At 34.1% G+C, this 57,671-nt stretch carries 62 protein-coding genes and 3 pseudogenes (1 of these 65 running past the window's edge); 13 read left to right on the top strand and 52 right to left on the bottom strand.

The window, feature by feature from the left end; genetic code table 11:
- The 5 genes and pseudogenes from prpB to K5S59_RS19840 form a co-directional block, all read right to left on the bottom strand.
- Window positions 1-85 carry the beginning of a methylisocitrate lyase gene (prpB, locus tag K5S59_RS19855; RefSeq protein WP_098872181.1) on the bottom strand. It extends 824 nt beyond the left edge of the window, so only the first 85 of its 909 coding nucleotides appear in the window; the start codon lies at window positions 83-85; its stop codon lies off the left edge, out of view.
- 18 nt (window positions 86-103) lie between these two features.
- A complete protein-coding gene (gene prpD / locus K5S59_RS19850; protein ID WP_220784081.1) occupies window positions 104-1,540 on the bottom strand; it encodes a 2-methylcitrate dehydratase in 1,437 nt (478 codons plus the stop codon).
- A 98-nt stretch (window positions 1,541-1,638) separates the two neighbouring features.
- Complete coding sequence (mmgD, locus tag K5S59_RS19845; RefSeq protein ID WP_033656041.1) at window positions 1,639-2,760, bottom strand: citrate synthase; 1,122 nt, start codon at window positions 2,758-2,760, stop codon at window positions 1,639-1,641.
- Between the two features lie 396 nt (window positions 2,761-3,156).
- Window positions 3,157-3,331 (bottom strand): annotated as a pseudogene (locus K5S59_RS30245) (HesB/YadR/YfhF family protein); the annotation flags it as partial.
- 71 nt (window positions 3,332-3,402) lie between these two features.
- A complete protein-coding gene (locus K5S59_RS19840) occupies window positions 3,403-4,548 on the bottom strand; it encodes an MFS transporter (protein WP_098259138.1) in 1,146 nt (381 codons plus the stop codon).
- A 237-nt stretch (window positions 4,549-4,785) separates the two neighbouring features.
- Here K5S59_RS19840 and K5S59_RS19835 point away from each other — a divergent pair, with 237 nt between their 5' ends.
- On the top strand, window positions 4,786-5,067 hold the full coding sequence (locus K5S59_RS19835) for a hypothetical protein (protein ID WP_000270184.1): 282 nt from the start codon (window positions 4,786-4,788) through the stop codon (window positions 5,065-5,067).
- Window positions 5,068-5,137: 70 nt separating this feature from the next.
- Here K5S59_RS19835 and K5S59_RS19830 read toward each other — a convergent pair whose 3' ends face one another.
- Window positions 5,138-7,627 (bottom strand): PBP1A family penicillin-binding protein, encoded by a 2,490-nt coding sequence (locus K5S59_RS19830; protein ID WP_098259139.1) that lies wholly within the window; start codon window positions 7,625-7,627, stop codon window positions 5,138-5,140.
- 465 nt (window positions 7,628-8,092) lie between these two features.
- Here K5S59_RS19830 and K5S59_RS19825 point away from each other — a divergent pair, with 465 nt between their 5' ends.
- Complete coding sequence (locus tag K5S59_RS19825; RefSeq protein WP_120450115.1) at window positions 8,093-8,302, top strand: KTSC domain-containing protein; 210 nt, start codon at window positions 8,093-8,095, stop codon at window positions 8,300-8,302.
- 61 nt (window positions 8,303-8,363) lie between these two features.
- Here K5S59_RS19825 and K5S59_RS19820 read toward each other — a convergent pair whose 3' ends face one another.
- The 5 genes from K5S59_RS19820 to K5S59_RS19800 all read right to left on the bottom strand — a co-directional run bounded on the left by K5S59_RS19820 (window position 8,364) and on the right by K5S59_RS19800 (window position 11,026).
- A complete protein-coding gene (locus K5S59_RS19820; protein WP_000990224.1) occupies window positions 8,364-8,576 on the bottom strand; it encodes a YqaE/Pmp3 family membrane protein in 213 nt (70 codons plus the stop codon).
- 187 nt (window positions 8,577-8,763) lie between these two features.
- Window positions 8,764-9,423, bottom strand: coding sequence for a DUF6944 family repetitive protein (locus K5S59_RS19815; RefSeq protein ID WP_097845148.1), 660 nt, complete (start codon window positions 9,421-9,423; stop codon window positions 8,764-8,766).
- Window positions 9,424-9,608: 185 nt separating this feature from the next.
- Entirely contained in the window at window positions 9,609-10,316 is a 708-nt protein-coding gene (locus K5S59_RS19810; RefSeq protein ID WP_120450113.1) for an SDR family oxidoreductase, read from the bottom strand.
- A 132-nt stretch (window positions 10,317-10,448) separates the two neighbouring features.
- Complete coding sequence (locus K5S59_RS19805; protein WP_087980346.1) at window positions 10,449-10,649, bottom strand: hypothetical protein; 201 nt, start codon at window positions 10,647-10,649, stop codon at window positions 10,449-10,451.
- Window positions 10,650-10,690: 41 nt separating this feature from the next.
- Entirely contained in the window at window positions 10,691-11,026 is a 336-nt protein-coding gene (locus K5S59_RS19800; RefSeq protein WP_001066873.1) for a hypothetical protein, read from the bottom strand.
- 209 nt (window positions 11,027-11,235) lie between these two features.
- Between K5S59_RS19800 and gerPF the strand changes: the two genes are divergently transcribed.
- Window positions 11,236-11,451, top strand: coding sequence for a spore germination protein GerPF (gene gerPF, locus K5S59_RS19795; RefSeq protein WP_001141565.1), 216 nt, complete (start codon window positions 11,236-11,238; stop codon window positions 11,449-11,451).
- Window positions 11,452-11,666: 215 nt separating this feature from the next.
- Here the strand turns inward: gerPF and K5S59_RS19790 are convergent, their stop codons facing one another.
- The 6 genes from K5S59_RS19790 to K5S59_RS19765 form a co-directional block, all read right to left on the bottom strand.
- Window positions 11,667-12,002 (bottom strand): YolD-like family protein, encoded by a 336-nt coding sequence (locus K5S59_RS19790; protein WP_098239531.1) that lies wholly within the window; start codon window positions 12,000-12,002, stop codon window positions 11,667-11,669.
- A gap of 748 nt (window positions 12,003-12,750) precedes the next feature.
- On the bottom strand, window positions 12,751-12,951 hold the full coding sequence (locus K5S59_RS19785) for a hypothetical protein (RefSeq protein WP_236078362.1): 201 nt from the start codon (window positions 12,949-12,951) through the stop codon (window positions 12,751-12,753).
- A 313-nt stretch (window positions 12,952-13,264) separates the two neighbouring features.
- Window positions 13,265-13,483, bottom strand: a complete 219-nt coding sequence (locus K5S59_RS19780; RefSeq protein ID WP_097864335.1) for a hypothetical protein — start codon at window positions 13,481-13,483, stop codon at window positions 13,265-13,267.
- A 173-nt stretch (window positions 13,484-13,656) separates the two neighbouring features.
- The gene (locus tag K5S59_RS19775; RefSeq protein WP_120450112.1) at window positions 13,657-14,769 is read right to left on the bottom strand and encodes an RNA-guided endonuclease TnpB family protein; all 1,113 of its coding nucleotides are present in this window, start codon (window positions 14,767-14,769) and stop codon (window positions 13,657-13,659) included.
- Window positions 14,770-15,478: 709 nt separating this feature from the next.
- Window positions 15,479-16,330: a peptidylprolyl isomerase PrsA gene (locus K5S59_RS19770; protein ID WP_097844556.1), complete on the bottom strand. Its 852-nt coding sequence runs from the start codon at window positions 16,328-16,330 to the stop codon at window positions 15,479-15,481.
- Window positions 16,331-16,530: 200 nt separating this feature from the next.
- Window positions 16,531-17,538, bottom strand: coding sequence for a glycoside hydrolase family 25 protein (locus K5S59_RS19765; protein ID WP_120450110.1), 1,008 nt, complete (start codon window positions 17,536-17,538; stop codon window positions 16,531-16,533).
- 281 nt (window positions 17,539-17,819) lie between these two features.
- Between K5S59_RS19765 and K5S59_RS19760 the strand changes: the two genes are divergently transcribed.
- Window positions 17,820-18,014 (top strand): hypothetical protein, encoded by a 195-nt coding sequence (locus K5S59_RS19760; protein WP_098088143.1) that lies wholly within the window; start codon window positions 17,820-17,822, stop codon window positions 18,012-18,014.
- 906 nt (window positions 18,015-18,920) lie between these two features.
- Here the strand turns inward: K5S59_RS19760 and K5S59_RS19755 are convergent.
- The 5 genes and pseudogenes from K5S59_RS19755 to K5S59_RS19735 form a co-directional block, all read right to left on the bottom strand.
- Window positions 18,921-19,532: a hypothetical protein gene (locus K5S59_RS19755; protein ID WP_050418695.1), complete on the bottom strand. Its 612-nt coding sequence runs from the start codon at window positions 19,530-19,532 to the stop codon at window positions 18,921-18,923.
- Between the two features lie 96 nt (window positions 19,533-19,628).
- Complete coding sequence (locus K5S59_RS19750) at window positions 19,629-20,162, bottom strand: C1q-like domain-containing protein (protein ID WP_212982069.1); 534 nt, start codon at window positions 20,160-20,162, stop codon at window positions 19,629-19,631.
- Between the two features lie 295 nt (window positions 20,163-20,457).
- Window positions 20,458-20,655 (bottom strand): annotated as a pseudogene (locus K5S59_RS19745) (sigma factor); the annotation flags it as partial.
- Between the two features lie 613 nt (window positions 20,656-21,268).
- Complete coding sequence (locus K5S59_RS19740; RefSeq protein ID WP_033656336.1) at window positions 21,269-21,520, bottom strand: DUF3947 family protein; 252 nt, start codon at window positions 21,518-21,520, stop codon at window positions 21,269-21,271.
- Window positions 21,521-21,860: 340 nt separating this feature from the next.
- Complete coding sequence (locus K5S59_RS19735) at window positions 21,861-22,259, bottom strand: CHRD domain-containing protein (RefSeq protein WP_000464548.1); 399 nt, start codon at window positions 22,257-22,259, stop codon at window positions 21,861-21,863.
- A 201-nt stretch (window positions 22,260-22,460) separates the two neighbouring features.
- Between K5S59_RS19735 and K5S59_RS19730 the strand changes: the two genes are divergently transcribed.
- Window positions 22,461-22,598 (top strand): DUF3956 family protein, encoded by a 138-nt coding sequence (locus K5S59_RS19730; protein WP_000443220.1) that lies wholly within the window; start codon window positions 22,461-22,463, stop codon window positions 22,596-22,598.
- Between the two features lie 121 nt (window positions 22,599-22,719).
- Here K5S59_RS19730 and K5S59_RS19725 read toward each other — a convergent pair whose 3' ends face one another.
- Window positions 22,720-22,998 (bottom strand): hypothetical protein, encoded by a 279-nt coding sequence (locus K5S59_RS19725; RefSeq protein WP_098259469.1) that lies wholly within the window; start codon window positions 22,996-22,998, stop codon window positions 22,720-22,722.
- Between the two features lie 349 nt (window positions 22,999-23,347).
- Window positions 23,348-23,701, bottom strand: coding sequence for a hypothetical protein (locus tag K5S59_RS19720; RefSeq protein WP_033656042.1), 354 nt, complete (start codon window positions 23,699-23,701; stop codon window positions 23,348-23,350).
- Window positions 23,702-24,363: 662 nt separating this feature from the next.
- On the opposite strand from K5S59_RS19720, the gene K5S59_RS19715 reads away from it, so the two are divergent.
- Window positions 24,364-24,972, top strand: a complete 609-nt coding sequence (locus K5S59_RS19715) for a hypothetical protein (RefSeq protein WP_120450108.1) — start codon at window positions 24,364-24,366, stop codon at window positions 24,970-24,972.
- Window positions 24,973-24,986: 14 nt separating this feature from the next.
- On the opposite strand, the gene K5S59_RS30240 is transcribed toward K5S59_RS19715, so the two are convergent.
- On the bottom strand, window positions 24,987-25,118 hold the full coding sequence (locus K5S59_RS30240) for a hypothetical protein (RefSeq protein WP_259653019.1): 132 nt from the start codon (window positions 25,116-25,118) through the stop codon (window positions 24,987-24,989).
- Window positions 25,119-25,528: 410 nt separating this feature from the next.
- Here K5S59_RS30240 and K5S59_RS30745 point away from each other — a divergent pair.
- From K5S59_RS30745 to K5S59_RS19705, 3 genes and pseudogenes are all read left to right on the top strand, one after another.
- Window positions 25,529-25,736: pseudogene (locus K5S59_RS30745) on the top strand (site-specific integrase); the annotation flags it as partial.
- 128 nt (window positions 25,737-25,864) lie between these two features.
- The gene (locus K5S59_RS19710) at window positions 25,865-26,179 is read left to right on the top strand and encodes a thioredoxin family protein (protein ID WP_000658777.1); all 315 of its coding nucleotides are present in this window, start codon (window positions 25,865-25,867) and stop codon (window positions 26,177-26,179) included.
- Between the two features lie 294 nt (window positions 26,180-26,473).
- A complete protein-coding gene (locus tag K5S59_RS19705; protein ID WP_000380387.1) occupies window positions 26,474-27,355 on the top strand; it encodes a cation diffusion facilitator family transporter in 882 nt (293 codons plus the stop codon).
- On the opposite strand, the gene K5S59_RS19700 is transcribed toward K5S59_RS19705, so the two are convergent.
- The 5 genes from K5S59_RS19700 to K5S59_RS19680 all read right to left on the bottom strand — a co-directional run bounded on the left by K5S59_RS19700 (window position 27,345) and on the right by K5S59_RS19680 (window position 30,089).
- Window positions 27,345-27,980 carry a phosphatase PAP2 family protein gene (locus K5S59_RS19700; RefSeq protein ID WP_000833365.1) on the bottom strand — a complete coding sequence of 212 codons (636 nt, stop codon included), beginning with the start codon at window positions 27,978-27,980 and terminating at the stop codon, window positions 27,345-27,347. The genes K5S59_RS19705 and K5S59_RS19700 overlap by 11 nt on opposite strands.
- A 78-nt stretch (window positions 27,981-28,058) precedes the next feature.
- Window positions 28,059-28,814: a sporulation protein gene (locus tag K5S59_RS19695; protein ID WP_000486602.1), complete on the bottom strand. Its 756-nt coding sequence runs from the start codon at window positions 28,812-28,814 to the stop codon at window positions 28,059-28,061.
- Window positions 28,796-29,617 (bottom strand): serine/threonine protein kinase, encoded by an 822-nt coding sequence (locus K5S59_RS19690; protein WP_212982004.1) that lies wholly within the window; start codon window positions 29,615-29,617, stop codon window positions 28,796-28,798. The genes K5S59_RS19695 and K5S59_RS19690 overlap by 19 nt, the downstream gene beginning before the upstream one ends.
- Window positions 29,617-29,799 (bottom strand): hypothetical protein, encoded by a 183-nt coding sequence (locus K5S59_RS19685; RefSeq protein ID WP_000473374.1) that lies wholly within the window; start codon window positions 29,797-29,799, stop codon window positions 29,617-29,619. The genes K5S59_RS19690 and K5S59_RS19685 overlap by 1 nt, the downstream gene beginning before the upstream one ends.
- A gap of 110 nt (window positions 29,800-29,909) precedes the next feature.
- The gene (locus K5S59_RS19680; protein ID WP_000658451.1) at window positions 29,910-30,089 is read right to left on the bottom strand and encodes a YozD family protein; all 180 of its coding nucleotides are present in this window, start codon (window positions 30,087-30,089) and stop codon (window positions 29,910-29,912) included.
- Window positions 30,090-30,239: 150 nt separating this feature from the next.
- Here K5S59_RS19680 and K5S59_RS19675 point away from each other — a divergent pair, with 150 nt between their 5' ends.
- Complete coding sequence (locus tag K5S59_RS19675) at window positions 30,240-30,407, top strand: DUF3930 family protein (protein WP_000456535.1); 168 nt, start codon at window positions 30,240-30,242, stop codon at window positions 30,405-30,407.
- Window positions 30,408-30,411: 4 nt separating this feature from the next.
- Here the strand turns inward: K5S59_RS19675 and K5S59_RS19670 are convergent, their stop codons facing one another.
- From K5S59_RS19670 to K5S59_RS19625, 10 genes are all read right to left on the bottom strand, one after another.
- A complete protein-coding gene (locus tag K5S59_RS19670; protein ID WP_000101496.1) occupies window positions 30,412-31,074 on the bottom strand; it encodes a hypothetical protein in 663 nt (220 codons plus the stop codon).
- A gap of 188 nt (window positions 31,075-31,262) precedes the next feature.
- On the bottom strand, window positions 31,263-31,478 hold the full coding sequence (locus tag K5S59_RS19665; protein WP_000750725.1) for a YozE family protein: 216 nt from the start codon (window positions 31,476-31,478) through the stop codon (window positions 31,263-31,265).
- 72 nt (window positions 31,479-31,550) lie between these two features.
- Entirely contained in the window at window positions 31,551-31,823 is a 273-nt protein-coding gene (locus K5S59_RS19660; protein WP_000995761.1) for a YokU family protein, read from the bottom strand.
- Window positions 31,820-33,241 carry a lysine 2,3-aminomutase gene (gene kamA / locus K5S59_RS19655; protein WP_000902132.1) on the bottom strand — a complete coding sequence of 474 codons (1,422 nt, stop codon included), beginning with the start codon at window positions 33,239-33,241 and terminating at the stop codon, window positions 31,820-31,822. Before kamA ends, K5S59_RS19660 begins: the two co-directional genes overlap by 4 nt.
- Before the next feature lie 210 nt (window positions 33,242-33,451).
- On the bottom strand, window positions 33,452-34,837 hold the full coding sequence (gene rocR, locus K5S59_RS19650) for an arginine utilization transcriptional regulator RocR (RefSeq protein WP_098259253.1): 1,386 nt from the start codon (window positions 34,835-34,837) through the stop codon (window positions 33,452-33,454).
- Window positions 34,838-34,935: 98 nt separating this feature from the next.
- Window positions 34,936-35,781 (bottom strand): putative beta-lysine N-acetyltransferase, encoded by an 846-nt coding sequence (gene ablB, locus K5S59_RS19645; protein WP_098259252.1) that lies wholly within the window; start codon window positions 35,779-35,781, stop codon window positions 34,936-34,938.
- Window positions 35,778-37,046: a peptidase gene (locus tag K5S59_RS19640; RefSeq protein ID WP_000436668.1), complete on the bottom strand. Its 1,269-nt coding sequence runs from the start codon at window positions 37,044-37,046 to the stop codon at window positions 35,778-35,780. Before K5S59_RS19640 ends, ablB begins: the two co-directional genes overlap by 4 nt.
- A gap of 15 nt (window positions 37,047-37,061) precedes the next feature.
- Entirely contained in the window at window positions 37,062-37,724 is a 663-nt protein-coding gene (locus K5S59_RS19635) for a CoA transferase subunit B (RefSeq protein ID WP_000525284.1), read from the bottom strand.
- On the bottom strand, window positions 37,709-38,407 hold the full coding sequence (atoD, locus tag K5S59_RS19630) for an acetate CoA-transferase subunit alpha (RefSeq protein ID WP_000208105.1): 699 nt from the start codon (window positions 38,405-38,407) through the stop codon (window positions 37,709-37,711). The genes K5S59_RS19635 and atoD overlap by 16 nt, the downstream gene beginning before the upstream one ends.
- Window positions 38,404-39,714: an aspartate aminotransferase family protein gene (locus K5S59_RS19625; protein ID WP_001205889.1), complete on the bottom strand. Its 1,311-nt coding sequence runs from the start codon at window positions 39,712-39,714 to the stop codon at window positions 38,404-38,406. Before K5S59_RS19625 ends, atoD begins: the two co-directional genes overlap by 4 nt.
- A gap of 985 nt (window positions 39,715-40,699) precedes the next feature.
- Between K5S59_RS19625 and K5S59_RS19620 the strand changes: the two genes are divergently transcribed.
- The gene (locus tag K5S59_RS19620) at window positions 40,700-41,449 is read left to right on the top strand and encodes a DUF4397 domain-containing protein (protein WP_098259251.1); all 750 of its coding nucleotides are present in this window, start codon (window positions 40,700-40,702) and stop codon (window positions 41,447-41,449) included.
- Window positions 41,450-41,482: 33 nt separating this feature from the next.
- Here the strand turns inward: K5S59_RS19620 and K5S59_RS19615 are convergent, their stop codons facing one another.
- Entirely contained in the window at window positions 41,483-42,616 is a 1,134-nt protein-coding gene (locus K5S59_RS19615; RefSeq protein WP_000425104.1) for a BA2291 family sporulation histidine kinase, read from the bottom strand.
- Between the two features lie 233 nt (window positions 42,617-42,849).
- Here K5S59_RS19615 and K5S59_RS19610 point away from each other — a divergent pair, with 233 nt between their 5' ends.
- Window positions 42,850-43,242: a YueI family protein gene (locus tag K5S59_RS19610; protein WP_000247566.1), complete on the top strand. Its 393-nt coding sequence runs from the start codon at window positions 42,850-42,852 to the stop codon at window positions 43,240-43,242.
- 120 nt (window positions 43,243-43,362) lie between these two features.
- Here K5S59_RS19610 and K5S59_RS19605 read toward each other — a convergent pair whose 3' ends face one another.
- Complete coding sequence (locus tag K5S59_RS19605) at window positions 43,363-44,787, bottom strand: aldehyde dehydrogenase family protein (RefSeq protein ID WP_000716434.1); 1,425 nt, start codon at window positions 44,785-44,787, stop codon at window positions 43,363-43,365.
- Window positions 44,788-44,919: 132 nt separating this feature from the next.
- Window positions 44,920-46,275, bottom strand: a complete 1,356-nt coding sequence (locus tag K5S59_RS19600) for a hemolysin family protein (RefSeq protein ID WP_033656044.1) — start codon at window positions 46,273-46,275, stop codon at window positions 44,920-44,922.
- A gap of 354 nt (window positions 46,276-46,629) precedes the next feature.
- Between K5S59_RS19600 and racA the strand changes: the two genes are divergently transcribed.
- On the top strand, window positions 46,630-47,172 hold the full coding sequence (gene racA / locus K5S59_RS19595; protein ID WP_000456011.1) for a chromosome-anchoring protein RacA: 543 nt from the start codon (window positions 46,630-46,632) through the stop codon (window positions 47,170-47,172).
- Between the two features lie 96 nt (window positions 47,173-47,268).
- Here racA and K5S59_RS19590 read toward each other — a convergent pair whose 3' ends face one another.
- From K5S59_RS19590 to K5S59_RS19550, 9 genes are all read right to left on the bottom strand, one after another.
- Window positions 47,269-47,865: a hypothetical protein gene (locus tag K5S59_RS19590; protein WP_000487799.1), complete on the bottom strand. Its 597-nt coding sequence runs from the start codon at window positions 47,863-47,865 to the stop codon at window positions 47,269-47,271.
- A gap of 274 nt (window positions 47,866-48,139) precedes the next feature.
- On the bottom strand, window positions 48,140-49,990 hold the full coding sequence (locus K5S59_RS19585) for a hypothetical protein (RefSeq protein WP_120449964.1): 1,851 nt from the start codon (window positions 49,988-49,990) through the stop codon (window positions 48,140-48,142).
- Window positions 49,980-51,800 carry an AAA family ATPase gene (locus tag K5S59_RS19580; protein ID WP_000766163.1) on the bottom strand — a complete coding sequence of 607 codons (1,821 nt, stop codon included), beginning with the start codon at window positions 51,798-51,800 and terminating at the stop codon, window positions 49,980-49,982. The genes K5S59_RS19585 and K5S59_RS19580 overlap by 11 nt, the downstream gene beginning before the upstream one ends.
- A 106-nt stretch (window positions 51,801-51,906) precedes the next feature.
- Window positions 51,907-52,167, bottom strand: coding sequence for a hypothetical protein (locus tag K5S59_RS19575; protein ID WP_000391452.1), 261 nt, complete (start codon window positions 52,165-52,167; stop codon window positions 51,907-51,909).
- Window positions 52,168-52,242: 75 nt separating this feature from the next.
- A complete protein-coding gene (gene arcD, locus K5S59_RS19570; RefSeq protein WP_000129473.1) occupies window positions 52,243-53,670 on the bottom strand; it encodes an arginine-ornithine antiporter in 1,428 nt (475 codons plus the stop codon).
- A gap of 213 nt (window positions 53,671-53,883) precedes the next feature.
- Window positions 53,884-55,395 (bottom strand): ABC transporter permease/substrate-binding protein, encoded by a 1,512-nt coding sequence (locus K5S59_RS19565; protein WP_000129135.1) that lies wholly within the window; start codon window positions 55,393-55,395, stop codon window positions 53,884-53,886.
- Between the two features lie 3 nt (window positions 55,396-55,398).
- Window positions 55,399-56,346 carry an ABC transporter ATP-binding protein gene (locus K5S59_RS19560; protein WP_097844579.1) on the bottom strand — a complete coding sequence of 316 codons (948 nt, stop codon included), beginning with the start codon at window positions 56,344-56,346 and terminating at the stop codon, window positions 55,399-55,401.
- Window positions 56,347-56,446: 100 nt separating this feature from the next.
- Window positions 56,447-57,004 (bottom strand): YdcF family protein, encoded by a 558-nt coding sequence (locus tag K5S59_RS19555; RefSeq protein ID WP_033656338.1) that lies wholly within the window; start codon window positions 57,002-57,004, stop codon window positions 56,447-56,449.
- A gap of 86 nt (window positions 57,005-57,090) precedes the next feature.
- A partial coding sequence (locus tag K5S59_RS19550) for an IS200/IS605 family accessory protein TnpB-related protein (RefSeq protein WP_220784080.1) occupies window positions 57,091-57,671 on the bottom strand: 581 nt, incomplete at its 5' end.

Raw genomic sequence — 57,671 nt, 5'->3', positions numbered from 1 at the left:
GCAAAATATCATTTGCTTCTACTAAAGCTCGGAAGCGATTCGCAAGCTCCTCTTGTGTTGACTGTTTATTCACAACCCAAGCCATTCTAAATTCCCCCTATTATTAAATTAAGAATAGATCTACAAATTCGTTTACATTCATATTTTCTAGTTTCTCTTCATTTAAACAAGCTTCATGAATTTGTTCTTGTTGCTTACTAGAATAATGACCTGCCATATTTGCAGTGAATTTTTGAACAACTTTTGGAATTGCTTCGTCTCTACGGAAACGGTGACCAAGTGGATATTCACATTCCACGTTTTCTGTTACAGTGCCATCTTTGAAATGGGCTTGAACAGCGTTGGCGATTGAGCGCTTGTTCGGGTCAAGGTAATCTAAACTGTACTGTTTGTTTTCAACAACAACCATCTTATTACGTAATTCATCTACACGTGGATCATTTGCTACTGCATCCTCATAATCATCCGCAACGATATCTCCTTTTAATAAACCAATTGCCGTAATGTATTGTAAACAATGATCGCGATCAGCTGGGTTATTTAATGGACCTTCTTTATCAATAATACGGATTGCTGACTCATGAGTTGTAATTGTAATACGATCAATTTCTTCTAATCTTTCTTTAATTTCTGGGTGTAATTTCACAGCACACTCTGCCGCTGTTTGTGCATGGAACTCTGCTGGATATGAAACTTTAAATAATACATTTTCCATTACATATGACTCTAATGGTCTTGCTAACTTTAATTCTTGTTTATTAAATAATACATCTTGGAATCCCCATCCTGGTGCAGATAAAGCTGTTGGATAACCCATTTCACCTTTTAGAGCAGTCATCGCAAGATGAACACCGCGGCTTGTTGCATCACCTGCTGCCCATGATTTACGTGAGCCAGTATTTGGTGCATGACGATATGTACGAAGACTAGAATTATCAATCCATGCATGTGATAATGCATTAAAGATTTCTTCACGTGTTCCGCCAAGCATTTTTGCAACTACAGCAGTTGTTGCTACTTTTACATATAATACGTGGTCAAGACCAACACGGTTTAAGCTGTTTTCTAAAGCAAGTACACCTTGAATTTCATGTGCTTTAATCATCATTTCTAGTACTTCACGTACTTTTAATGGTTCTTTTCCTTCTGAGATACGAACACGGCTAATATAATCTGCAACTGCTAAAATTCCGCCTAAGTTATCAGATGGATGTCCCCACTCTGCTGCAAGCCAAGTATCGTTATAGTCTAACCAACGGATCATACATCCGATATTAAATGCACCTTTCACTGGATCAAGTACATATGACGTCCCTGGTACACGTGTACCATTTGGCACGATTGTTCCTGGTACAACTGGTCCTAGTAATTTCGTACATTCTGGATATTGTAATGCTAAAATTCCACATCCAAGCGTATCAAGTAATACGTAACGAGCAGTACTGAATGCTTCTGCGCTAGTTACCTCTTTATTTAATACATAATCCGCAATTTCTTCTAATAATGCATCTTTTTGTTTAATTTCATTTGTTTTAATCATGCTATTCTTCCCTTTCTGTCGAAAATTCGTTATTATTAATGATGGGTGTCGGTCAAACACCCATCTGGCGGGCGGCGCAAACAACTCCCCAGTTGTTCTTATTTACTAAGTACATGTCGCTCGCCAATGTAATTTACACGTGGACGGAACAATCGATTGTTCGTATGTTGCTCAATTACGTGCGCACATAGGCCCACTGTTCTAGAGCTAAAGAAGATTGGTGTGTAAAGTTGAATTGGGATACCAAGCATCCAATATACTGGAGCTGCATAATAATCAAGGTTTGGATAAATTCCTTTTTCCTTCTCCATAATCTTTTCTCCAGCTTCACACATTTCATATAGTGTATAATCACCTTTTACATCACATAACTGCTTTAAAGCTTCCTTCATCATCAGTGCTCTTGGATCCATCTTCTTCATGTACACACGATGTCCAAAGCCCATAATTTTTTCTTTGTTATATAGTTTCTTCTGTAGCAATTCTTCAAACTTCTCAACATTACCAGCTTCTAAAAGCATGTACATAACGGCTTCGTTTGCACCGCCGTGTAAGCTACCTTTTAAAGAGGCAACTGCACCTGTTAAAGCACCATATAAGTCGGATTGCGTTGATGCAATAACGCGCGCTGTAAATGTAGAATTTGGCATTTCATGTTCACTATATAAAACAAGGGAACGATCAAAGATCTTCTCCTCAAGTTCAGTTGGTTTTTTACCTGTTAACATATAGAAGAAATTCGCGCTATATGTTAATTCCTGAAGGGGCTGAATTGGCTCTTCATTATTTAAAATATGATAGCTATTCGCTACAATGTTTGGTACTTTACTCAATAATTTGTACCCGCGGCTTTTGTTTACCTCTAACGAGCGGTTTTCGATATCATTATCGTAACCAGCTAATGCGGACACACCTGTACGCAATCCATCCATCGGGTGCGTTTCTTTCGGTAATGCCTTTAATACGTTGAATACACCTTCTGGTACCGCGTATTCTTCTTTTAATTTCTTTTCAAGTTTTGCTTTTTCATCCTCATTTGGTAGATGTTCTTCCAATAAAAGGTGCACAATGTCTAAATACTCTTTTGTTTTTGAGAGTTCGATTAAATCATACCCTTGAATTACAATTTCACCTTTCACTGTGTCAAGAAACGAGATTTTCGTCTCCGCTGCCACTATACCATCTAATCCCGGGGAAAATTTTTCTTCAGCTTTCATCATTATTTCCTCCAATCCTAATAGATCTTCGTGCACATAACTGTAAGCCTTTACAATACTGTGAAACTACATTTCTATTTCAATGTATCAGAGTTTTTAGAAGATTTCAATTTATTTTGCAATGATAAGTTTCCTATACTTTTACCGATGTAACAATACAGTTTTTCAAAAATAATTTTCATATTTTATAAAGAAAGGACAGACTTCTTTACATGTCTTATTAAAACAAAATATAAGGATGACTCAGAAAATCCCATAGAATATATCATTTACCCTATTTTCTTAAGAAAATAAAAAAAACGAGCTGTATACATATACAACTCGTTTCTACATGATATTTATTTCACTATCTCATCAATATAATTCTTATATAAAACTTATGTATTTTTAAAAAAGTTATTATTTTACATAATTAAATTGAATTTCTTTCGTTTCCTCATTGTAACATTCAACTAAATGATAGTTTTTAAAGTACTAAAGATTATAAACATCCCCTAAAATAGAATGTCTTCTTTCTCAACTGATATGATTTCTCAGAAACTATCCCTAAAGAATAGTCAGGCTGAATTGAACTATAAATATGTTATCCTTTAACCATCGCAAATCGTTACGTTCAATTGAAATTTTCATCTTTGTTACTCCCGTTTACGCAAATTCTTTTTTACCTAATCGCTGTTTTACAAAAAAGACGAAAATAATTAAAGCAAGTAATCCTGAAATTGCACTACCTGCAAATAAAATACGGTAACCAAACATTTGCGAAACAACTCCAAGTAAAATCGCACCAAGTCCAATCCCTAGATCAAATGCGGTAAAGAACGAAGCGTTAGCAACTCCTCTTTTACTCGGGTCAACAATTGTAATCATCGCTGCTTGCAATGCCGGCTGCGCTGAACCGAACCCAACACCGTATAATACAGCAGCAATAATTACACCCATTAAACTATTTGAAAGTGTTAATACAACTATTGCGATAATAGTAATGCATAGTGCCGGGAGTATGATAAATACTTCACCGTACTTATCTAATAGTTTTCCTGAAATTGGTCGTACAATCGTTAAAGCAACTGCATATACAAGAAAGAATGTCCCAGGATTCACATCAATTGACGATGCAAATAGCGGTAAAAATGACGTAATCCCTCCATATGCAAATGATAAAAAGAAAACAACAATCGTAATTGATAGAACCGATTTTTCAAACAACTGCATTTTCCCTTTTTCTTTTTGTGGTGTGAATGGCATTTTCGTCATGAACGATAATAGGACTGCCATAAAGGATAAAAGAGTTGCTAACAAGAATAGACCGTGAAATGAATAATGTTGTACAACCGATAATCCAATCATCGGGCCGATTGCCATTGCAATTGTCATAGCCATCCCGTACCACCCCATCCCTTCACCACGGCGGGAATCTGGAATAATATCAGTTATCGCTGTTCCAACAGCTGTTGTAGAAACAGCCCATGTCACCCCATGAATAACCCGCAAAACAGCTAAAAGGACAATAGTCGACGCTAAATTATAAGAATACATCGTTATCCCAAAAAAGATGAGTCCGAAAATAATAAAAGATCTTCTACCATATTGATCTAACATTCCTCCGATAATCGGTCGTATTACAACTGCTGCTATTGTAAACATCCCCATCATAAGTCCAACTTGTGATTCGTTGCCACCTATCTCTTTAATAAAGAGCGGCAGCGTTGGAACTAGTAAATAAAATCCTGTAAATAAAAATAACATTGCGAAAGTCATTTGAATAAATGATTTCGTCCATAATCGTTCCATTAAAATTCCTCCATAAACACGTATGTTCTTGCAATTAACACCTCCATTTTACATTTTCTTAATTTCTTTGCCCTCCGTAAATAGACGTATCTTTTTATAATAAATGGTCCACTACCAATTTAAATTGGTCTTACAACTTTATACGTATACATTAGCCTAAAGTCCTATCTATATGTACCTTTATATGCGTGAAAAGAATATACTACTTTATTATCACAACTTAGGAGTGATTATTTTATGTGGGTATCTTCAAGAGTGACAGTCGTCGTTCCTTCGACTCCTGGGATACACGTTCCAGCCGTTCATACAGCTAGTTCCGATGTAGGAATTGAACTTCCTGCAACTTGGCAACAATATCAAATTCCAGGTCAAGTTACTCCCTCATTTTGGCATCATGGCGCACATCCAAGTAGTACTACCTTTCAAAGCCAAAGTTATCCTCCACTACCTCAGGCTCAAGTTTTTTATCATTTCCCTTCCATTTATTTCCAAAATTTCTATGGTACTTTTAACATTTAAACGAAAAAAGCACTTAAGAATGTAATCTATACAAATCTTAAGTGCTTTTTAATATTTTTATAAATTTTTCTTACTGCCCATTATTAGCAGGGGCCTCTCCTGCATTCCCGCCAGTATCTGGTTGTGTGGTCGCTGGTGGAGTTGTATTTCCTTGACCACCTCCATTATTTGCTGGAGGTGTTGTATTTCCTTGGCCTCCTCCATTATTCGCTGGTGGTGTTGTATTTCCTTGACCTCCTCCGTTATTCGCTGGAGGTGTCGTATTTCCTTGGCCTCCTCCATTATTCGCTGGTGGTGTTGTATTTCCTTGGCCTCCTCCGTTATTTACTGGAGGTGTCGTTCCTTGGCCATTTCCATTATTTTGTTCATTTTGTTTCTTTTCTTCTTCTTGTTTCTTTTGCTCTTCTAGTTTCTTTTGTTCTTCTTGCTTCTTCAGTTCCTCTTGTTGCTTTTGTTCTTCTTGTTTCTTTAATTCTTCTTTGTTTTTCTCTTCTTCAGTTTTTTGCTTTTGATCTTGTTTTGGTTGTTCCGTTGTATCCGGTACGCTCGTATTTGGTGAAGAATCACGTTTTTCACCTTTTATACGTAGCTCACTACCTTCTTGAATAACGCTACTTGGCATTTTAAAGCGTGATTTGTCAGTAGCAAACTCACTCATCATTTCTTTAAAGATTAACTGTGCAATTTTCGTATTTTTACTACTAATATACTCGTCTTTACCATCTTTCATATATCCAGTCCATACCGCCATCGTATATTGCGGCGTATAACCTGCAAACCAACTATCACGAGTCGCACTTTCTGGAATGTTATATTGAGCTAATTGTTTTGCAGCATAGTTTGTTGTACCTGTTTTACCAGCTACATCTAAAGAACTAATATTTGCTGCTGTACCAGTACCTGATGTTACTACTGAACGAAGCATATCAGTAATCATATATGCTGTAGAGTCAGCTATAACTTGTTTTGGTTTTTGCTCAAAACTTTGTGACTTGCCGTCTGGATAAACTACTTTCTTAACAAAATGCGGTTTTGCATACTTTCCACCATTACCAAATGTCGCATAAGCACCCGCCATTTCAGTTGGTGAAACTTCATTTGTACCTATAGCTGTTGATTCTGCCAGCGGTTTATTAAATGTAATACCTAATTTCTCAGAGAATTCCTTTGATTTATTAAGTCCTACTTCTTTTGCAGTTTTAACTGCTGGAACGTTACGCGACATTTTTAATGCTTCACGCATAGTAATTGGGCCTAAATGACTTCTGTCCGCATTTCGAAGTTCTTGTCCAGTTGAATATTTAAATGGAGAATCATCGATTTGATGATACGTAGCCCATTTTAAGTATTCAATTGCAGGACCGTAATCAAAGATTGGCTTCATCGTCGAACCAGCTGCACGATCTAATTCAATTGCCATATTATGCCCTTTAAATACTGCTTTATTTTCACCGCGCCCACTACCTATAGCACGAACCTCACCTGTTTTCGTATCCATAAATGTGAAAGCACCTTGGAATTTATCATTTGGATAATTAATAATATTTTCATCTAATATCCTATCAGCAGCTTTCTGTGCATCTTTATCTAAAGTTGTATAAATTTCTAAACCGTCAGAACCAATATTAGCATCTGGCAATTCTTTTTCTACTTCTTTCACAACTGCATCCATAAATGCAGGATATGGCATTGCTTGTACAGTTGCAGTTTTAAGTCCATCTGTTACTTTAACTTTCGAAGCTTCTTCCATTTCTGCCTTTGTAATATAACCATGTCGATTCATTAATTTTAGTACAACATCTCTTCTTTCTGTTGCTCTTTGAATATTGTCCGTTTTCGTTGGATCATAGTTATTCGGTGCTTTCGGTAAACCTGCAAGCATCGCAACTTCTGGTAATGTTAACTCTTTTAATTCTTTACCATAGTAGTTTTGTGCTGCTGTTGCGATTCCATATGAACGGTTTCCTAAATTAATTTTATTTAAATACATTTCTAAAATTTCATGTTTTGAATACTGTTGTTCTAGCTTATACGCTAAATATATTTCCTGAACCTTACGTTTTGATGTTTTTTCCATCGATAAGAAATAGTTTTTAATAACCTGCTGCGTTATCGTACTTCCACCCTGTGAACCGTAATCTCCTTTAAGGCTCACCAACACAGCACGGGCAGTACCTTTGAAGTCTACTCCGCTATGCTCATAAAAACGTGCATCTTCTGTTGCTAAAAATGCATTTTCTACTAATTTAGGAATTTGATCATACGTAACATTCGTCCGTTTTTCTTTCCCATATTCATAAACCAAATCGCCATTTTTATCATAAATTTTTGAAGATAACGGATTAACAAGTTTTGCTTTCTCAAGTTTTGGTGCATCCTTAATCATTACGAAGAAGGTAGCAACCCCTGCCACTAAACCAACAATACCAAGTAATAAACAAGTAATTAAAAACTTACGAAAGAACGATGTTTTCCCTTTTGGTTTTTGTGTTTTAGAAGCTGGCTGTTTTTTCTTTTTAACTTGTCGTCGCTCCTCTCGAGAACGATAATTTTCTGACATGTTACTTTCTCCTGCCTTTCAATTCTCCCGTTGATTTACTTAAAAATATTGAGGTCACTTTCTAAACTGAAGTTAATTAAGAAAGTATATTGACCTGGAGCATTCAATATTTTCCTAATTCACAGATTATAATTTTTAGAATTCTTCGTATACAAACTATTTTCACTTCTATTTACCCTAATAATGCTGCCCCTTTAAGCATAGAATGTAAAAAGTGAATTTTTATACCTCGTATAAATAATATACCTTTTTTTCAAATGGTCAATATTTTCTTATTTATAAATCAAAGGTGAAATAAAAATAGCACAACGATATGTACTTCGTGTGAACTTCCTTATTATTACGTATAACAAACATTTAATATATTGCATATAAGTATAATACCTCTTTAATTATAAGGATTTCAACACCACAAACTCAACATCTAAAAGAAATAATAAAAAATGAAAAGTGAGGAGTTGCGTAATGATGAAGCTATCTCCCGTGAGTTCAAAAAATATAGTTGCTGTTGGCTATAATCCTTTTTCTATGATTTTACGCATTCAATTAAAGAATGGAATGTATGATTTCTTTAACGTGCCTGAAAATATTTACACCGGTTTATTAAGTGCACAATCTAAAACTAATTATCACAATACTTATATTAAAAATTCTTTCCGCTATACGAAAATTTAAACTTAAACAAAATGAAAAAGAAAGGAGGTAATCCCCCTTTCTTTTTCATTTCACGACTCAACTATCTTCTATTTCTCTTATTCATTTCATCATATGCTTGAATTTGTTTTTTTAATCGTCGATCTGCTTTTTTATCATGTACAACTAATATCGCATGGATAACTCCTGGAACCCAAAAAATTAATGTTAATATGAAGTTAATTATTGCTTGAAATGGTTTTCCACAAAATAATACAGCTACAGGCGGAAGAAGAATTGCCAACAAATACATCATCTCTTGAAAACTCCTTGCTTTGTATTTTTTATCTCTCTTCGTACGCTAATAGGACCAATTATTTTTATTTACTACTAATATCTTTTTTACTGCTATATATTCTATTCTAATACCAAAAAACCTATCACTTCAACTTTTCTATTTATGTAAAATTGAAATTTTACACATCTCCTTTATATGAACAATTTCATATGATTATTTTTTCTAACCTTTCTTCTTTCTCTATTAAAGTTAGTCCAATCGCAGAAATAGCCGTTCCTATCGCTTGTATCCAAACACCAATGAGTGCTATTATTCTCTCATTTTTCTTATCAACCGTACTATCCTCCTTTTCAATTTCGTTATTTGATATATTTATAATACCTTGATATGCTTGAAGTCCAGCACCTAAACTTTGCAGAGAATTGCCTAGTATTATAATTCTTTGTATCGCTTTCATCTGAAGCAAAGCTGCTTCTACTCCTAAAAAAGCTCCTATCGATTGTAAACTGTTCCCGACAATAATGAGATAATCATTCTCTTTCAATTGTTCATTTATATTAAAATATGTTCCTATTACATTTGATATATTCCCTAACGCTAATAACTCAATGCCCATTTTATCGAGCATTTCACTTTTAATCTCCAAACATATATTTTGATTTTCTCTTTCGCCTTCATCTTCGGTATCATTACTCGCTATAATTTGTAATATATACCCGAGGGCTTGTAATGAGCTTCCTACAATTACAAGATCTGATTCAACTTTCTCTTCTCCAATAAATCCTCTTGTCGTCCCAATAGCCGCTGTAAGATTTCCTCCTACTTGAAACCATGCTCCCGTCACTTTTAAACCGCTTGGATTCATTCTTATCACCTATTTAGAAATTTTCTATTGCTTTCGAAATACATAAATGGCATCCTCTTTCTCATATTTATTTTCTACATGCAATTTTGTGCATTCTATAATGTGTTAAAAATACAAAAAGCACCTTTAAGGTACTTTTTTATACAAAGTGTGTATCACTGAAAACATGCTAATTCAATGTATATTTACATACATTCTGGGCATGTCAATGAAGCTCCATTTTTATCTACTGTTATATTTAATATATATTTAATCGCATTACGTGACCACATTTCAGGTGTGGGTGATTCATTTACATACTGTGGCGCACATGAATACAGCATTGGAGTGCTAATGCTCCCGCCTGGATCTAAAGCAACAACAGCCATGCCATAGGGCAATTCAAGTGCCATAGATTTCGTGATACCTTCAATTGCAAACTTTGAGGCACAATATGGCGCCAGCTCAGCTTCTCCCTCCCGGCCCCAGCTAGAACTCATATTAATAATCATACCTTCTTTCCTAGCTACCATCGCTGGGACAAATGCCCTAATTACATTTACTACACCATTTACGTTTACATTCATTACATTTTCGAATTCTTGAGCTGTTACTTTCCACAGTGGCGCATTTTTATTAACAATTGATGCATTATTTATTAACAAATCAGGTGCTCTATGTCTATGCAGTATATAATTTGCCCAACTACTTACTTGCTGGGAGTCTGAGACATCAATTATTTGAAAATCATGTATATTACCGTAATATTTTTTCAATTCTTCAATTTTATTTTTTGAACGCCCACAGCCATATATAGTCCATCCCAATTCATGAAATCGATCAACCATTGCACGACCTAACCCTTGCGTCACTCCTGTAATCATTACAATTTTTCCAATTTCGTTTCGTTTCAAATATCTCTCCTCCTTTACAACATTTTACACTCTTCCTTTTCATTCAGCCATTTACTAAAGTATCAACTCATTTCATACTTTAGAAGGAGTTTTTATGTAAATAAAAAGAGTAACCGTAACAGTTACTCATGCTTATATATCAAAAAAATCATTATTTATTTCGTTATTGCTTTTATATTTCAGCTTCTCTTTCCCGCACTTCTCACATCGATACATATAAGCTACACCTAACTTACCATTTTTAAAATCTTCATTATCCTGCATCTTAATAAAACTATATTTATGTTTACAGCGGGATTCATCCCCAAAAATTTCAAACCATTTTTTCAACATAGAACAGTTCACCTCTATGAATGCTTCTTCATCTATTCTTATTACATACTTTTATTTAAATTCTCAATCTCATTTTGCAACTTTTTGAATTGTTCAAAATGCATAGTGATAGATTGACTGTTACCATAATCAACACTATGCTTCACAAATAAGACACCAGTGTCATGAAAAATTGCTTCCAGTTCTTTTCTGATGGTTACTTTCATTATATGTGCTGTTTTAATAGCCGATAAAATTGCAATTTCATTTAACTTTAATTTTATTTCATTTGGACAAAATGCTTCTTCAACCAAAATAACTTCATTGCTATAAATAAGTGCAACAAGATTACTTGATTTTGCATCTGTTAAATCTACTTTTTTTATAACATTATTCATTACATTTTGCCTCCTTTGATTTCGCATATATTAATTATACAATTGTTTTTTAAAATTAATCGACCTTACATTAATTTTAACATACTTTTATTGTAGGATTAAGCTACACTTCAAACGTTTTACTATTCCACAATTTTTGTTACATGAACCATTTGGACTATAAGGCCATATAGTAATGTTAACAAATGATTGTAAAGCGGGTGAAAACTATGCCCTCAGTTGTAGGGAATTTAGTTGTACAAAATAGTAACGGTTCATTTAACTTAGGCGATTTCTACAACGTTTCTCCGAAAGAAAATACGAAGGCTTATAATGGATCTGGTGCTTCAAACGTTGGTTTTGTTGTTAATACTTTTAATGGCGTGAGCGCGACTAATACGTTTGATTCTGACCTTGCAGATCAAAACCAAGTAGGTACAGCTTAGTCCTATTTTTTTCATCGTACTGTTTAGGAATAATAAATTTGTCTATACTATAATCAGGCTGTTACACAGCTATTATTGATTTTTGGAGTACCCTATCTTTTTCTCCCTTTCCCTGGGGCTTAGCAGCTAGTATGAAGCTAGCTGCTTTTTCGTTTCATTTTTTCTGTTCCTCATCTAACAAAAATAAAAAGCTAAAATTTAAAATTCAGCTTCCTTTACGTTATTTCAATAATATCTGTAGTATTAAATACGTAAGTTTTATAAAATGCGTCCGTACATATTACAATGCGCTTTAGCGGGTTTATATGCACAACTGTCATATAGCTTGTAAGTATGTAGCCATCTTCAAAATATGTCACCAATATTTCTTTCTCAGACAATAATGACGTTAATAATTTATCAGAAATTCTCTCTTTTGCTTCTTTTGTTAAGAGCGGTTTTTGTACTTTAAACTTCTCTCCAACAATCTTTCGCATACTTAATAACTGTTCCGACATTACTGTAAATGGAACCCATTCTCTTTCTGCTTTCTTCACCTTTACATCATTCATTTCTTTATCTCCTTGATCATTTATCCATTCTATTTCACATGTATTGTTACTCAATTATTCTTTCATAATGCTAGGCTCATATTTCCCCTGCATTAACAGGTAGTAAAGCTCCCACCTCAAAATCGGCACATGTAAGGTATATAAGTCAAAAACCAACCGCTCGTAAACGTCGAATTGGTGAAAGTTACTAATCAATAGACGATAAGCACCTCACTAATTAATGTTTCACTTTATTTCTAATTCATATACTATCTGCACTCAAAAGAACACTCGTTCTAATTATACACGAACGTACATTCTTTTGAGAAGAGATATAATTATATTTTTAACAAAATATAATTCAAATCATTTTCTTATACATTTATCCATCATTGATTTTCTTCTTCATCAAATGAGTTTTTCACTTCCTATTTAATAGGAAGTTCACATATTTACTAAAAAAAGCGACTTCATACAAAATGAAGTCGCTTTTTTCTAATAACGTATATTTCTATATTTATTTTTCTATCCTGACAAGTGTTCTTTCTAGAATCAAAATTTCATCAATTTTAAAATGATTTATTTTTAATTTTAATTCCCCCACTCGTTCCTTATCTAGGGGCAGATTATATCGTAAGACAAAAAGAAACCAATATTAGCCCCGGGAAATTTGTTATGACCGAAACAAAAGTGTTCAGCCTACCTTTTGACGGCAATTCATCTCCATCTGAATTGTTGGGCTTCACCCGTAACACAAATTAGATGGAGTCTATTTGCCGAAAAGGATAAAGCTAATAGCTTTATCCTTTTCAGTTTGCCACTCATAAAGTTCAATGCCCCAACTCGTTGAAACTTCATACGTGTAACTCGTTTGGAATTGAAACTCTTGTACAATTTCAAGCATACTTTCATCTAAAAAACACGATCCAAAAACAATTACATCATTAGAATCTGGATCTGTTAACGGAATTTATACATTACAGCCTATATAACTTGCTAAACTCATTTTTACTCCTCCAATATTCGTATACAAAATACTTCATATGAATATTTATCTACTCGAATATAAAATCCCTGCCTAAACGAAAAAGTTTTAATTTTTCAAGTTTATTAACCAACTATAAATGAAAGCATATATTATAAAGAACGAACTCACAAAATTTAGGGAATTTATAACGGACCACAATTCGTTCTTTATGAAATTCTATGAAAAGAGAGCAATGTAAACACTCTCTTTTCGTACATACTGTATAAAACTATTTATAAATAATTGCCCCTAATTATTAAATATATTTTGGTTGTACTATTATATGTAACTCCCTCTCTGTTTCTGCTTTTTTGGGGTTACGAAAATACTCTAATTCGTACTTTAATACTTCATACTCAACCATCCCAATCTTAATCCCTTTCGTTTCCTTTAAAATAGATAATAAGTTACTTATATCTTCATCATAAGATTCAAAAACCTTCCCTCCACCTTCTCTTTGAAAAATCACTTTCATATGTTCTCCTCCTACGTAATATATTTATCTAGTGAACTACCCACCACTTAGTACCTCTTACGAGCTCACCCCGAGTGGGGGCTTCTCGGTTCATCGCTACTTTTGATAGCTAACGAATTTGTCCTAGGACAGCCGAGCTAACTCCCTTGTTCCAAAGGTTATTTTATTACTATTTATGCCAACACTAATAAGCGGATGGCTTCCTTTTTGATATTGATCGCTGCATTATAATCACGGCCAATTGTAAGTCCACACAAACACGCATACGTGCGTTCACATAATGGCATTTCTTTTTTATTTCCACAATTACTACAAATCTTTGTAGAAGGAAACCATTTATCTATTTTTACCAACTGTTTTCCTTGTTCTTGTAGCTTATATGCTAAAAATGTCGTGAACATCCCCCAACCATTATCCGCTACACTCTTACCAAATCTAAATGTTCGTGACATTCCTTTCATATGTAAGTCTTCGATTGCTACAACGTCAAAACTCGTAGCTAATTCTTTAGACTTATGATGAAGAAAATTTTTACGTTGATTGGCGACCTTTTCATGCAATTTCGCTACACGAATGCGTTGTTTATTCCAGCGCTCTGAACCTTTCACACGTCTTGCTAATACTCGTTGCGCTTTTGCTAATCTATCTAACATCTGACGATAAAAGCGAGGATAATTGGCTTTCTCATCTTCGCTACTCACATACAATTCAGCCATTGCGAAGTCTAATCCAACTACACGTTCTACTTCTTTTGGAGTGATTTCTTTTTCATATTCGGTCAAAATAGACACGTAATACTTACCAGTTGGTGTCATCGAAATTGTGCACGATTTGATGATATGGTTTTGCGGTATCTCTCTATGTTGCTTCAGTTTCACCATTTTCAATTTTGGTAATTTGATATAACCATGAAATAACATAATATTTCCGTTTACTCGATTCGTTGTATAGGATTTTCTACTCTTTTTACTTTTGAATGTAGGAAAATCACTTTGACCACTAAAAAAATTCTTATACGCAGTTTGCAAGTTTAATTGAACATTGGCCAATGCCAATGAATCAACTTCTTTCAACCATTCATACTCTGTCTTATATTTTGCAGGAGTAGGGAATTTTTCTTTCTTTAGTTCTTCCTTGTCCTCTTTATATTTTTTATATACTTCTATTCGTTCAGCCAGCATTTTGTTATACACAAAACGTACACACCCGAATGTTTTTCGTATGAGATGTGCTTGTTCTTCTGTTGGATACAGACGAAATTTATACGCCTTATTCTGCTTTGGCATATCCATTCACCTCATTTTTCGCTTCATTTTCCATAAGCTATGACGGTGATTACACAACCTGAACACTACAAGATTATTATCTACTTTCATTGTTATACCAAACTTTACCTCTTATAAGAATGATTATATCAGAGGCGAAAAAAATAGGAAAACCAAATGTTTGGCTACGCCAAACCGAAATTCATCTCCCACCTGCCGCTAGACTATCGTCTTTCACACGCCTGAGGAAGGAGACTTCTTTCGGATAATATGTTAAATAATTTGTTTAAAGCATTCTTTCTTCATCCTAAAAATTTCATACTAAAAAAGAACATCCTTTTTTAGTAGCATGCTCTGCTTTTCACTTCATTTCGCATCAATATTTTTCAATAATATTGTATGTTTCATTCTGCAAATTATGCTTATCCACTTCAATAAAATAAAATTTAAATCAATTAGGATTTTGTTCATTCTCGACTAATAATTAGCCTACAAATAGTGGGAGGAAATTGTTAAATTCACTTTATATTTAATGACATTAAACAAAAGAAACATTATAATATCAACATTCTTTGAAGCATTAATCATTCCAATTTAAATTAATTACATAAATTCCCATTGTAATTCTTAATATTTAAATGTAATATTATATTGTCTTACTATCTATTTATAACTCACACACTAATTAGAAAAGGGAACCTATATAGGTTCCCTTTTCTAATTACAATCATTATTTCTTTTCTAGAAATTCAAATGTATTTTTAAAGTCTTTATCATTTACCTTAATATCAGCATTTTTCAATAAATCATTGACTACTTGTTGTTTCCATTTACCTGTCGTATCTTGTAGTCTTTGCTGTTCTAAATCTTTACGAATTTGATCTTTTACTTCATCAAATGGCTTCAATTCTTTTTTATCCGTCACTTTAACAATATGGTACCCGTAAGTTGTTTTTACCGGCTCACTTACTTGTCCTGCATCTAATTTATATGCAGCTTCCTCAAATTCTTTCACCGTTTGCCCTGGAGCAAAACCAGTTATTTCTCCGCCTTGTTCTTTTGAACCAGTATCTTCCGAGTATTGCTTCGCTAAAGCTGCAAAATCTTCACCATTATTTACTTTCTCTTTCACTTCTTTAGCAGTCTTTTCATCTTTCACTAAAATGTGACTTACTTTCATTTCTGGTTTATAGTTTTCTTTTACATCTTTTTCTGTGACCGTCGCTTTAATCGCTTTCTCAAATGCAATTTCTGGCTTCATTTTTTCTTTTAATTCATCTTCGTTTTTCAATCCAACTTGCTCTAAAGTCGATTTGAAGTTGTCGCCCATCTTCTCTTTTGCTTCTTCTACTTGTTTTTTTGCTTCCTCATCTGAAACTTTATATTTATCTAGCAATGCCTTACTTAACACCATTTGGTATAAAGTACTTTCCCCATATTTTTGTCTTAACTCTTTACTTAACTCTTTCTCTGAAACATTTCCTACTTTTGATGTTACTACGTTGTCTGAGGAACCGCATGCAGATAATGCTAGTACTACGCATGAAATAATCGTTCCTAAAAATAGTTTGTTCTTTTTCAATCCAAAATACCTCACTTTTATTATTATATAAGAATAACTATACAGTGTTGTTGTGTAAACAATGTGTTTTCCACATGTAATTCATTTCATTTGAATAAACTAAGTATCATGTTCTTTTTGTTTAAAAATTAAAGGTCATCTTACTATGTATCAGCACGATGACCTTTTACGTATTCCTAAAAACATGTAACTACTAATAGTTACTTAATAGTTATATGTTCCTCCAATATCCAATTATTTTGCCCGATATCTACCGCATTTTTCACTCTGCCCCACACACGAAAAGATTTTGACCCATCAATATTTCCTTTATAGTTTATACATTCAGGTTCTGCATAGTAGTTAACTCCATACCCAACAGGATATTTTGAAGATGCATAAAACCATTTCACATCAAAATATTCCACATATACCCACTGTTTATCGTTTCCTAAGCAAATCATATCTTTATCTGCGCCCCCCCAATAACCACGTAAGACTATATATGGAGTTTTTTGAGTGATTGTACCTGTAAACTGAGGATTCGTAGGATTTTCATATACGTTTATGCCATACCCATCATCATATTTTGAAACTGCAATACCAATACCATTTGGTTGCTGCGCATTCTCTTTTTCAGATAGAATAGATTGATTTACTTGATCTGAGCCTATAAACCAAGAAAGCGACTTATTTCCTATTAATTGATTCAAATCACATTTCCCAATACCAGGAACATATCCTGAATCAGTATATTGCCAAATATCACACGGATATGCTGGCTTATTTCCTCCATAACGAGGAATCCATACAAAATCAACTTCAATATTACGTGATCCAAATGATACATACGTGTGATGCCCGACATATAGCCCTACTTTTTTCGCGCCTAAACGGCGTAATTCATCTATATACGCTTGTATCCCCCCTTGCATATCCATCATCGTTTGAATTTCTGCGTCCACCACCCAAAACTTGGCAGATTTATCGCCACGACTCCAAAAATCTTGTGCCTCTTTCCTTGCATCAGCAATAGATATGAAGCGACAAAACGCATAATTACTAAATGGAATATTGCGTTTTTTCATTTCAGTCACATAATTTTGATACATAAAATCTATCGTATTCGATCCATCTTGAACTCTAGCAATAACTAAATCTAGCTGAGATGCTGCAATATCCCAATTAATCGTTCCATTCCATTTTGAAATATCGATAATATACCCCAATACAATTCATCCCCTTTTTAATATCATATTCAAAGCTTGTCTTATTGAAAGCCCCTTATGCCTAATACTAGCTATTTATAATATAAATAAAGAAAATCTATATTTTTTTCAAAATATACGATCTTTTAATTAAGTTTCTACTAGTTTTTCATAATCTAATCACACCATTAATCTCCATATCATTATCAACTCAACTAAAAATTTCATATTATATATTAATACGCCTTTACAAACTCAACAAAAAACGCAGTATACAATACTGCGTCTTAGGAGCTGATTTCATGGAAAAAAAACCTATCGTGGTCAAAGTTCCACCCAATTCAAAACTAAAAATTACATTTTTCGGCCCTTGTAACGAGGTAATTACAAATGTTTCTATAATTAATCAACTTTCCACACCTAAGTGCCAAACTATTACGCAATATCCAAACTATAAGAAATATGAAACTGAAGTACAATCATTATCCAGTTGTTAATCCGTTTTATTCATACTCCTTACAATTCGGTTAGCTTCGCGACTTTGGTAATAGACCAACATTACTCATTTCATGCTATTCCATTGATAATCTATTGATTTTTTACACGTTTTTATTAGTCGAGCATATATTATCGTATGGAGATTATCCACTCATAAAACCTATCTTTCTTTAGAGCGTACTTTTTATGTATGCTCTTTTTTTATTTACCTCTCATTCTGTACACATAAACCTGCTCACTTTTATATTTCACGGGCAATCAACCTACCTGCTGCTTATAAACAATTTAATCAATGTGTAATCAACAATACTCCTTTATTTATTATACATTCACTATTCTGTTAAATTAGTGTATTCATTCAATCATCATTCATTAATATATTCCCCTTCTAAATTGACCATAAATGTATTAAAATTCTTTATATACTCAAGGAGGTCAAATATGTTCAAGTTGCATCCCATACTACTCATCTTAGGATTTATTTTATTTTTATATAGTGTAATCGTCTTAATGTTTTTCCTTTCTATACAATAGCAATACCTACACAAACCTATGTTAAATATGTAATTTCTATATAGTAAAGAAAAAGCCCGTAATTATACGGCCTTTTATGTATTTATAAAATAAGATGTCTTTTCTATTCCATAAGACGACTAGCAAATATAATGCCTAAGAACTTTCACAATCATGTTACTCATTTCGTTGTACGCTTTTTATTACCTGCAGAATATCTAATACTCATAATAAGCTAGCACTTTCAACCTTACATCCTAGCATGTGAAATTCTCCTGAAACAAACTATATTTAACCTATTTACTTATATATTTTAGAAAAACAATAATAATCCCCCACCATTTGGTAAAGGGGATTAACAAAACCTACTGAAAAGTAATATATTCTCTTCGTTATTTTATTGGTGAAGGAAATCTTGCAGCTTCAAAATGAACCGTATTCAAACCATTAACATTTTGAACAATTACTCCAGCAACACTACTCTCAGCAAAAACTTCAACTGAATCCCCTGCTTCTAATTGAAGAATAGACGTTACTGAAACATCATTGTTAAAAAATACACCGGTCCCAAAGAAATCATTATCAATTGCTATTGCTGGATTTCCATTCACACGAATTTCAACTCTAGCTCTGTAATTTACATTAAAATCATTTGGAGAGAATGTTATATTCCCTAATACACTATATACCCCTTTAGTCTTCGGAATAAAAATAGATGTTGCTGCATTATATTCATTCGCTAAATCAAACTGTTCATTTTGAAATAATACTTTAACTGAAGTATTTTCCGGAACAGGTTGATTCATTGTATTAACAGCTCTAAATGCAGACGCCCTTACAAGCTTTTCTTTCTTATCATCACAACAATTCACTTGTACATACTTTCTATCACATTGACTATTTTTTCTAAAGCAATCGTGACTTTTCTTTTTGTAATCTTTACAATACTTACAGTGATAATAAGACGTAGTAGGTCCCCCTTTAAATTTATTATTACATACTATGCAATATAGATTAGAATAGCTTGGACAAACTGTTACTATTTTCAATAAAATAAAATATCCCCACCATTTTGGTGAGGATTATTCTTTCTCTTTTGTTTACTCGACTTTATTTAATTGGAGAGCTTCAAAATGTGAGCCGTCTTCTGAAGGACTTAAAACTCCATCTATGCTACTTTGTGCATAAACCTCAACTTGATCCCCTTCATTCAATTGAATAATCGTCGAAACACTTACTACATTTCCAAAACCTATTGGACCGAAAAAGTCATTATCTATAGCTATTGCTGCGTTTCCATTTACACGAATTTCTACACGAGCTCTATAATTTAAGCTAGGATCGTTTGGAAAGAAACCAATCGTTCCAATAATAGAGTAAACTCCTCTAGTCTTCGGAATAAAAATAGACGTTACTGGATTATACTCATTTGCTAAATCAAATTGTTCATTTTGGAACAATACCTTTACAAAAGTATTGGCAGGAACCGTTTGATTCACCGTATTTCTAGCTCTAAATGCAGATGCCCTAACAAGCTTCTCCTCGTTGTCATTACACTTACTCGTGCTCTTACAACAATCATGCTGTTTCTTTTTATACTCTTTACAATACTTACAGTAGTAATAGCAAGACATACTAGTTCCCCTTTTATGCTTATTACTACATATTATGTAAGAGGGATTCGCAATGTTTGGACGAGCTATTGTTTTAGCACTATACTTGTCGCCTATTTATATACACTTGAGAGGAAAACATATTAATAAAAACACAACCTAGATGTATCGTGCAATCCATTTGGATTGCACGATACATCTATTTTACTTTCAATACAAAAAAGAGCGAATCTACATTCGCTCTTTCCCACATATTTACGGCCCAAAGCTTACCATCCAACCTAACATAAATCCAAATATAGCAAACAGCAGCATAAAAACAAATAAACGTATGATATGCCACTTTAAATAGCCCTGATTTTACCTTTTGGTTTTCATAGTCTTCTAAATGAAGATACGCCCTATAAAAAGTCTCCTGCATCAAGTCCTCCGCTACGTGATGGCTACGAGAAAAGGAAAATAAATACCGGTACACATCGTTTATATAAACCTTATATATTTCTTCAATCTCCATCCCCCTCCTCCTCTCATATATAACACGAATAAATAAATTAAAAAGTTGCATTATTTTTCCTATTTTTTTATTAATAAAAAAATAACATTTACACATTTCAATAACTATTTACAATTATAAACAAAATACTAGATATTATGGCTGTAAATATCTTTCAAAATCAGTAAAAAAACAATTCAGATGTTCTCCTGCTTTTTGTAGGTTGATAGTTATAGGTCAATCATCCTGTACGATATACCCGCAGATAGGACTTCGTTGTTACATCTGGATCTGGTCCGCGTAAATAAATGTTCATATATCCTTGCATACAGAGCCACTAACCATCATTTGTCATGATAAAATAATTCTCACTTTTTCTTTAATCGGTATCTTCTCATCAAAAAAAACACTTGTAGTATGTACGGAGATTATCTCATCGGTTAATTACAAATTGTAGGTGAGGACTATTTGGCACTAACATATATCCCTCTCCATTTGCGGGTAATAAGACTCCCAAAAAAATTTCGGAACATGCAAGAAAGGTAGGTAGGAGCCGGATCGTCCGTATATGTCCAATTGGCGAGGACTAATAATCGGTTTGGGATACCTGCCCCCTACTGATTAAACTTTCAATTTATAGATTAAATACAGTTCCATATGGGATAGTAAGAAAAGAACTTCCATACGGTGTGATTTGATGCACTGGGTAAAAATACTCCATAGATGAATAATACGGCTGGATACCTTGTTGCTGCATTTGCATTTGTTGTTGCATTTGTAACGCTTGTTGAACAGCTTGAACTGTACTTTGTGCTCCACTAAACGTTATTGATGTACCATACGCTGGTCGCATACCAGCTTGAGTAGCAAAATAAGAATAAAACATTACTTTCATCTCACTTCCCTAAAAGTAATTACAAGTTATGTTATGATCCTTTATTTCAGTGGGTGCGGAGAGTTAATCTATTAGCTTTGATTAGGTTTAAAGATTTTTATTATCTGTTACACTTTCATATTTCATTTACAAGGTTCATCTACTAATACTAATTTAATTTTTGAAGGAGCATTTCATTAACAAGTTTCTGATAACTATTTTTTAAATTCGACTACTTTCAAAATTTTAGAAATGAATGTTTAAGATTACTAAAATAGATTACTTATCTATACAACCTTCACAAAATAAAAACACCCTAAACGGATGCTTTATTTTTCACTACTTTTATTCATTAACAATAATTCAATTGTCCTCGTATTTCACCATTAGAATGTTGTACTGTATGAACATTAATATATATGTTTCCAGATATGATTTCATTTACAAGAGTACCTAATGTTTGACCCGCTAACGGCCCGACCAAATCTTCTTGAGTAATCATTCCCGTAAGAGTTGCACACTCTATTGAAACTGGATTTGTTATAGGTCCAAATAAAAAAGCTACAACAGGACCGTTCGTTCCTTTTGACCCAAGATGCAGATGGGCAGCTACTACATCCTCTATATCGAATAAATCTAGCTTGAATTTTAAGCTAAGCTTGTCCGGGCTTAATTTAAAGAAAGCCTCTCCTCGAGCACCTGTTTCTACTGGTGGAACTTCATTCCTACCGCGTAACTTTGCAAAGAACATATTTACCACTCCTACGTTGTTATATACTCCTAATATATTCTTGTCCTTCATATATAGTGTTAATAAATCAGGTATTAGTCTACTTAATTTTTTTATACCATAGGTTAAATTATCAATTTCTATTAAATTCATCAATCTGACTATTACGTATTTAAATTTCATTCATATACTATATTAGATTACTCGGAAGGAGGCGAAAGTATGGAAAGCTGTGTTTTGTTCGTTAATGGACAACCTCTTTTAGTGGTCTCAGTCGCTGGAATCGAAATTGCTAGATTAGAAGTTTCTCTTCAAGTAGCATTGACCTTAATAGCATTAGGAATTCCAATCTGTGCATAAACGTTAGGTATCTATTCAAAAGAGAGCTTAGGCTCTCTTTTTTATTTATATCTTTCCTTCACAACAAAAAAAGACACCACTAAAAGCACGGCATCGCGTAAAATAACTGCTATTTGTTTAATCATTTCTTCACTAGCAACCCTAATTCATGTAGAATTTCTGAGAACGAATAGCCATATGCAAAACCTACAATACGAATCCCTGGAATCCATCTATGTTCTAAATTTTCATTGTATGTTTTCTTATAATACTTTAATTTAGAATCTATACTGTATTTGTCGTTAATAATTACTTCATCGCTATGAAATCCATCCATTTCAATCTGAACAGCTACGTACTCTGCTCCCTCAATAAAGGCTTTATTATAACACTTTTCTAATTCTTCTAATATCACTCCCATTATTAACCTCCTTTCCAAATGGGTGTTTTGTTCAATAAAAAAGAGCATCTAGATCAGTAGATGCGAAGATATATAAAAGGTAAGCTCTTGGAGTATTTAATAGATTATAAAATGGTTGCTTGTCCTACAATATATTATATGATTTTCATATAAAAATGGTTCATCAAAAAACAAGCTGAAAACTTCATATTCATAGCCCAACCCTTGTATGCAATGAAGTAACTGATTAACTTTAAGAACTTGAAAAACAGTCACACATTATCCATATCACGCTCTAATCATATTTTCTAATCTTCTAAAATTCTTTTACAAAATAAAAAAGCAGCTGTTAAGCTACTTTACATTCGTTTTATCCCCAAGAGAAATGATATATATATTCTCCCGTTACACTTTGATTAATCCCATTAATTCTAGCAAACCGCATTAAGTCCGCTCCTTGAAGAAAATACATCGCAAGCATTACTGGCACTTGTGACCACATAAACTGATAAAGCTCCTCGACTCTCTGGTTTGTTGAAACAATTAGATCATTTACAGGCCCTTGATTCCATACAGAAGTTCTAACTGAATTAAACGGAAGATCTTTCCCATTAACGACTATTCGTGCCATGCTTTGAGTTATGTCCACATCAATTCCCTCCATCATTACAAAAATCGGACCTGTGTATTTACTCCTATTGTTATAAATATTCTTTACTTTCATAAATGTCTAAGGCAAATCTCTATTTTTCACTTCTATTCAAATTAATTTATTTATTAAAGTAAAAAACAAATTAATTTTTAGTATTCAACTCCCGCAACTTGCATGACATTTAAATCTTTTATAACCTTGTTCACTTTTAACAATCTGATATGCAAAATTACATATCTTATTATCTCAATATCACTTTATTAACTACACTTTAATAAGAATCCATTTAAACACCCTGATAAATCAACGTTTGTAAATTAATTCCTTATTCAGAAATCCACCCCTTTATCCTTAAACACTATATTCGAATAATTATATTGGAATTTCTTGTTGTATACACATCTATCTTTTTCAGGTATTATATACGAGAAGAGTAAGGTAAGAGTTACTCTTTGCCATTTTAGGAAAGGTCCTGTTGGAAACAACAGGACTTTTTTTCATATAATCACACTTCTATTTATCCCCACCTTATAACTATTGTATTATTTATCAAAAACACTATGCTCACGTAACACACATCTGTAAATCAATGAATATGCATGCACTTCATAAAGAAAATAAAAAAGCAAGTTATTCGTCATTTTAACGATAGCGTGTTTCACTCACACCTCCTTAAAAATGCAGGATTTCCCTCTCAAACATCGAATTAGTAATGCTTGGAAAGGGGGTGTAACATGGCGGAAATTAAAGTGGGACTTACACAATTTTTAGACTTCACACTAAAAAGTAGTGCAGCTAAAACAAATTTTGTAAAGAATCTAAAATCTCAACCTGAATATCACCCAGTTTTTGATTACTGGAAACAATTACGAGAAACTATTATTAAATTTCATAAAAACGAACTACCTTTTGACTGTTTTGAAACATTAGTACAAACTGTTGACCAGAAGAAAAAGCAAAACTACATTGATGTTATAAAGCAGTACAAAAAATTTATTAAAAACAAAGACGTCTCTTGGTTTGATCCAGGTAAATCACATTGGTTATCAGATAATTTAATCGTCCGCTCATCACCTGAACTCGGTTTGCTCATTAACGATGAGCCGCATCTTATTAAACTGTTTTTCAAAGGAAAAAAAGAGCGAATTGATAAATATAACATCAACTCAACACTGACATTATTAAATGAATCAACGTTTTCAAATGAATATAACGATATGAATTATACGGTCCTTAACATCCAAAAGAACAGAATGTATACGAATAACTCTATTAATAATGATCATTTAATAGCTCTTGAATCAGAAGCCCACCAGCTTTCTTATTTATGGAATAAGGTGTAAAAGGATATAGGTATCTATTTCAATATCTTTTTCATGCGTGATTTGGGCACAATTTTCACAAATCCAATTCGTTTTTGAAGCTCACCTTCTTGTTTCTCACAAACAATGCAAGGTGGGTATTTTTGTTTCTTTACCCATTTCAACAACCTAATTCCCCCTGACTTCTTAACCGCTAAATAATTCCCAAAATGTTCTTATGATCCCTTACGCGTTCCACATCATGTTTTTTCTTTCACTCTATACAATAGAGTACAGCAATTTCCCCTCTTGTTAGTCACGTTTCTTTCACCCACATTACTTTATTTGGTTGTAATTATTGCTGGGACTCAGCTAACTCCGCCCTAATCTCTTCTCTCACAACTTCACGAATAAATTCTTATAACGATTCCTCTAAATTCATACATGCATCCCCTACATCATTTTTTAAATTTCCTGCTTGTTGTTTAATTCACTCATAAAATTTATGAGTGATCATCCACCGTTTAACTTTTCTAAGTACCAGAAAGAGATTGCTTGTTTTATCCGACATTACAGGCGCTTCATAAACATCTGAGGAAAAGAACGTTTTAGCAATGGCTATCATGAATACAATTTGATCTACCCTACTTATACCTTATAATTCAGAAGTTTGACACAGCTCATGAAAAAGCTTATAAAGAAAAGTAAGGTTCCTAATATTCGTTTCTAGGATCTAAAAGATTACAAGTAAACGTTTAGTAGGTATCATACTGGACACTTACCAAGATGTTGTACCAGGAATTTAAGAAACTACGGTGAATCAATTTGCAAACGAATTATTTGGAAAGAAAACTTTCGTTAGAAGTTTTCGTTTCACAGCAAATACACCAACTAATCAACCTAAAATATTAATAGTGAAAAAGGAGAAACAAACATGAAAGAAATCAAATCAGAACAGGAATTCAAAGACATCATCGCAAGCGAGGAGCCAGTAGTTGTTAAGTTCTTTACTACATGGTGCCCTGATTGCGTTCGTATGGACAACTTTATCGGAGATGTAATGGAAGAGTTCAATAAGTTTGAATGGTATTCTATTAATAAAGATGAGTTCCCAAGTATCGCTGAAGAGTATCAAGTAATGGGTATTCCAAGTTTACTTGTATATCAAAATGGCGAGAAGCTAGGTCACTTGCATAGTGCTAACGCAAAAACTGAAGAGCAAGTTACTGAGTTTTTAGAAGCATACTAAGATGAAAACCCTCTGAAAAATATTTTCTAGAGGGTTTTTATTTTGCCCAATCATCTTTCAGCAGTGTAGTATACTGATTCATCATAATACATGTACCCTTTCACCTATCTCTCGATCAAAATCGCGTTTACACCCTAACTTTGCACTTTACAACATATTTTTCCTTCACGAAACTTTGTTATCCCCTTCTTAAAAAGCTAAAAAACGTCAACAATGTTTGTATAGACCCACACGAGTTTCGTTTGGTACTCTATTTATAGAAAGAAATTCCTTGTAGAAAGGTGAGTGATTAAAATGGATACTCTTTCTCATAAAGAAGCTGATAAAGGTGCAATTGTCAGCATTATGGCCTACATATTTTTATCCTCTATGAAAATCATCATCAGTTATATTACCCTCTCTAGCGCATTACGTGCTGACGGTTTAAATAACTTAACGGATATCGGTGCTTCTTTAGCAATATTAATTGGTTTAAAAATTTCTCGTAAACCTCGTGACCCAGATCATCCTTATGGGCATTCGCGCGCAGAACAAATTGCATCACTTGTTGCTTCTTTCATTATGGCAACGGTCGGTTTAGAAGTTGTTATTAGTGCCATTCAATCTTTTTTAAATCCGAAACAAGCAGCGCCTAATGTACTTGCTGCATGGGTAGCCTTATTTTCTGCTGTCGTTATGTACTGTGTGTATTTGTATACGAAAAAGGTTGCAGCACGCACAAAAAGTAAATCATTAGAAGCCGCTGCAAAGGATAATTTATCAGATGCTCTCGTAAGTATCGGTACAGTAGTAGGTATTGTCGGTTCACAGTTCCAACTGCCTATTTTAGATCCTATTGCCGCTTTACTTGTCGGCCTTATTATTTGTAAAACTGCATGGGAGATTTTCGTAGAATCTTCTCATATGTTAACAGATGGAATCGATCCAGATAAGATGGAAGAGTACGCTGGTGCTATTGAACATATTGGCGGCGTGGAAAACATCGTAGATATTCGCGCTCGGATGTACGGAAATCAAACGTACGTTGATATTACAATCGAGGTTGATGCTCGTATGGATGTTGGTGAAAGTCATTGTATTACTGACAACATCGAGGCTATGCTCCGGAAAAAGTATGGCATTTACCACGCACACATTCATGTTGAACCAATGGAAAAAGAACCTATTATGACATAGGTTCTTTTTTAATGAACGTTTTATGAAATATAACACATAAAACGAGCCAGCTACCGCCAGCTGCCCATCCTGCTAATATGTCAGATGGATAGTGCACGCCAAGATAAATTCGGCTAACTGAAATAGATAATACAACAAAGCTCGCTATAAAAATAATCAACAATTTTTTATGCAATGTAATACGTTCTTCTGTAATTGTGACGTATGCAATAAATCCTAAAAAAGCAGTAGCATTCATCGTATGACCGCTCGGAAAACTATAACCAGTTGCCGTAACAAGCTGCGTTACATCAGGTCTTGCTCGTTCGTACCATAGTTTAAGCATACTGTTTAAATAACGAGATCCATAATAATTAATTGTTAGAAGTAATGCACTAAGCAACTTTTTTCTAACGAGAAAATACATTACAAGAATAATGAGCAACGGAAAATATATTCTTTTGGAACCGATAAAAGACACCCAAGTAAAATAGGCTGTCAAATAATCGTTTCGAAAACTTTGAATAAAATGCGCGACTATATTGTCAAATTTCTCAATACAAGCGGTATGATACGAAAGTGATAATACGACAAAACAGATGAGTAGCGTAAAACTTAACAAGTATAAATGTCGATATCGTTTCACATACATAACCTCACTATGCAAAAAAAATGGAGCGGTTGTTTTAGTTTTCCTCTCCATTTCTTTTTTATGCATAGTTTATTAAAAAATATAATTGTTAATTTTTTCTTTCATTGCTGGAATATCTTCATTTGTTACTGTAAAGCGAATCACTTTCTCGTCAAGATCAAGCGCTTCTGCAAATAAACCTGCTAATCCGCGAGATTTTCTGTCTACTTCCATAATAATCTCTAATCGATCGTAAGCGCTTGGCAAGATTAATAATTCTAGCTCATCTAATTTCCCATAATACTCTCCGGAAACCGGAACAAACTCAAATTCTTGCGCAAATGGAACTTGCTTACGTAATCGATACGGTAATTCTTCACATTCTATATGACGCGCTTTAAAACCTAATTGTTGTACACTCTCTAACACACTATTTAATAGTGCATTTGGCAACACTTGAATGTAATCACGATCACTTGGATCTATACTGCGTTTAATATCAAGGCCTGTATGCACCCAAACTGTTTTCATTCCAAGTGTAAGCGGCGTTTCCACTGGCATTATAAATGAAAATGGAATTTCTTTTTTTTCATTCGGCTCAACAGAAAAAGGTTCTGTTAACCGAACTCGCTCTAGATCATAAGTTGCTGTTACTTTTTTATCATCCACTTCTCGTACATACGATGTTGATAACGTTAAGTAAATGCTTTCAATTTGTTGGCTAACTGAACCACCAGTTATATGAACCTTACCTAGTATCTCTTCTCCAACAATATACTCATCTTTTTCAAGAACTGTATCTACTTTTGCATTACCAATACCAACGCTTGCTAAAAACTTTTGAAACATGGATCCTCCATCCTTTCTAAAGCAAAAGCTACATCTTTTTTTAAATCTTGTACATTCTCATAGTATGGCATTTTTATTTGTAACATTCGCATAAGCATTTCACGGTTATAATTTTCCAAAGTTAATTCGTCATACCATGGTTTTTCATGTTTTTCATTAGATTCATAGCCTGCATATAATAAAAATAACGAGAAATGACCAAGCGCATAAAAATCACTACGAAAGTGAACTTCTCGCATCAAAGCTTGTTCACCTTCGTAAGTTGTAGCTCGTTCATCACCCTCACCCTTTAATTTAGCTAATCCAAAATCAATAATACTAATTTTATTTTCTTTCATTAATATATTCGGAATGCGTAAATCTCGGTGGATAATACCTTTACTATGAAACACCGATACAATTTCTAATATTTCATATAAGATTTTAAAAACTTCACGTTCTGTATATACATGCCCATCTAAGAAAATATAATCTTCGAAATTTTCGCCTGGCATATATTCCATCACAAAAAAGCTTTTTTTCTCCCATACGAAATGATCATATAAACTAGGAATTGCATGATGATTTAATGTTTGTAAAATCATTTTCTCTTGTTCAAATGATTTTCTACCAGACTCATACCTTTGTTTACTTTGTCTTAATTGTTTTAAGACTTTATATCTATTTATTTGTAAGTCATTAACGGCATATGTAACCCCATAACTGCCCATTCCAATTACTGATTCAATTTTGTAACGTTCTGCAACGATTGTATTTTTTCGCAGTGGTCTATCAAATAAAGCTAGTATACGACGCCATTTCATCAGCTACTTGAAAAGAAGCTACGGCTTTTACGCTTTCTTTTATAATGTTGATGCCCATAACCAGATGAACGTCGTTTATAATCGCTACTTGAATAAGAGCGACCTCTATGGCGATAATCACTACTAGAATACGAACGATATTTTTTCCTACCTAATAAAGAATCAATAATTTTTTTGAACATCCCTTCACCTCTTGAGTAAAATTTTCTCTTAATTATACCAACTATTACCGACTATATTTGTGACAAGTTTGTAAAGAGTAAAAAACGACGAGTTAAGCCCGTCGTTACTTTCACTCATCCTCTTCATCAAACACTTCATCAATCATACATTTCTCTAATAAGTACTCGAATGTAATATCTGCGAGATCTTCAATTTCTTCTCGTTTTGGGACGTATCCTCTTTCAATTAGTTGCTCATAAAAAAACTCCGCAATCTCTTCCGTATCAATTACGACTTCAATTTCCTTCATGAGCATCACTCCTTTATTTCTGTTTTATGAAAAAATCTCAAAAATATGTATATGAGATTAGAAAAATAGTTTTTCTTTTTTTATAGGTCATATCCTTTGGACGAGATGCATACGATGGTAGTACAAGCTATCAAAAAGGGGGATTTAATTATGGAATACCAATATGAGGTAGAACAAGAAGTAGGGCAAACAAAAGAAGAGTTCATGCATGAAGATCAATGGGCAGACTCTCTTATTAAATGGCTTTTTATTTTTTTAATAATTGTAGGCATACCTTATACTGCATATGTTGTTGTTCAATTCATTCTCTCTTTCTAGTTAACTATTTTTTCTCTGTCAATTTAACTAAATAATTATGAACAACATCCATAACAATTTTGTATTCTTCATCTTTAAATGTATCAAATAACAATTGATAATCGTTATAAATATCAAGTAATCCATCAATGATTTCTTGACGATTTGTCTTAACACTCACTTTTTTTGAGTTGTTAATTGACTTTAATTTTCCTAAATCTAATTTATTCATACCAGCTTTATCTTGTTTCATTTTCTTCAAAATTGCATTTGCCGTTTGAGCGTTGGCAAGTAGCGTTAAATCTGATTCATCTGCTTCTAACCATTCACCATCTGTAATTCGTGACAATTCATATATTGTATCTTCCCATGCGTCATTTTTATATCTCCATACTTCTGTACGAAAACCAACAATTCGAAACACATCTTTATCGTATCCTGTTACTTGCACGAGATCACCAAATGTGAAATTATAATTTAATTCAATCCATTCAGTTTCACCCTTTTTCATGTCTTGCTCTGAAACGTGCTGCAATGTTTGCTCTACGTAAAATCCATCGTGATTATTGACTTCGTATACGTAAACTCCATCTAATACCTTCATATTTGTGATTTTACCAACGGTTCCATATAGCGTAATCACGACTATGTCCCCTACGTTATATTTAGGTTGCTTTTTCCTTGCCATCTATATCTCTCCTTTTTTTGACGTCGTGATTTTGATAACAGTATATGCAACCTACATAAAAACGCTTATCACAGAAGCGTATATTCATAAATTTTTTCAATAAAAAATATCACCATATGAAAATTTGTTTACAACGTAAAAAAAGCTAGCAAATAGACTAGCTTCACGTCAGAATTTTCATATTGTTTTCATCTCTCTTGTATGTATAAATCCCAAGCTTCATCAAATATAGACATACTTTCTAGCATTCCACTTAATTCTAAGTATGAACTAATTTCATCGTAATCTTCAGATTGCTTCGGAAAGCTTAAATCATCGTACATTGCCTCTGCTAAATTCGAAATTTCATTACTAAATAAAGCGGCACGATGCTTCATCATATAGTGGTAAAATGTCTTTTTCAAAAATATTCCCTACCTTTCTAACTTGGATACATTATACAAGGCAAAATAGAAAAAAACCAGCATAAAAGCTGGTTAAAAGTCGAAATAATTTCTTTTTAATAGACGTGGTCTTCCCATTAATTCTTCATATGTTAGTTGTTTTGGTAAATCTTTCGTATAAATTAAAAACAATTGATCTTCTATTTCTTTCACTGTTTGATCTGCTTGATAGTCCATACCACATGAGGAACAAGAAATGCATGGTGTCTCTTGGATTTCAATGGCTTTCGTACCATCTGGTAATTCCCAATATACAGTATTCAAGCTTTCTTTCGCTTCTGTACTGTCACACCACATACAATTCATACTGCATCACCCTCATTTTTTTTGTCGTTTTCTTCTAATTTAGCCATTTGCGATTGATACTTTTTATCTTTAAGTTGATCGCGCTTATCACGTTTATCTTTTAGCGATGCATGAGTGTCATTATCTTCATAGTCTTTACGACGACTCATACGCTGTAAGTCGTCTGGAACAAGGTTGAATTTCTTATCACTCATAAGACCTGCGATACCAACATCTGAACGTTTTTCTTCATAGTTTGGATAGATTTCTTTAAAGTACCCTTCTGCTCTTCCAGGGATATAGCTCTCTGGCTCTGGATACGTTGTAATAACACCTTCAAAGTTACGAAGCACAACTTTATCTGCACTTTGCGAAATTAAATAGTTTGGTTGAAGCGCAATTTTCCCGCCGCCTCCTGGTGCATCAACAACAAATGTTGGAACCGCATAACCAGATGTATGACCGCGTAAACCTTCAATAATTTCAAGACCTTTAGATACTGGTGCACGGAAATGACCAATACCTTCAGATAAGTCACATTGATAAATGTAGTATGGACGTACACGGATTTTTACTAAGTCATGCATAAGTTTTTTCATAATTGGAACGCTGTCGTTAATACCAGCTAAAATTACTGCTTGGTTTCCAATTGGAACACCAGCATTTGCTAGCATTTCACATGCCTTTTTCGATTCCTCTGTAATTTCAATAGAAGTATTGAAATGTGTATTCAGCCATACTGGATGGTATTTTTTAATAATGTTACATAAGTTTTCTGTAATACGCTGCGGGAATACTACCGGCGCTCTCGTTCCGATACGAATAATCTCGACATGCGGAATCTCTCGTAAATTTTTTAATACATATTCTAAAATTTTATCGTTAATAAGAAGACCGTCACCACCAGAAATTAATACATCTCGTACTTGTGGTGTATCACGAATGTAACCAATTGCATCATCTAATTGTTTCTTCGGCACACCCATTCCAATTTGTCCACTAAAACGACGGCGTGTACAGTAACGACAATACATAGAACATTGATTCGTTACTAAGAATAATACGCGGTCAGGATAACGATGCGTTAACCCTGGAACTGGTGAATCTTCATCTTCATGAAGCGGATCTTCTAAATCATATTTTGTTTTATATAACTCTTCCGAGATCGGTACAGATTGCATCCGAATCGGACAGCGTGGGTCATCAGGATTCATTAGCCAAGCATAGTACGGTGTAATATTTAACGGGATCGTTTTTGTTGAAATTTTAACACCTTCTTCTTCTTCAGGTATTAAATTAATCACTTTCTTTAAGTCATCCAAAGTTTTGATCGTATTCGTTAATTGCCAAACCCAGTCATTCCATTGTTCTTCAGTAACATCCTTCCACAACTCGATATCCTTCCAGTGACGATTTGGTTTGTATACATCATGTAACATTGCTATTCCCCCTTTTTATACGCTCATCCTTTATATAAGCAATAGTTATGCCAACTTTACATTATTGATAAGTAAATGTACGGAGAACGCTATTACATCAGCAAAAAAATATTTGTAAGCACTGTATGAAATCCATACATACTATCATATTCATTACTTTTTATATATGTAAACGCTCTTTTATTGGTGCAAACACACAAAAACCGCCAATTATTCGGCGGTTTTGTCGTACTTACTCAGTTTATATTGCAGCGTTTGGCGAGGGATACCTAACATTTTTGCAGCTTGTAATATATTACCTTCCGTTTCAATTAACGCTTGATCTATTAATTCCTTTTCCGTTTGATGAAGCGCTTCTCTAAGTGGCAATATGCTCTTCTTCTTCGGAAGACTCTCTTTCCGAAATGTACGTGGTAAACAATTTGCTGTTAATGTATTACCTTCTGCAATTATGACAGCATGTTCAATCGTATGTTTTAGCTCCCGAACATTTCCAGGCCATTGGTAAGCTTCTAGTCTTTCTTTCGCTTCCTTATCCATTTGAAGTACACCTTTTTTATAACTTTTATTATATTCTTTCAAAAAATAAGACGCTAATAATAATACATCCTCAGTTCTTTCACGGAGCGGCGGAATATATAATGAAAAGACATTTAATCGATAATATAAATCAGTGCGAATTTTATTCTCTTTTAAACATATTTCTGGTGGCTGATTCATTGCGGTAATAACGCGAACATCTACTTTTCTCGTCTTATTATCACCAATACGACGAATAACACCATCTTCTAATACACGTAGCATTTTCGCTTGTAAATCGAGTGGCATGGAATTCAGTTCATCTAAAAACAATGTCCCTCCATCTACAAGTTCAAACAATCCCGCTCGTTCAATTGCTCCAGTATAGCTACCTTTCGTCGTTCCAAACAATAAACTTTCTAATAGCGACTCTGGCAAAGCTGCGCAGTTTTGTGCAATAAACGGCTTGTTTTTCCGTTTAGAAGCTTCATGAATCGCTTGTACAAATAGCTCTTTCCCTGTTCCTGTTTCCCCATATATTAAAACATTTGCATCAGTTGGCGCTACTTTTTGTGCTAATTCTTTCGTCTGTTTAAACCGAGCATCATTCGTCACGATCGTCTCAAATGCAACATGCTTTTTGATTGCTTTTTTTCTAGATGACCGCTTTATTTTTGACTGCAAATCGACAATTGTATCCGTAAGTTTTTGAACTGTGGAATAATCCTTTGCAATTTCAACAGCTCCAGCAATATTTCCATCTATAAAAATAGGTAACGTCGTATTTACTGTACAAATGTCTTCCCCATTTAAATTTTGATAATGTTGCACTTGATGAACGATTGGTTTTTTTGTATCTAACACTTTCATTAACGTACTTGTATCCCTAGATAAAGAAGGGAACGCTTCTAATAAATGTTTACCTAACACTTTTTCAATTTTTGACCCATCATGTTTTGCAGCTACGGTATTATAAAAAATTGTAATACCATTTTCATCTACTGCGTGTATAGCCTCATCAATACTGCCCAAAATCGCTTCAATGACTTCTTGTGTCGAAACTGCTAGCAATGTCATCCCCCCTCTTGCCGAAAATCCAGCAATTATATGCCGGATTTTCGGCATACCTATGTGCGATTATAAGCATGACGATTCCGTTCTATTTTTATACCGTACTATTTAGACAAATCTTTCACCCATATATTCATATCTTCCAGCTTATCGAAAATATAGCAATTGTTCGCCAGTCTTCCTGTATACGTATAACCTAACTGTTGAAAGGCCGCATTCATTCCAAAAGAAAGCGATCGAGCAATTGTATAGGAACAGAAAATCGATTTTTCTTGCAATTCTTCTTCTAACTTAATTAGTAAACTTTTCATAAACCCATGCTTACGATATTCGGGTAAAGTAGCACAATTCGTTAATTCTGCATTCCCTTCTTTTATATTCATTTCTGCAGATGCTGTACTAATTATTTTCCCCTCGAATTCATACACATAGTATATTGTATCGTCTTCTTTCATCGTTTGTTTTACATAACTCGCTTCGTTTAAAGGAGTCGGATACACTTCAAATACTTTTCCAAAGACAACGGCTAATTCTTCCGCGTCCTCTTCTGTCGCTTTTCTTAATAAAAATTTCTCTGGGACTATTTTTCCCTTTACTTCTTTTGCTTTAACACCGCTTAAGATGGTATCTTCCTCAGCCCAATGAATACTATTTCGTCTTTCATCATTAATAAATTTCACGAAGAAATATGCATCATGACCTTGAAAATAATGCGGTATTGTTGCTTCCAATAAAAAACCGAAAGAGAGCCATGTAGAAACATGCTCTCCCTTTCCTTTAATAATACATTTAGTGAAAGAATGCTTCTCTGCTAATTCGTCCATTGTTTGGATAATCCTCTCAATATTTCCTGTGTAGTGGTCTACTCGAATACGTTTATTAAAATAGTCTAAAACGCCTTCTACTGTATAGCCATTCGTCTGTTCTCTAAAAGATTCATAGTATTTCATTTTTTCACCTCACACCAATCTAGTAATGTACATGCAATAACTTTTGCGGCAGCTATCATTTTATCAACTTCTATATATTCGTTTGGATAATGTGCTACTTTCGTCTCTCCTGGACCAAATACTATCGTTGGTACACCTGCGATTTGTGTAAATAAACCTCCATCAGTCCCCCAAGGAGACGCTTCAATAATTGGTTTGTTCCCTTCGATTTCAACAAAGTTATGCTCGAGTGTCGTAATTAACTCATGATTTTCTTCTAGTTCACCAGGAACCCATCTCGCTCCAAACCATTCTACTTCTACAGGATTTTCAACAAACCAATTGTCCACATCATTTAATTCAGCGATCCAATTCTCGAACTCTTCTTTTGCTGCCTCTATAGTCTCATTCGGCGCAATACCACATCTTCCTTCTAAAATTAACGAATCCGGAACAGAACTTGGCCAGCTCCCACCTTCAATTTTTCCAATATTAATTGGAATTGGAATCGGGATTCCTTTAAATAATGGATCTGTAATTCGATCATTTCTCTTCTCTTCCAATTTTCTCAAATGATCTACAACAAACATACTTTTTTCAATTGCACTTACTCCTTCATAACGCGTTCCACCGTGTGCTGCTTTACCTTTCACATGTAGACGAAACCACATGGAACCTTGTTGTTTCGGGAAAAACTTCATATTTGTCGGTTCTGGAATAATGACACCATCCGCTTTATATCCTCGTAATATAGTCGCTAATGTTCCTGCCCCGCCGCTCTCTTCTTCTATTACACTTTGAAAATAAATATCTCCTTTTAATTCAATACCAGATTCAATAATGGCTTCCATCGCAAGCATTAGTGCGACATTTCCGCCTTTCATATCCGTTGTTCCACGACCATATATACGATTCCCTATTTGCTCACCACTATAAGGGTGATGGTCCCACTGATTCACATCTCCTTCTGGTACGACATCAATATGTCCATTTAATATCATAGATTTCCCGTCGCCACTTCCTTTTAAAGTTGCCACTATGTTCGGGCTATCTGAAAAACTTGTACGCGGTGATACAAAATAAGGATGATCTTTCATTTTAGAAAATGAAGGTTCCCAAATATCAAGATCTAAACCTAGCTCACGTAATTTTTCAATCACAATTGCCTGCGCACCACTTTCATCACCAGATACGCTTTTTTCTTGAATTAATCGTTTTAAAAATTTTACGCTTTCCTCTTCATGACTCTCGATATAATCACAAATTTTCTTTTTTAATTGCTCCATATATTACATCTCCCCTCATTCAATTACTAGTAAGTTAGAGCCAATTTTGAAATCAGCTTCTGTATGTTGTCTTATATCTTCCACAGTGTATGGGCTCATTAATTCTTGTAAAATGAGTCCACTCTGCGTCACTTCCATAACTGCCATATCCGTAATAATTAAATCTACACATTTCTTTGAAGTTAATGGTAATGTACACTCCGAAACAATTTTTGCATTTCCGTATTTATCGACATGATTCATCACTACAACGACTCGCTTCGCTTTTTGTGCCAAATCCATCGCTCCCCCAATACCTGGAACGCGTTTTCCTGGTACAATCCAGTTCGCTAAATCACCATTCTCACTTACTTGTAATGAACCAAGAATCGTTATGTCTAATAAACCTTTTCGAATCATCCCAAACGCTGTACAACTATCAAAATAGCTCGCTCCTGTAATAAGAGAAGTCGGTAAACCTGCTGCATTACATAAATTTTCGTCTTCATTCCCTTTGCTTGGCGTAGGTCCCATGCCTACAATTCCATTTTCCGCATGAAACATAACGTTTATATCGTCAGGAAGATGATTCGGTACAAGCGATGGTATACCAATACCTAAATTTACAATCATACCATTCTGTATTTCTTTCGCCGCGCGCCTAGCAATCTTATCTCTCACTTCTACGCCCATACCCATTTCCAATTCACTCCTTCCGACGGTACAATATAATTTACAAACACTCCTGGGACAACAATTTCTTCTGGATCTAAACTTCCAAGTGGAACGATTTCCTCTGCTTCTACAATCGTTATATCCCCTGCCATAGCTACGTGAGGGTTCATGTTACGAGCACTTTTATCAAACACAAGATTACCAAACGGATCCGCTTTTTTCGCATATACAATTGCAACCTCAGCAGTTAATGCTGTTTCAACTAAATATGTCTTACCATTCATTTCAACTGTACGTTTTCCCTCTTCTACAATCGTATCAACACCTACATCAACTAATACGCCTCCAAGTCCTACACCACCAGCGCGAATACGCTCTGCTAATGTTCCTTGAGGGGAAAACTCGATTTGCAACCTTCCTTCGTTTAGCTGTCTTCCTGCATTTGGATTTGAACCAATATGTGAAGTGATTAATGATTTTACTCTTTCATTCGTAACAAGTCGACCGATTCCTACATCAGGAAATCCCGTGTCATTTCCTATTAAATTTAAATTTGTAACTCCTTTTTCTAAAATCGCCTGTATTAAAGATGGAGGGGATCCAATCCCCCCAAATCCTCCAAACATTAATGTCATATCATCGTGGAACAAAGAAATTACTTCCTCTATCTCTTTTAATTTACCGAATGTATTCGTAATAGTTGTCATGCGATACTATGCCCTCCTTTTTGCATCATTTCTTCTACACTTTTTGCAAAAATTGAAAGTAATTCATCTAACTCGGAATATGTAGTTGTCATCGGCGGTGCTACAAGCAGTGCACTATCTTCTTTTCCTGCTTGCCCTGAAACAGCTTGGTATAAAAGAAGACCATTTTTAGCTGCAACCGAAATAAGTTCCGACGCTTTTGTAAACGGTTGCAATTCTACTCCAATCAGCAACCCTTTTCCGCGTACATCAGCAATGATTGTCGATTGTTGCTGAACTTTCTGTAGTCCTTTTATTAAATACTCTCCTTTTTCTGCTGTTTTTTCAGGTAGATTATGTTTCTCCATATACTCAATAACAGCTAGAGCTGTTGCTGCAGATAATGGATTTGCACTTAATGTATGCCCACTCATAACTGAACGCGACCCACGTAAAATTGGCTCCATAACACGGTCACTTACAATCGTCGCTGCCATCGGTGTATATCCAGCTCCTAAACCTTTACCAAGAGTCATAATATCCGGTTCTACACCCCAATGCTCCATCGCAAACCATGCGCCAGTACGACCAAGCCCTGTCATTACTTCATCCGCAATAAATAAAATATCGTAATGACTACAAATATCTTTAATGACTTTATAATATTCTTTCGGCGGAACGACTGCGCCCCCAGCTGCTCCGATAATTGGTTCAGCGATAAAAGCTGCGATATGTTCTGCACCAATTCTTTCAATTGATCTTTCTAGTTCAGTCGCACAAGCAAGCTGACAAGTTGGATATACCTTTTGCACCGGACATCTAAAACAATATGGAGCTGGAATAGTTGGATAATCTTCTAAAATTGACACGAAACGTTGTCTGCGCAGTGGATGCCCAGACATTGATAAGGCTCCCATCGTAATACCGTGATAACTCATCCATCGTGACAAAATTTTATGTTTCCCTTGAATACCTCGCTCTTGAAAATGCTGGATTGCAATTTTCATAGCTGTTTCATTTGCTTCCGTACCACTATTCACAAAAAAGCTCCAGTTCAAATCTCCTACACTTAAATCGCTTAATTTCTTCGCTAATTTTTCAGCTGGTTCACTCGTAAACTGTGATCTATAAACGAAAGCAATCTCCTCTGCTTGCTTTTTGATAACGTCCGCAATCTCCTTTACGCCATGCCCAATACCTGCCGTAATTGCCCCTGACGAGCCATCAAAATATTTATTTCCGTTTTGATCATACAAATACACACCTTTTCCATGTGAAATCATTGGATACGGCTGACCAACAAGTGGTTTAATTAAGTAATCGCGCATAGCGCTCCCCCATTTCTCCAATTTGTATATATATATGAAGAAAATTGACGTTTCTTTCATAAAAAAGAACCCTCTGCGAAAGCAGTGATTTTATCAAAAAACTATTATAAAATATACAAATGAGTGCTTAATATTAATTTATAAAACAGAAAATTCAGAACTCAAATCGAAGACCAACCCTTATCTATACGCTCAACTAACCCTCCTTTATATAAAATAAATGCTTCACTACATGTTTTCTTAACATAATGTCAGCTTCCCTCAATTGCCGACATTGTGTAAACTTCGACGAAACTCCCTTTAAACTCCTTCCTATTCTCCTACTTTATATTGCATATTTTCAAACAAATCTCGACAATTAATCCCACTAAATGCATAGCAATTATTTTAAAGAAACCAAGATTCCACATACATCCCCATCCGTTTTATACAATAAAAAAAGAACCGATTAACCACATTAATCAGTTCGGCACGACGCTCTTTTATCAGTTAACACCTTCACTTGCTAACGTAAATAGAAACAATAGCATTACAAATTCAAATTTCATCCTACAGCCTAAAGCACAAAATCGTCCATAACTCCACTCACAAATCCTTGCGGGATATCCCCATCCCAATATTTCATTCCTTTCCTCAATTTCAAACTACCTTTCCTTTATAATTTATGTAGGACAATTATCACTTTGTATGTGTATTCGCCCATAATTTAAAAAATCCCTAGTTTTCTAAGAATTTGGGACATGTTTTCGATATTTCACTTGTTTCACTCTTAAGTTTTAATTTCGAAATACAAACTTCATCAGCTCATATGGAGAAAATATTGTTGTGTCCTCTAGAAATTTATAACTCTCGTTCACCTAAACTACACTTATCCGTAAAAATACTTATTATTAATTCCCTACCTTTCTCTTTTAAAAACAATTTTTTTGCATAACCTCTTTCTTGCTAAGCATATAGTGTTAATGATGACAAAGGAGGAATGTTCATGTCTCAATCTGAAATCGAAAAATTAGGACAAGAAGCTACACGTTACGAACAGCTCGCTCGTTACTATCAATTTCATAATCCGAAAAAATATGTAGAACTATATATGAAATATTATGATGCACTTACGAAACTTGTACAGGCATATGAAAAAAGAGATTCACAAGAAGCTGCTTTACCGTCACACATAAGGTTTTTTCACTCAGCTTCCAATACACCCGCGGTTGACATTTTAGTAAACGGTCAAAAGGTTATTAAAAATATTTCATTTAAACAATTTAGTCCCTATTTAACATTAGTACAAGGTAAATACCGTATAGATATTGTTCCTGTCGGCAATGAAACTCCCATCTTTTCAGCTTTAGTACCGATAATGGGAAATCACTCTTATACTTTTGCCGCAATAAATAGTGACAATCATATACAACTACAACCTATGCTTGATAATACACATTTACCAGCTGGTCAAGCAAAAATACGCTTTGTACATTTTTCTCCGGATACCCCTGTTGTGAATGTAAGTTTAAAAGGTGGAGATCATTTATTTGAAAATGTACTCTTTAAACAAATTACAGATTTTTTAGAAGTTAGCCCTGGTACAGCAGATATTGAAGTTTCACTCGCAGATAATGCAAGTGTCTTGCTAACTATACCGAATTTCAAAGTCGAACCGAACATCATTTATACCATTTCAATTTTAGGTTATTCAACGAAAGATCCTAAATTAGAAGCCGTTATCCTTACAAATTAAAACAGTCTACACCATTCATTTGGTGTAGACTGTTTATTTTTGAAACTCAATTTGAAATTCTGTCCAATCGTTATCTGAACGACACATAATGGACCCATTATGTTTTTCTACAATTTGTTTACATACAAATAACCCAATACCAGTTCCTAACTTTTTAGTAGTTACAAATGGTTCGAAAATCGTTTCTACATTTTCAGCTGGAATCATTGGTCCATTATTTTTTATTACAATTCGAATTGCTTGATCTTCTTCAAATACATCAACGATAATTTTTCGTTCTTCTTTTATCGATTCAAGAGCGTCAATTGAGTTCATTAATATATTTAAAAATACTTGTCTCACTTCACTCCGATAACCAACAAGCGGAATTGGGTACGGCAAATTCTTTTCAATCGATACATTTGCATTAACCAAACTCGGATATAAGAACTGTATAATATCTTGAAACAAATCATTGAGCCAAAATTGTTCTGATTCCGTCCACATTTCTTTTTTCGATACGAGTAAAAATTGCGAAATCCGAAAGTTTAATTGGTCTAATTCATGCGAAATAATATCTAAATACGATAAACTAGGATGATCTGCCTTTAATAATTTGACAAATCCCATAATTGAAGTAAGTGGGTTACGAAATTCATGTACAAAACTAGCTGACATTTGCCCTAATATCGTCAGCCTTTCTTTATGTGTTTCGTTAATATATTGCTGTTTTTCCTCTAAATTTCTTGATATAATTTCCGAGTATTTTAAAACAGTATAATAAATTAATTTATCAAAACAAGTATGTATTTGAGCCATAATTGGTTTCAATTCACGTGCGCTAACATCTAATTCACACATCGCTTCAAAAAGCTCATTTCTTCCCACGTTTGCATTATAAACAAAATCTCCAATATTCGCATCTGCTCCTGCACGTTCAATAGCAATTTTCTCGCATAATGGCTGAAGATAATCTATATCTTTTTCTTCCATAGTAAGTTCGATAATTAACTCTAATAAATCCTCTCCATTTTGAACTGCTTCTAGTTTAAATGGATCTTTATCGGAAATTATCATTTTGTTTTTCCAGTTCTCAACGAATTGGTGCCTGTTGTTTTTCAAGTACGAACAAAATACTTCTTTAATATCCTTATCGATTGGAAAAACCCCCATTCCCTCCATTTCCATACGACGAACACCCTTTATATTTTGAATATTAACACAAAAAATGCGATTCGTTAATAGATTATTGTCACATTTTGTTAATATGTGTTGATAAAATTTTTAATGCCTTCATTAATTGTTTAGATTGATACATTCTATTTTCCTTCCTTTCATTCAAAATTTTTAACATTCGATGCGACTTTTTTTGCATCCTGCCTCATTCTTTCGTACAATAGAAAATGAAAGGTGTGAAAAATATGGTAAATAAAAATGTGGAAGATTATCTCCAAGAAGGCATTTACGGCCAAAAGCAGAACAAACCAGAAGAACGTAATATGTATTTAACTACATTACGTGAGCGTGTAGAAATCGCTTTAACTATCGGTCAAGTAATGCAAAGTAATGTATATTCTGAAGTAGCTAGTAGTATGCGCGCTTCTCAATCATTACAAATATTCCTAAATGGTGGCATTGCTTACCCACATTTATCAAAATACATTAAATTAGCAAATGAAAAAAATGTTCCTTTTACAATTGTTCAAAATAAAGGCATAGAAACACCCATCGGTTTAGTATTATCTCATAGCACTGCTGTTGACAAAGAACAAATTTATGTAGAAGATGCTATTTTCAAACAAGAAATGAAGTAAAAGGTACACTTGATTAAATGAAATCGTATCGAGAAACCTAAAACAAACAATAAAAAACGAGTATGGAATCGTAAACATTTCCTGCTCGTTTTTTATTATGATGTTTAAGCTCAATCTACTTTATTTTTTAATACAGACTAATTTCATTTCTGTCATCTCTTCTATTGCATATTTAATTCCTTCACGCCCCGTGCCGCTTTCTTTCACACCACCGTAAGGCATATGATCTACCCTAAACGTTGGAATGTCATTAATCATGACACCACCAACTTCAAGCTCGTCAATTGCACGCATTGCTTTAAACAAATTATTTGTAAATACACCTGCTTGTAGACCGTAACGTGAATGATTTACTTGCTCTATCGCTTCATCAAACTCTTTAAATGTATTTACTGTCATAAGTGGACCAAATACTTCTTGGCACTGTACAGATACATACTCCGGAACATTTGTTAATACAGTTGGTTCAAAAATCCTTGCATCATGTTTCTTACCACCGTATAAAACAGCTGCCCCTTCCTTAATAGCTTCTTGCACCCACATTTCAATTCGCTCTACATCTTTTTTCGAAATTAAAGCCGATACATCCGTTTCTTCATGTAATGGATCCCCAACAACAACTGTTTCCATAGCTTTCTTTAGCTTTGAAAGAAATTCATCTGTTCTCTTTTCATGTACAAAAACACGTTGTACTGAAATACAAACTTGTCCATTATTAACAAATGCTCCCCATTTTACACGTTCAATTAATTCATCTGTTAATTCTACATCTTCATCAATAATAACAGCAGCGTTTGATCCTAGTTCTAACGTAACTCGCTTTAACCCAGCCTTTGCCTTAATTCCGATTCCAACTTTCGGACTTCCCGTAAATGTAATGGAAGCAATATCATCATTTGTAACTAGCGCCTCACCTACTGTTGAACCAGGACCAGATATAATATTTAAAGCTCCTTTTGGCAATCCCGCCTCTTCAAATAGTTCAACTAATGCGTAAGACGATAATGGCGTTTGATCAGCTGGTTTTAACACAACTGTATTTCCAGCAGCAATTGCAGGGCCGACTTTATGTGCTACTAAATTTAATGGGAAATTAAAGGGTGTAATAGCTCCTATAACCCCAATCGGTTTTCGTATTGTGTATGCAATACGTCCATCTGCACCAGGTGCTGCATCAAGTGGCAGTGTCTCGCCGTATATACGCTTCGCTTCTTCCGCCGCAAATTTGTATGTCTGAACGGTACGATCTACTTCTCCCCTTGCAGCACGAATTGGTTTTGCAGCCTCTTTTGCAATAATCTCTGCAAATTCTTCTCTTCTTTCATCCATTTTTTGTGCAACCTTCTCTAAAATAGTCGCACGATCATATGCAGATAATGTATTCATTTTTTTCATTGCATTTTTTGCAGCAGTAACAGCCTCTTGTACATCTTCTTCCGTTCCTTGTGCAATTTCCGCTAACGTTTCTTCAGAATATGGTGCATATAATGTTTTATACGTGTCTACAGACTTCCAATCTCCATTTATATATAAATGCTTTTTCATAATTCTTCTCCTTCCAAATATATGTATACAACAATACTTCACCTAGTGAAAGGTCTGACTTATGCCATTGTATCATAGCCCTTATTCTGCCAAAAACATTATGCTCAAAAAAACTCTGCCATATAGCAGAGTCTACGAACTAATTTGTTCTTGAAATGGAATTTGTTTTTCATCTTCTAAAATAACAATTGATTCTAGAGTTTTTGTAACTTCTAGTCTCTTTATATAGTGTCCATCTAATTCTTTCACACAAAACTTATAATTTTCAATTTCAATGAAATCCTCTTCAGCAATTTCTATATTTTTCGTTAAAATCCAGCCACCTATTGTATCAACACCATTATCATCAATCGTTAAACCTAATAACGTATTCACTTCACTAACAAGCACTTTTCCCTCTAGAATTGTTTTCGTTTCACTAACTTGTTGAATTTCTGGCTGTTCATCTGTATCAAACTCATCTTGAATATCTCCAACTATTTCTTCTAAAATGTCTTCAACTGTAACAAGTCCAGATGTACCACCATATTCATCTATCAATATAGCAATATGCGTTCTTTCTTTTTGCATTTTTAAAAATAGGTCGTGTATTGGGATAGAGTCGATAACTAAAATGATTGGCCTAATATATTGATCTACTTTCTTATTACTTACTGCATTATGCTGCACAAAATCTGTGAAAATATCTTTAAAGTTTACAAAGCCTATTACGTGATCTTTGTCTCCATCTACAACTGGATATCTCGTATATTTTTCCCGGGACATTTTTTGCAAAGCTTCTTCAGCAGGCATTTCTTTACTTATAATATGCATTTCAGTTCGGGGTACCATTATTTCTTTCGCGATACGATCATCAAATTCAAAAATTTTATTTACATATTTATATTCAGACTGATTAATCTCTCCATTTTTGTAACTTTCTGAAACTAACAACCGTAATTCTTCTTCTGAATGAACCTCATCGTGCCCTTTCGGTGGTTTCAGCCCTAACAACTTCGTAATAATTCGAGCTGATCCATTTAGGATCCAAATAAATGGAAACGCCATACGATAAAAGAAAATTAACGGTTTAGCAACAAACAAACTCACTTGTTCAGCTTTTTGAATCGCGAATGTTTTTGGGGCCAATTCCCCTATTACAACATGTAAAAATGTAATAAACAAAAATACTAAAATTACAGCAAAAATGTCTGCCAGTTGAGTAGAAATGTTCAAATTTACAAAAAGCGTGTCGAACATTTGCTTTAACGCAGGTTTACCAAACCACCCAATCCCCAGAGCTGTAACTGTAATTCCTAGCTGACAAGCAGATAAATATTCGTCTAAGTTTGTAATGACTGTTTTGACAGATGTTGCGCGATTATTTCCTTCTGCAATTAAATAGTCAATTCGTGAACTTCGCACTTTAACAATTGCAAATTCTGCTGCAACGAAAAATGCCGTTAAGGCAATTAAAACAATCACTATACTTATACTATATATGTCCAAATACTTCTCCTTACTTACATTGTAAGCAAGGAAGCCACCTCCTACTTAATTTTATTCAAGTGAAGTAAGCATTCTAATACTCTAACAAAATTCTACATTAGCAACCACCTTTTTATATATTATATGCATACATAAAAAAGATATTTATCATTATGATAATCTAATTCATTTCCCTTAGTCAAATGATTCTAAATCTTAAGATAAAACATTTTTATATACACGATATATTCTTCACAGCTTCATTTCGTGAAAAAACACTTTCTTTGCCGATTCCACACTTCTTTTGTCACCTTAGAAGGGAACTTCCTTCATAGATCGAAATCATTCAACAGGATATATATAGGAGGGATTATTTTGGAATATAAAACACCATTTATCGCAAAAAAATTAGGTGTTAGCCCAAAGGCTGTTGTCCGGATTGCACAACAATTAAATCTTACGATAGAAAAAAATAAATATGGTCACTTTATTTTCACACAAGATGATTTAAATCAAATGTTAGAATTCCATCTATCACAAATAGAGCAGTCCCCAAACTCTCATCCTACTCAAAAAACATCATCAAATGATGTTGAAGAATTAAAAACGCAAATAAATACAATTGTTCAAAACAAATCATCACATGAATTTGAGCAATTAGCAGCTCAATTAAACACTATTACGAGAAGGCTAGATCGAATGGAAGAACAAATGCAAGATAAGGCAAATGATGTTGTTACGTACCAACTTTTACAACATCGCCGTGAAATGGAGGAAATGTTAGAGCGAATTCAAAAGCTAGAAGCTTCCCTGAAGAAAGAAGAACCAATATATATTACTCCCGATTCAAAACCAACATATGAACGAGAAAAGAAGCCGAAGCGCCGCAAAATGATTTTTAGTATATTTGGATTATAATTTTTAGACCCTTATTAAAATAATAAGGGTCTTTTTTCATGAAGAATGACTTCATATTAAAATAGCATTCTCTTTATTACATATATTCATTTCGCTTTATTTTGTTAACATAATATTTTTACTGTATTCTGCGATTAATGCCTGTGCATGAGCATTCCCTTGAATCACATCTCGAAATTCTTTTAAAGAATACAAATGCGTAGCCCCTTTTCGGGCATGAATTCGCACTGGTACACCTTGTAAAGTATCATGAAACTGAAATGGCTTATCTACCGGTTCAATTGGGAAACCGAGTGTTAATAAATACATATACATTCTTTTTGTCACTGCTGCAATATACCATTCTGCTTTCGTTTCTAATGCATGCATAAATAAAATAGCTGTTAGTCTTTTGAAGTGTCCTCTCCCACGAGACGTTTTCGCAATACTCAACTTGCCTATTTCATACACATTTTTCAAATCTTTCACTAAATCATTTTTAGAAAACGGATAGAAAAACTCAGAATTTGATTGCTCTGGTTCCGTATACTTAATACATTCTACTGTACCAATATGATGTTCATCTTCTATTAATAAAAATCGTGATGGATTTAAATTACGTTCTACGAACATTAAGTTTCTTTCTTCACAAAAATCTCCCCATAGTTGCTCGAACCAAAAATGTTCTTCTTTTGTTTGAACACGCTGGAACATATTTACCCGCCTTTCCCATCGCCGCTCTGTTTTTGATAACGCTTTCACTATCTATCATATAAGAACAAATCTTCGTATGCAACTAAAAATATTTATGACTTATTATATTCTGTAAAACGAATTAAATTCCATCTTAATCGTCTTTTATCCCTCATGTACCGTTCTTCTAACAACATACTTATATTACTTTCAAATTCAAATCGTATAAAGTTGTCTTCCATACAGCATATATTTCTTCTTAATCTAAAAAAATCCTTTATAAAAAAGGATTTTTTTACTTCTTCATGCTTTTTAACCACTTCTCAAAAATTTGTACCATTCCATGTTTTCCGGCTAATTTCTCTTCCCCTTGTTTCGTTTTATATGGATATAATTGCAAAAACACACCACACCCGGACTCAATTCTTTTACTATGCATATGACTTCCTGGATATACACAAATAACTTCATAAATGGCCCTTCGATAATATACTCTCTTTCCATCCTGTTCTTCTACATATTTTATAGACCAGTACTTATACATTTGCTCAGTTGCCTTCGTATTTCCAACGTGCTGAAAAATGTTGTACATGGGGCTATACTTCACTTCAATAATAATAGAAGATTGATATACGTATTTCCCTTCTTCCTTTACATAACAGTCTAAGCGAATGTCTGGCTTCTTCGTATCTTCTCCATTATAAAAATTACTCCCTTTACTTAATGCAATAAGGGGATGAGTTTCAATTAAATCATTAAATGCGACATGTACTCTCATATCATCTCGATGTAAAACTACTGTCGTTCCATCCTGTAATCCATCTACATAAAAATGTTCTTGAATTTGTTCACGAATGGAATTTCTAGCCTCAAAACCAATTTGCTCTAACATGGAAATAACGATAAAAAAAGCGTAATATTCATACACTAAAAATGTTGGTTTATAAACAAATAATAAAGATGGAGATTGTTCTGTATATTGTGGAAGTACATCTAAATGCTGTAGTAGTTGTTGATGTGGTATCGGTAAATTATGTGAGTACATGTTACCTGTTTCGGAAACTTCTCTCCAAAATGGAGAATGCATTAAAGTTTGAAAGTATTGTACACTTTCATGTACAAAGTGCGCTAATATTTTATATTCTTGTATCTTCATAGAGCTTTTTCGCAAATCCGCCTCTTTTAGTAAATGAATATTTTTATACTTTTGTTTCTCTCTATCGGTCACTGATCCATTACGCTCAATTGTTTGTATAATCGTTTTTACAGCTTGAAATTCTTCTGATTTCTTTCTTTTTGCTCTTTCTAATATTTCAATTGTTTGGCTCAAAAAACTTTCAGCTTCAAGTAAATAGAAATAAAAGTGCATCGCTTTAAATTTAAGAAATGCATTTTCCTTACTATTTTTTTGTTCTATAAACTTACGATTATAATATTTTGCATACGGTTTTCTTTCCGCCACTACGGCTCCTTTTCTCGTTGCTTTCCGCTCTTTTTCTTCCCATTTATATTCATGTATAAATTTTGAACTCGATTCTATTTTCTTAAAAATTTGCTTTATCTTTTTCATTTTTTGCGGCAACTTTCTAAGTAACACTAAATAAGAAGAATCTTCAATATCACTAAGTGCAGAGAAAGTCTTTTTATAATAACCTCTATCTAAAATCAACTCATTCAAAATTGACTTTACATAGTTTTGAATCATTTCAAATTGATCATCAAAAAAATTTTTGGGAACGATTTGAAATGCGCCATAATACGTTCTATCTTCTATATTCACTTCAAAATGATATAATCCACAACGCCATGGATAAAAGAATTCCGTTTTTCCATGTTCATATATTAATACCTTTTGTTTTTTTTCATTTATTTCATATTTTGACTCTTTTATATTTTTCTGTCCCTCATATACTTTATTCCATATAAAAGTAATATTCATTGGACTTTCATAATGGTAATGCAATCTAATTGGTTTTAATTCTTGTACTTTATAAATACATTGAACTAATGCTGTAGTAGATGTACAAAGACGATTTAATAAAATATATTCCCCTTTTGCCTCAGACCCAATAATTAACTTTAATACAAAAGGGAGTGTTTCTTTCGTATCAACGATTTCTGTTTCATATCGCCCTTCATTTTGCATAGCCATACAACTCCAGTTCTCTACGCTTTTCTCTTATATATGCTAAAGAGTGTTCAAATGTAGATACTCTATTTGCAAGTTGTGATTGTAAAAGAGGTACTAATGTCGCCCCCCTTTTTACTTCTTCAGACAGTAAAGACCCAACCATCATTTCAGTCCCTCTTATTTTCGTCAATACACGTTGCTTGATTTGTAAATCAAATCCTTCTTCTCTACTGATCATATAAGAATGATTATTTTGAAACGGTATATTTTGCAAATAAGTAGCTATTGCGTTTGCACATCGAAATGAAATTCCCTTTGACATATCATGTGATGACAATACATCATGTAACTTATCTAATAGCTCTAACTCTTCTTCAGAAAACACCTCGATCATCGCTTTATTTCTGACCCAACTTATACGAAATTCTCCTGCAGTTACTTTCAGGGGTGGTTGTAATACAATTTTCTCTTGTTCCATACACATCTCACAAAACGGAATCTTTTGTAACGTTATTAAATTCGTCCGATCTAATAATCGATCTGAGAGCTCTTTCGTTGTTTCATCAAAATTTACTGTTCCTACAAATATAATATTTTCACCAATTTCAATTGTTGGTGGAATTGGATTTTCTTTTTCTTGTACACCTTCATACAAATTTAAAATACGGTTTTGCTTTTCAAGTTGAAGAACAGATAGAAATGGAGTAAACCAATGCTCAATATGTGCCATATTCATTTCATCAAAAACGATTATATATAGCTGATTTTGATTTTCTTTTGCCTTCATTAACGCCCTAACTAATTTTGTTTCACTTTCAATAAAAGTGCCATTTGGGTGAAGGTAACCAAGTAAGTCATGTGGTTCTTGATACGATGGTGAAATCGGAATCCACACCAATTCTTCCCCATACTGTAATCCAAGTGCTTCTGCATAAGCTTGCACAAAACAGGATTTCCCGGCGCCTGGTATGCCACCAAGAATCGTCAACATATTTGTTTTCGCACTTATATGAAAATTGTAAATATCCGTTTCATCCAAATAGAGCCCTTTATTGCGCACGAAATTTTTTACATACTGTAAAAAGACGGATTCACGCTCATCCCATTCCCATTCATCCTTGTGTACTTTTATTTCCTCTACTTCTACACGCTTACCTTCTTCAGTCATTCGTTTTTTTAATTGCTCATACATGTGATTACTTACAAAATACAATTGATCTTCTACCCCTATTTCTACATGCTTACTCCAGTCATTAAAGTCTATATACTTACATTCCCGCTGCTGTTCAAAATAGGCAATTGAACTAATTGATGATGACTTTAGAGATATATTTCCATATAACCTTCCGTCGTGCCACAATAATTCAGGAGGCTCAAAGTCTTTCGGATATTTTGGCATTAGAAATGACAAATAGCCATTTCCAAGTTTTCTTTCTAAAGACTCTCCTTTTTTGTATTCGGAAACTTTAGGTACTGGAATCATTTTATAGCCATTTGCCATTTCTCGCGGTTCTTCTGCACAAATTAACTCCACATATATATGCCCTCTCTCGTAATAGAGACGAAACATAACCAGTTGCTTTTCTAATTTTCTTTTCTTTAATTCCGAAAAGACCTTTTCATTCTTTTTATTGTTACATAAACCTTCAAATACGTATGGTTCATTTTTTAATTGCTCTTGTAACGTGAATGGTATTGGCGATAGGCATTGTACAAAGAAGTTCTCTCCATTCTTCTCTCTCTCTGCTTTTGTAAACTTTCCGATAAACCTCATATAGTACATTCGTTTTATAAAACTTGGCTGAAGAGCTTTATGTAATTTCACCTTCGTCACCTTCTTTTTTTCATACTATTCTTAGTGTATGAAGGAAACGAAAAACTAGAAACAAAAAACCTGACGTTATCCGCCAGGTTCAAAATGAAAACGTATATTAATGAGATGGAAATGCTTTTTTCTCTTGTAAAATGGCATTATGTGCAATTTTCATTTTAGCAAGTACATATCGTAATCGATCTTCAGCGTTTTCATCTGTATTTTGCTGTAATTCCGCCAAATTCTCTACAGCACTCGCTAAATTTTCAATCACTCCTCTTAGTTCAGGATGATGATTAAAAAAGGATTCTTGCACTAATACTTTCCTTACTTCACTCGCTAAATCAACAATTCTGGTTAACTGTTCTTTTTCTTCCATTTTCATCCCTCCTGAATATCTTATGTATTAAATATTCTCTAGACAAAGAAAAAAGCCCTTTATTTAAAAGGACTTTTACATTTTTATATTTCCAGTCAATAACATATAGATTGATGTGATAGCTGCAATAACAATTGCCCACATTACATATCTCTCAATACCTCTAAAACAACGATTTCCTTTTTCTTTTCTTGCATACGTGTAAACAATAATCCCGATTCCATATACGATTGAAACAAGTAATAAATTTTTCAAACCTGCTGCATATAGAAGCCATACTGAATAAATAGAAGCAATTAAAGCTAACGAGCCATTTTTTACTTTTGCATCTTTTAGTTCGTTTGTAATAACTAATTTGAATTGGAATAACGCAGATAATAAATATGGTACTAAAATTGATGTTGACGCTATGAAATACATAATTTGATATGTTGATTCTGAAAACAGAACGATTATAAATATAATTTGGGCAACGCCATTTGAGATCCATAATGCCATATGTGGCGTTTGTTTTTTATTTGTTTTCGTAAAGACTTTCGGAAACACGCCATCTTTTCCTGCTACGTGGGAAATTTCAGAAACAAGTAAAAACCAGCCTATTAATGTACCTACAAGTGAAGCAACTAACCCGATGTTAATCGCAACTGCGCCCCATGTCCCAACAACATGCTCTAATACATGTCCCATTGACGGAGTTTCTAACACAGAAAGCTCTCCTCTTGTCATCGCTCCCATTGACAAGACAGAAATTAAAATATAAATAGACATTACTAAAATAAGTCCAAGTACGGTCGCTTTACCAACATCTCGGCTATTTTTCGCTCTACCAGATAATACTACCGCTCCTTCAACCCCAATGAAAACCCAAAGAGTTACAAGCATTGTATTTTTCACTTGGCCTAGTATAGAGGAAACTGAGATCGTTCCTTCTCCCCAAAAATCATGTGTAAATGTATCCCAGCGAAACGCTGTTACCATTACAACAATAAATAATACGATTGGAACTAATTTCCCTATCGTTGCAATAACATTCATAATAGATGCTTCACGAATTCCAAATAAAATTAGAAAATGAAGTGTCCATAATAAAAGTGATGCTCCTACGATAGATGCAACATTATTCCCACCTTTAAAAATTGGGAAGAAATAACCTAATGTACTAAACAGTAACATGATTGTTGCAACGTTTCCTAAAATCCCTGCTAGCCAGTATCCCCAAGCACTGTTAAATCCAATATATTCACCGAAACCAGCACGTGCATAACTATAAATTCCGCCCTCAAGCTCTGGTTTTTGTCTTGCTAACGTTTGATATACGAGCGCGAGTGGAATCATTCCCATTGCTGTAATACACCAACCAATTATTATAGAGCCGCTATTTGCTCCTACTGCTAAATCATGCGGTAAACTAAAAACACCGCCACCAACCATTGTTCCGACTACTAATGCAATTAATGGAAAAAATCCTAACTTCTTTTCTATTTGTACCACCCCATCTGTCATTCTAGGTGTTATGTTCGTTCAACTATTAAAGTCACCTTTTTCTCTAATAGACGTTTCTCTTATATTTTTTCAGGAAAACATTACTTATTCTAAAAGAAAATGAAGAAAAATGGAATACTTTTTTGAAAAAATGTATAAGTATGCACAAAAAAACCGTTCATTTTGTAATGAACGGTCATTTCATACATATAAATTTGTATATTTTTTGTAAAATTAACGAAGTAAATTCTCTTTTTGTAAAAATTGTTTTGCTACTTCTTCACTACCTTTACCATTCACATTTACTTCATAATTCATTTTTCGCATTTCTTCATCTGTAATCTTCCCAAATAATTTATTTAATACTTTTTCAAGTTCAGGATATTTCTGTAACGTCTCTTTTCTTAATAACGGTGCACCTTGGTATGGTGGGAATAATCCTTTATCATCTTTTAGCACTTTAAGTCCGTATTGCTCAAGTTCACTATCAGTTGAATATGCATCGATTACGTTAACATCCCCTGATTGAATTGCACTATAACGTAGTTTCGGTTCCATTGTTTTCACATTTGAAAACTTATATTTATATAATTTTTGCATTCCTTTATAACCGTCTTCACGATCAGCAAATTCTAATGTGAATCCTACTTTCGCATCCTGTGCAATTTTTCCTAAATCAGAAATTGTATTTATATTATTTTGATCTGCTATTTTTTTCGGCATAGCTAGTGCATACGTATTGTTATACTCCATCGGCTTCAACATCACCATATCATATTTCTTTTCCATTCCAGTGCGAGCTTGCTCATATACTTCATCCCGATTTGTGCTTTTTGGCTCTTCTTTCACGAAAGTAGATAAAGCTGTTCCCGAAAATTCAGGGTATATATCTACTTCACCTGATTTCAATGCTTCAAATACAAATGATGTTTTTCCAAGACCTGGTTTTAATTCTACATGTAAATCGGTATCTTGTTCGATAAGTTGCTTATACATTTGAATTAAAATTTCAGGTTCTGATCCAAGTTTGCCGGCAATAACAATATCTTTCTTTTGTGTATTCCAAAGAAATGGAGAGGCAATCATGATACAAGCAATACATATCGTCAATATAACACGCTTAGAAGAGCGTTTTGGACTCTCAAGCACTCGAAGTACTACATCAAAGAATAAAGCGAGTAACGCGGCCGGTACGGCCCCTAAAATGATAAGTGCATGATCATTTCGATCGATACCTAGTAATATGAGTTTACCGAGCCCACCAGCACCTATAAGAGCTGCTAATGTAGCCGTTCCAACAATTAATACCATCGCCGTACGAATACCGGCCATAATAATTGGTAATGCAAGAGGAAGCTCTACCTTCCACAGTCTTCTCCAGCTATTCATCCCCATAGCTCTCGCTGCTTCGATTAAAGATTCATCTAACTCCCTTATTCCTGTATATGTATTTCGTAAAATAGGTAATAGTGCATACACAACTAATGCAATAATGGCTGGAAGTTTTCCAATTCCTACTAACGGAATTAAAAGTCCGAGTAATGCCAGTGATGGGACCGTCTGCATAACTGCAGAAGTTCCTATAATAAACTCAGCCATTCGTTCTTTTCTCGTTAATAAAATACCAAGTGGTACCGCAATAATTACTGCAAAAAATAATGAAATAAGCGATATTTGTAAATGCTCACTTAATGCAGTAAGTAATTCTATTTTTCGTTCTTGGAACGTTTGTATAAAATCAGTCACTGTTTAGCCTCTTTCCTTCATTTGTTCAACTATGTAATTGACAATATGACGACTTGTTAAAGCCCCAACATATTGACCATTTTCTTCAACTGGCACTGATTCTTCAGCTTGTAAGCGAATAAGTGCTTCTTGTAAAGGAGAATGCAAAGATAAAGCAGTCCCTTCAACTCGTGTGCGATCGTCTAGCGGCATTATATCTCCTATATTCATGCCCTCATACCAAGGTCGTCCACGATTTCCAATGAACTCCTCCACAAATTCATTTTTCGGATTATGTACAATTCCTTCTGGTGTATCTAATTGAACAACTTTTCCTTCTTTCATAATGCAAATACGATCTCCAAGCGATAACGCTTCTTGCATATCATGCGTTACAAATACAATTGTTTTTTGAATCTTTTTTTGCAATTGTACAATATCCTTCTGAAGCTGCTCCCTACTTAATGGATCTAACGCACTAAATGGTTCGTCCATAAGAACGATTTTCGGATTTGCGGCTAATGCCCGTACAACACCAACGCGCTGCTTTTGACCTCCTGACAATTCATCAGGCATACGATTGCGATATACGTCTGGATCTAGCCCGACCATCTGTAGCAATTCATCGACACGGGCTTTTGTTTTTTCTTTGCTCCATTTTCTCATTTCAGGAACAACTGCAATATTTTCTGCAATTGTCATATGCGGGAACAAAGCGATTTGCTGCAACACGTATCCTATATTCCAACGTAATTCGTTTATATTATATTGTTGAATATCTTTTCCATCGATTACAATCGATCCTTCAGTCGTTTCAATTAAACGATTAATCATCTTCATTGTCGTTGTTTTCCCGCAACCACTCGGACCAATGAGAACAAAAAATTCTCCCTTTTTAATTTCTAAGTGCAATGAATCCACTGCTTTCGTGCCATCTTCATACGCTTTTGACACATGATTAAATTGAATCACAAATACAACTCCTTTATCGTTGTTTCCTTTATTTTGATGGAAGATGGCATTCATTTCAAATGATACGCTTTTAAATTAAAAAAGAGCTCGCATTTGAGCTCTAACGGTCGAACAATATTGTTTTCATAATAGCAGCATATTCGCGAACATACATTTTTCTCTTAGAACGAATTGGTGTTTCAGCAGCTAGCGCCTCCATCTTCATACCTAAACGCTTTGCAATTATTTTCGTTCGATATAAATGATATGTATTACTTACAACTACCGCATGTTTCACATTATATAAATCCATACTAAATTTTAAGTTTTCATACGTATTTGTAGATTGATCTTCTATTAAAATACGACTCTCATCTATACCGTGTACCATTAAATAATTTCTCATGCTATGAGCTTCCGGTATATCTTCATCTTCTCCTTGACCACCTGAAACAATTACTTTCGCTTCAGGATGGGAAAATAAATACTCCAACGCTACATCCAAACGATTTTGAAGAGATAAAGACGGTCTATCTCCAAATAACTTTGCACCCAGTATAAGAACGTACGGAGAGTGATAGCTCAACTTTTCACGAGCAACTTTGTTCATTCGAAAGGTCATATAAAGGATGTATAGCGGAGGTAATAATACGATTATAAGTATGATCCATTTGTTCATATATACGTTTGCACTCCCTTTCTTTTTATTATATGAACACTCCCCCACTTAGCAAAGCTTGAAGTGGGGGTTTCTAACGTTTCGACCTAACGGACGATTAACGTCAGGGGAGTTAACACATTAGCGAGCTGTTTCACGCCTAACCCCTCTATCCCATTTGTCCATGCATTTGGGATTACTTTTCGTAAAATGTTAGCCGCAGCATTTACATCTGCATTAATTAAAGTTTTATTTGCTGAACGATATATGCCGCGCTTTATTCGTTTTCCTGAAAAAGTTGTATTTTGGTCATTTTCTCCATACGTTGGAATGAAGTCGTTATCCAGAAAACTTGCTTTCGATGTATATGATTCTTCAGTTACAACAACTTGAATGCCTACAATATTTGCTTTGTATGTAATCATTTGAATCAGTAAACTATATGGGATATGACAAAACGATTGGTTATTTCTTTTTCCCATATTCGTTTCTTGTTTCCAACTTTTGTTTTGACCAATAACGATTTTACAAACTTCTTCTTCTTGAGCTAGTTTTACGATATGGTGACTAACTTTATGGAAGACGTCTTTTATTTTCAAGTAACGTTTTTGATGAAGTTTTTCTATCCTTTTAGAAGTAAAAGGTCCTTCATTCGTTTGTTTTCCATTTCTAAGAATGCTTGTAAAAT

The organism is Bacillus sp. BML-BC051 (genome assembly GCF_019656175.1).
GTDB classification, from domain to species: Bacteria; Bacillota; Bacilli; order Bacillales; family Bacillaceae_G; genus Bacillus_A; species Bacillus_A mobilis.
The sequence above is the reverse complement of the archived record's forward strand: the minus strand, read 5'-3'. Positions and strand labels throughout refer to the sequence as shown.

Bases quoted from the DNA above. Each gene is read 5' to 3' on its own strand.
- prpD (WP_220784081.1), bottom strand. From the start codon at position 1,540: ATGATTAAAACAAATGAAATTAAACAAAAAGATGCATTATTAGAAGAA.
- mmgD (WP_033656041.1), bottom strand. From the start codon at position 2,760: ATGATGAAAGCTGAAGAAAAATTTTCCCCGGGATTAGATGGTATAGTG.
- K5S59_RS19840 (WP_098259138.1), bottom strand. From the start codon at position 4,548: ATGGAACGATTATGGACGAAATCATTTATTCAAATGACTTTCGCAATG.
- K5S59_RS19835 (WP_000270184.1), top strand. From the start codon at position 4,786: ATGTGGGTATCTTCAAGAGTGACAGTCGTCGTTCCTTCGACTCCTGGG.
- K5S59_RS19830 (WP_098259139.1), bottom strand. From the start codon at position 7,627: ATGTCAGAAAATTATCGTTCTCGAGAGGAGCGACGACAAGTTAAAAAG.
- K5S59_RS19825 (WP_120450115.1), top strand. From the start codon at position 8,093: ATGATGAAGCTATCTCCCGTGAGTTCAAAAAATATAGTTGCTGTTGGC.
- K5S59_RS19820 (WP_000990224.1), bottom strand. From the start codon at position 8,576: ATGATGTATTTGTTGGCAATTCTTCTTCCGCCTGTAGCTGTATTATTT.
- K5S59_RS19815 (WP_097845148.1), bottom strand. From the start codon at position 9,423: ATGAATCCAAGCGGTTTAAAAGTGACGGGAGCATGGTTTCAAGTAGGA.
- K5S59_RS19805 (WP_087980346.1), bottom strand. From the start codon at position 10,649: ATGTTGAAAAAATGGTTTGAAATTTTTGGGGATGAATCCCGCTGTAAA.
- K5S59_RS19800 (WP_001066873.1), bottom strand. From the start codon at position 11,026: ATGAATAATGTTATAAAAAAAGTAGATTTAACAGATGCAAAATCAAGT.
- gerPF (WP_001141565.1), top strand. From the start codon at position 11,236: ATGCCCTCAGTTGTAGGGAATTTAGTTGTACAAAATAGTAACGGTTCA.
- K5S59_RS19790 (WP_098239531.1), bottom strand. From the start codon at position 12,002: ATGAATGATGTAAAGGTGAAGAAAGCAGAAAGAGAATGGGTTCCATTT.
- K5S59_RS19780 (WP_097864335.1), bottom strand. From the start codon at position 13,483: ATGAAAGTGATTTTTCAAAGAGAAGGTGGAGGGAAGGTTTTTGAATCT.
- K5S59_RS19775 (WP_120450112.1), bottom strand. From the start codon at position 14,769: ATGCCAAAGCAGAATAAGGCGTATAAATTTCGTCTGTATCCAACAGAA.
- K5S59_RS19760 (WP_098088143.1), top strand. From the start codon at position 17,820: ATGGAAAAAAAACCTATCGTGGTCAAAGTTCCACCCAATTCAAAACTA.
- K5S59_RS19750 (WP_212982069.1), bottom strand. From the start codon at position 20,162: ATGTCTTGCTATTACTACTGTAAGTATTGTAAAGAGTATAAAAAGAAA.
- K5S59_RS19740 (WP_033656336.1), bottom strand. From the start codon at position 21,520: ATGTTTTATTCTTATTTTGCTACTCAAGCTGGTATGCGACCAGCGTAT.
- K5S59_RS19735 (WP_000464548.1), bottom strand. From the start codon at position 22,259: ATGTTCTTTGCAAAGTTACGCGGTAGGAATGAAGTTCCACCAGTAGAA.
- K5S59_RS19730 (WP_000443220.1), top strand. From the start codon at position 22,461: ATGGAAAGCTGTGTTTTGTTCGTTAATGGACAACCTCTTTTAGTGGTC.
- K5S59_RS19725 (WP_098259469.1), bottom strand. From the start codon at position 22,998: ATGGGAGTGATATTAGAAGAATTAGAAAAGTGTTATAATAAAGCCTTT.
- K5S59_RS19720 (WP_033656042.1), bottom strand. From the start codon at position 23,701: ATGAAAGTAAAGAATATTTATAACAATAGGAGTAAATACACAGGTCCG.
- K5S59_RS19715 (WP_120450108.1), top strand. From the start codon at position 24,364: ATGGCGGAAATTAAAGTGGGACTTACACAATTTTTAGACTTCACACTA.
- K5S59_RS19710 (WP_000658777.1), top strand. From the start codon at position 25,865: ATGAAAGAAATCAAATCAGAACAGGAATTCAAAGACATCATCGCAAGC.
- K5S59_RS19705 (WP_000380387.1), top strand. From the start codon at position 26,474: ATGGATACTCTTTCTCATAAAGAAGCTGATAAAGGTGCAATTGTCAGC.
- K5S59_RS19695 (WP_000486602.1), bottom strand. From the start codon at position 28,814: ATGTTTCAAAAGTTTTTAGCAAGCGTTGGTATTGGTAATGCAAAAGTA.
- K5S59_RS19690 (WP_212982004.1), bottom strand. From the start codon at position 29,617: ATGAAATGGCGTCGTATACTAGCTTTATTTGATAGACCACTGCGAAAA.
- K5S59_RS19685 (WP_000473374.1), bottom strand. From the start codon at position 29,799: ATGTTCAAAAAAATTATTGATTCTTTATTAGGTAGGAAAAAATATCGT.
- K5S59_RS19680 (WP_000658451.1), bottom strand. From the start codon at position 30,089: ATGAAGGAAATTGAAGTCGTAATTGATACGGAAGAGATTGCGGAGTTT.
- K5S59_RS19675 (WP_000456535.1), top strand. From the start codon at position 30,240: ATGGAATACCAATATGAGGTAGAACAAGAAGTAGGGCAAACAAAAGAA.
- K5S59_RS19670 (WP_000101496.1), bottom strand. From the start codon at position 31,074: ATGGCAAGGAAAAAGCAACCTAAATATAACGTAGGGGACATAGTCGTG.
- K5S59_RS19660 (WP_000995761.1), bottom strand. From the start codon at position 31,823: ATGAATTGTATGTGGTGTGACAGTACAGAAGCGAAAGAAAGCTTGAAT.
- kamA (WP_000902132.1), bottom strand. From the start codon at position 33,241: ATGTTACATGATGTATACAAACCAAATCGTCACTGGAAGGATATCGAG.
- rocR (WP_098259253.1), bottom strand. From the start codon at position 34,837: ATGACATTGCTAGCAGTTTCGACACAAGAAGTCATTGAAGCGATTTTG.
- ablB (WP_098259252.1), bottom strand. From the start codon at position 35,781: ATGAAATACTATGAATCTTTTAGAGAACAGACGAATGGCTATACAGTA.
- K5S59_RS19640 (WP_000436668.1), bottom strand. From the start codon at position 37,046: ATGGAGCAATTAAAAAAGAAAATTTGTGATTATATCGAGAGTCATGAA.
- K5S59_RS19635 (WP_000525284.1), bottom strand. From the start codon at position 37,724: ATGGGTATGGGCGTAGAAGTGAGAGATAAGATTGCTAGGCGCGCGGCG.
- atoD (WP_000208105.1), bottom strand. From the start codon at position 38,407: ATGACAACTATTACGAATACATTCGGTAAATTAAAAGAGATAGAGGAA.
- K5S59_RS19625 (WP_001205889.1), bottom strand. From the start codon at position 39,714: ATGCGCGATTACTTAATTAAACCACTTGTTGGTCAGCCGTATCCAATG.
- K5S59_RS19620 (WP_098259251.1), top strand. From the start codon at position 40,700: ATGTCTCAATCTGAAATCGAAAAATTAGGACAAGAAGCTACACGTTAC.
- K5S59_RS19615 (WP_000425104.1), bottom strand. From the start codon at position 42,616: ATGGAAATGGAGGGAATGGGGGTTTTTCCAATCGATAAGGATATTAAA.
- K5S59_RS19610 (WP_000247566.1), top strand. From the start codon at position 42,850: ATGGTAAATAAAAATGTGGAAGATTATCTCCAAGAAGGCATTTACGGC.
- K5S59_RS19605 (WP_000716434.1), bottom strand. From the start codon at position 44,787: ATGAAAAAGCATTTATATATAAATGGAGATTGGAAGTCTGTAGACACG.
- K5S59_RS19590 (WP_000487799.1), bottom strand. From the start codon at position 47,865: ATGTTCCAGCGTGTTCAAACAAAAGAAGAACATTTTTGGTTCGAGCAA.
- K5S59_RS19585 (WP_120449964.1), bottom strand. From the start codon at position 49,990: ATGCAAAATGAAGGGCGATATGAAACAGAAATCGTTGATACGAAAGAA.
- K5S59_RS19575 (WP_000391452.1), bottom strand. From the start codon at position 52,167: ATGGAAGAAAAAGAACAGTTAACCAGAATTGTTGATTTAGCGAGTGAA.
- arcD (WP_000129473.1), bottom strand. From the start codon at position 53,670: ATGACAGATGGGGTGGTACAAATAGAAAAGAAGTTAGGATTTTTTCCA.
- K5S59_RS19555 (WP_033656338.1), bottom strand. From the start codon at position 57,004: ATGAACAAATGGATCATACTTATAATCGTATTATTACCTCCGCTATAC.